Genomic DNA, 56,650 nt, shown 5'->3' with positions numbered 1-56,650 from the left:
ATAAAATTTCCGACATTATCGAGAACAACTAACGCACCTGAACAACCAGGATCGATACCTAAAATCATAATTTAATATTTTCCTCTCTAACCAAAATATCTATTGTTCTCATAACACCTTCAGCGTGTGCTAACCTAACAAATTCGTGTTCACACATCCTCGTTCTACGGTCAATTTCATCATGACACGCCGAACATGCCCATGCACCCTGTAAATCGTTCGGTTTCATACCTACACCACAGGTACCAGCTAATCGATAATGAGCCAACACGGTTGTTTCTGGGTTGTGGTTACAACACGGGAGCCTAACGGTGCACTCACGCCCTCTGGCTAATTTTGTTAATTTACTCATGATTTCGCTCTGGTTTTGTTCATATAAAATTTACCGCATGAGCCTAAAATCTCACCGTTAACACTGACCAACGGACGATTGCAGACAAATAAATCCAAATCCATGTTATACACACATTCGCCGTTGCATTCTGGACATTTAAAACCTGTTTTAATTAGTTTGTGTTTTTTTGGCATTTTTAATCCACATAGTCGTTATAAAAATCGAAAATACCCGGCGAGAATATCAAACTAGAAAGGAAGGAAATACCTCCAGTAAATCCCACTTCTTTATTAAGGAAATATCCACCACAACCAACGTACGCCATAAACATAAATCCTGCCGTGATAAAAATAATCATAAAAAATGTAAAAAATAATGCTTTCATCATGTGCCCCTTAAATAATTTTTAATATCCTGCTCATCATCAACCTTATTTAAATTATGCTGATTTATGTATTCTCTGCGTTGTTCATATAGCCATGCCAATAGTTGCTCGGCTTCTTCTATACATTCATCAATTGTTTTTAGTGTGTCGTTCATCATGCCACCTTTGATAATTGGTCTTTGTATTGCTCAGCTAGTTTGATCGCTTCCTTGGCTTCATTGCTCCATTGCACACCTAATTCATCACCAGTTTGCAATGCAATATTAATAATTCTGATAAACATTTTTTTATTTAAGTTTCTAATTGAAATGTAATCACTCAAAAGAGTTGATTTATCTAAGCAAGGTAAAAATTCAAACTCAAATGATTGTCCGTTCTCTTCTGCCTCGTCCTTTAAAGCTTGATAACCTAATAAATTTTTCCATGTTGATTTAGGTCTAAGCTTTCCAAACCAAATGGCTTGCTTAGATAAATCACCAGCCATTGCCCATACTTTCTTTAATTGTATTGAACTGTGCTTGTCTTCATCAATAACAATCCTTAACGGATGTTCGCTATCAACTGGTAATTGATTAATAAAATTTATGGCTGTATTTCGTGCGACTTCATGAGTTAATCGGATTTCTTTAATCATATCTAAACCCTCTCACACTGGAAATTACGCACCTCAACAGGGACTGTATCCCGCCCAACTCCGCCCCGAACGTACGACAGCGATTTAGCCAATGATTTTTCAGTCATTTTTTTATCACTACAACGCCAAACGTAGCCCCACTCCTGCCAATTTTTTTTGACGTTTGCCGTGATTATGTATTTATGTTTTTTTGCCATTTTTGTATCAACTCCCTTAATTTTGCCTTCTCTTCTTCCGAATATTTTTTAACTTGTTCTGCTAGTTCATATTTAATTTTTGCTACGTTTGCCCCTCGTTTTTTCAGCGCTGTAACATAGTCATATGCTATTTTGTCTAGCATGTGATAGTGTCCCTGTGAGCAGTGATTAACTAGCTTGCGCATATCTACGTTCTTTTTTCACTGGCTCAGGGCGTGCTTTAGTGTATGATTCGGCTTGATCAACTTCATAAATGCGACCATTACTAATTCCTGCATATACTGTGAAATTACCTGCACCGTGACGATTTAAAGCTACGTTTATTTCCATCAAGTTTTTATCTGCACTTTCGTTGTAAACAGCGTCACGATAAATCCCTAACCAGTAATCGCAATCCTGTTCGATCTGCCCTGTATCACGACTATCACTAGGTATTGGGCGCTTATCTGCTCGTGATTCTAGGTTTCGGTTTAACTGAGTTAATAGAACAACAACACAATTCAGTTCTTTAGCCAGCGCTTTTAAACCCTTTGTAATGGCTCCGTATATCAAATCGTTTCGTTGATCATCACCGATTTTTTCTTTTCCCATTAGTGTCAAATAATCGACCATAATCATACCTATCTGTCCTCGCTCTCGCCCCATTCGACGTGATTCTGAGCGTATATGTGACAAGGTAATAGCTGGGGTATCATCAATGTAGATGTTATTAGTTTTTGTTAGCTCATTTAGATGATGCATAACCCTCGAAAATTCCGTACCGCCATCCGTTCCCAATGCCCCATCGTAGAAAATATCGCTATTGACACATGACTCTTGAGCCAAAATATTTTCCAGCATTTGCTCATCTTGCATTTCTAGTGAAAACATCAAAACTGGCAAATTGTCATGCATTGCGCAATGCCGAGCCATATTAATTTCAAATGTGGTTTTACCCATTTTGGGGCGAGCACCAACAACAAATAACGAACCTCGAACTAATCCTTTAGGTGATAATTTTTTATCTAGCGCTTTGATTCCAGTTGATAACCCACGTGCGCTATCAGCATTTTTCAATCGTTTTCCTAATGTTTCTGTCCATTTATCAGTGATGGCAATTAGCGGTTTTAATCCAATTGTTTTACCTGTTTTGTTGTAGTCATCAATTTGCGTAAATAGAGATTGAATCGCTGATAATTTATCGCTCGTTGATAATGTTGATTTTTCTAACAACATTGCGCTACAGTCATTTAATTTTTTCAATGTATAGCGTTCAATTGATTTATCACGGACTATGTTTGTGTATGCTGAAACATTAGCCGTTGTTGGCGTGTTTTTTGCCAATTCAGCCAGATAGGCTAAACCACCACAATCATTTAAATTCCCGTTTTTCTCCATGCTGTCTGATAATGTGATCAAATCTATAGGTTGATTTTTACGATTTAATTCAATCATTTCCGAAAAAATAATCTGATGATGGCGGTTGTAAAACGAATCTGGTTTTAATTTTTTAATTGCCGTTTGACAGCGCTCAGATTCAAAATCCAACATCATCGAGCCTAGAACTGCTTGCTCTGCGAGCAAATCATGAGGAATTATATTCATAGCGCACCCTCTCTAAACTTTGTATAAGTCTCATCTGTCACAATGAATTCAAACTTAGCTTTCCAATTCCGTTTATTTTCACCGAATACCCATGCCGGTGCTTTTTCCACAAAATCATAAAAGTAATTAATCAAATCATTTAAAGTTAGTTCTTTTCGTTCTTTCAAAAATTTCTTGACTAAGTTCTTTCTAGTTGTAGTCATTTTCTCAATTTGTGGTAACCTGTTTTCTACAGCATCGTTGTACGCATCCATGACTAAATCAAAATCGATCGAATCTGATTTTTTAGATTTAGGTTGGTCATCTTCAGATGACTTAATATTATTTGTAGTATTCTCTGTAGTAGTCTTTGTAGTAATCTCTTGATCTAACGAACTCGACTTTGTAGTCTTCTCGAACTCTACATTGCAGAGATCGGGAGAATTACTTTCTTCACTTCGCGATAGTTGATTAACAGATTCGGCGAAATTAGCTAAAATTTCATTAACTTTCCCATTATCAATTTTGTAAAAAGTTTTATGATCTAATCGCTTTTCAGTAACAATTAAAACGCCTTTTTCTTTTAGTTTTTTGATAGCTGTTCTTTGTTCGTTATGAGATAACCCAGTTTCTTCTTCAAGTTCATCACGAGTTTTATACACACCTAAATCAGACGTTGCTTTATCTTGCCAATAAAATAATTGTGAGAATAAAACCGCAGGGTTAACACCACCTAAAGGCTTAGCTAATTTTGGGTAATATGCGTTAGGACGCCCTATCAATTTTAATGTTTCAACTGCGTTCATTGTTTGACCTCAAAGAATACTCCGCAAAATTGCCGCCATTTTTATAAATAATCTCAGTAACAATCTGAAAATTTTGTTTTCTTAAATCGTGGATGCGAACACCTAATCTGTAGCAACCGAACAAATCCCACGCTTGTGCCTGGGTAATTGTTTTACCGCTTTGCAAATGCTGTAATATTCGATCGCACTGGCTCAGTGTTTTTTTAGTTTTTAATGTGCTCATGAATACCTCACTAATTAGATGGTTTATGCGCTGCAAGTGTTTCTTGATGTGCGGTAAGTCGTCTTTTTACTATTGAGTCACATAAATTATTTAATATTGCTTCTTCATCGCTAGTAATAACGCCATCACTAATCGCTTTGGATAAATATGCATCGTATTCACCTCTTGCCGTTCCAATGCTTAACATTAATTCAAAAAGATCATAACTTCCCGCTTTAGCGACATCAGGTTTTTTTATGACTATACAATTCACTGCTCTTGCAAAATAATCCGCAACTAATGTTGTCCTGCTTAACTCTTGTAATGCTAAAAGTTCATCACAAGTGAAGAATCGAGTTCCTTTGTTTTCGTAACGCCGATCATTAAAAGCAGATATAGATAAACCTAAATAACTGGCTGCTACTTCCATACCGCCATCAATGGAGCTTAATAAATCATTAATTAATTTTTTCTTGTTACCCATATTTTAAAAATCCTCGTTTGGGTTACTTTGTTTAGTACTTACATTTATTATTAACCCCAGACATCAGGGCGTAACTCGGCTTTTGTTACCTGTCCGTGGGTGTGTTCTTCAATTTTTTTTGCTACACGAATTGGAACATTAGCTTTTCCTGAAGCCATTTGACATAAGAAAGACTTGGACACATCAATTTCTTTGGCAAATTGACTTTTACCACCTTTAGGGAGCTGGTTTAAATAATGTGATAGTTTCATTATTACCTTAGGTTAGTTAAAACTTAACTAAAGTTTATTTAACACTAAACCAAAAGTCAAGTAAGTTTAGATAAAGTTTATTTTTTGCTTGTTTAGCAATTACTAAATAAAATGTACATAGAGGAACTAAGATGAATAGAAACAAATTAAAAGAGCTAAGAGCGAGCAATTTAAAACTATGGTTTTCAGATAAATCTGTTCCACCAAAAGAGAAAAGTTATATTTCTCAGTTGGTGAACGGACGGGCGCCTTTTGGCGAAAAATCGGCTCGTCGTTTAGAACATGATTACGGCATGCCTGAATTTTATCTAGATAAAATTAATGACAATGAAATATATGGAATAAAACAAAATAATCAGCATCACGCTAATAATAACAACTACGTGATAGAGATTTTAGATATTACAGCTAGCGCAGGAGCAGGCTACCTAAATTCGGATGTAATGGAAGTGATTAAATTAATAGAATATGATTCAGAACAGGCAAAAATATTATTTAAAGGTGTGGATACCGATAATTTAAAAGTAATTAATATTTCAGGTGATTCGATGCAAGGAACGTTTGAAAGTGGAGATTCAATTTATGTAGACGTTTCAAAAAAAGAATTTAACGGTGATGGAATATATGTATTTACGTTCGGTAAAAGCTTGTATGTGAAGCGCTTACAGGTAATTAAAGATAAACTGATTGTTATATCTGACAATAAAAAATACAAGGAATGGGATATAAACGAAGATGAAATTGATCAACTTTATATTCATGGGAAAGTAATGCTGAGTCAATCAATGTTACTAAGGAAGCACGGATAACTTCGTGAGGATTAAAAATGCAAGAGCACCATCATTTTGGATATTTAATAAAAAAAATTGGCGAACTTGGTAGTGGTGGTTTTGGTTATGTTGATAAAGTTGAACTATATAACAGTGATGGCATAAAATGCCCTGGAGAGTATGCAAGAAAAACATTTAGTCCTTCCAAAGAAAAGAGCGAGTCTATACTTGATTTGGGACAGGTAAAGGAAAGATTTAATGAAGAGGTTCGATGTCAGGCATCTTGTGTATCATCTAATGTTGTTTCAATTTATATGCATAATCTACACATAGAAAAACCTTGGTTTATAATGGAGTTAGCAAATACTGATCTTTCCCATTTAATTGCATCAAATGATTTTAATCTTACCCAAAAAATATCAGCATTAAAAATGATAATTTCAGGTATAGATTATCTCCATAACAAATGATTATTCATTGGTGGCGGTCGAATTTCAAATAAATTAAATTACTCAATATCAATATCAAATAAACTAACTCCCAAAAACCCCTTAAATATTATATACACCGCTTCGGCGGGTTTTTTGTGCTTAAAATCAGCTTATGAATAATAGCTGTGTTTTTTTTACATACCTCTAATGATTCACCAACCAAATTTTAAGAGGTTCTATTTCATTTAATATTAATTCACTCAAAATGAGAATATGGGGTTTATTTTTAATTAAACGCACTCTAAGTGGATCATTTTATTGAAATAAATTAATTTACTGAGTATAATTCGATCAATATTTAGTGGTAAGCAGTTTTTTTTACTACTATATATAGGGGAGCCCGATATTGGCGTATCGGGCAAATATAAAAAAATAAAGCATTTAGGGCTTTATTGTGAGATCTCGATTACTATTCTATATTCGTTTTCTTTTTAAGTAAAGCCCTATTTAATGCTTATCCTTTATAGGAGTATTATTATGGGTTATTCACCTATATGCCGAAAGGCGCACCGTTATGATGTTCATTTTGAATCTTTACCGGAATATCAAGGAACTTTTAGCAGACATAAATGTGCGGGTTGTGCATTTGAATTAGGCTATTTTCATGCAGTAAATGGAATACCTAAAGCAATGGATGATTCTGTTTTAGATAGCATCCCATGCAGTCAAGCAGGTAGTGTCCGACATAAGGATGCATTTACTGCATATAATGATGGGTACAAATTTGCATTGAGTCTAGCTAAGGCAGCTTAGTTCTTTAAGATAAAACAAAGCCCCAAACGGGGCTTTTTTCACGCCTAAAATCTGCATATAAAATCTTTTCTTATTTTTTCTGTATAAAAAATAGCCAATCAAATTAATTTTATAATTAACTAAATTATTGTTTTACTAAACATTAAATATTTTTTGCATAAAAAGTTTAGTGTTTAGTAAATATTTCACTTTACTAAAAGTTAATTGTTTACTAAACTACACCCATCAAAACAAATCAACTTAACAACAAAGTTAAACAAGACTACGAGTTATTTAACAAGTTAATAAGATTCAAGTAGCTAGCTGGGGCGCATGAAAGTACAGCGGTTTTGGAGAAATTTAAATAATCACTTATGTGATCGCTCTTTAAAAATTAGGAAAGTCGGAACAACTCATAGAGTGTTGTTTTAGTACACAGCGTGAAAGCGAGGCTCATCTCAGAACGAAATGCCTAGCTCCCTCTAAACTGTAGAAAAAATATCATGAAATGAGGGAGCGCAAAAACTCGCAACCATCGAGAAAATTTGGTTAAAAATTCAAATCAAAGCGCATTCAATGAGTGCGCTTGAGTTTGAATTGTGAGGAAAAAGACATGAACTTATCAAAAGCAACAAAAAAAGCCCAACTGGTAATTAACGAGTTGGGATTGAGCCAGTCTAACATTAATTTAATTGCACAAATCATCAAAAATTGCAGTGAAGGAATGAATATTGATGATTCATTTAAATTGGCGTTACGTCAACAAGATGAATTTTATAAACATATGGATAGCCCAGAAAGCATGAGGCAGTTGAAAGCGGTTCTGGGGGTGTAACATGGAGTTTATAAAACCAGACAATCCCTTTCAAAATAAGGCGCTATTATGTGAATTACAAATTGGTGATTATTTTTTTTGAAATGCGGGTTGTGTCGAATCGAATCAAAAGTTAATGGGCTTAGAGAGTTAAAAATCAGAGTGATTGCAGTTGATAAAATTTGCATAGTTCCTGATAGCATACAATGCCAAAAACCAATCATAAAGGGTTGATTATGAATAATTTATACAGTTGTGTTGCAAATTCACATGAACAAGCATACTGCGAAATGATGAATGATATTGAGGCACAAGATGCTAAAGAAGAATGGATTGAAAAAAGAGCTGACGAACCAATCAAAAACTTTGGTAATGACAATGATTGGCAAATCATCGAACTACTCAAAATCAAACTGGAAAGTAAGAGTATTGATGCTGATATATATAACCAATTTATAGTTGATATCTGCTACTCACAAGCAAAAGCTGAATATCAAAAACAATAATAATCACTCGACTCACTATAGTGAGTCAATGAATTAAAAAGGAAAGGAAACATGGCAACAAGATCAAATATTTGTGTAAAAGTTGGCGATGTGTACAGAACTGTTTATTGTCACTATAGCGGTTATTTAGCTTATAACGGAGCTATTCTATTTGAGCATTACAACTCACAAGAATTAGCTGAAGAATTGATTGTATTTTCTTATTAAAAATACTGACAGCTCGGAAAGACGGCACATTGCTACATCCTATTTGCCCTCACTTGAGGGCTTTTTTTACAGAATTAAGAGATAAAACAATGAATATTAGAGAAATTTTAGAACAACACAAAATATGGATTGACAGTCTTGGTAGGAAAGGAATAAAAGCTAATTTGCGCAGTGCTAATTTGGACAGTGCTTATTTGGGCCATGCTAATTTGCGCGGTGCTAATTTGGACTGTGCTTATTTGGTCCATGCTGATTTGCGCGGTGCTGATTTGAGCGGTGCTTATTTGATCGATGCTTATTTGCGCGGTGCTGATTTGCGCGGTGCTGATTTGAGCGGTGCTTATTTGATCGATGCTAATTTGGACAGTGCTTATTTGGGCCATGCTAATTTGCGCGGTGCTTATTTGGGCCATGCTAATTTGCGCGGTGCTGATTTGCGCGGTGCTGATTTGCGCGATGCTAATTTGCGCGGTGCTAATTTGGACAGTGCTGATTTGCGCGGTGCTGATTTGCGCGATGCTGATTTGCCTAAATCAATATTCATTATTTTAGATGAAACCTATTTCATATCAATAACAAATGGTGATTGCGTCCGCGTTGAAGACGAATGTCACCCAGCAAATAATTGGCGCAAATTTTCAAAAAAAGAAATTGCCCAAATGGATGGTAAAAAAGCTCTGCAATTTTACCCGCGATTACTTGATATCATTGATATTTATTGCGGTAAGGGCGAGCGTCCAGATTGGTTAAAAGAGGAATGAAAACAATGAACACAATACCCATAGATCATGTCGGCTGCAATGTTTATCAAATGGACCGATTTAGAAATGATTATAGACTAAACAAGGGCGAACAAATGTACGCCCTTTTTTGTACATGCGTACTAACGATTGGGATGTTGTTTATGCTATTTCAATGGATGTTTAAGATTGCGAGTGATTAAAAGTGGTTATAGAAAATGAAAAAGATAATAAGGAGCCAACATGAAACAGGGTATTTATTACGATATATCTAATAAAGATTATCACAACAGTGAGGGTGTGAGCAAGTCTAATCTAGATGATATTGCAAAAAGCCCTGCAATTTACAAATGGCGACAAGAAGCACCAGAAGATAAAGAAAAAAAGAAAGCTTTAGACATTGGCACAGCCCTACACTGTCTTCTTTTAGAACCGCAACACTTTAATGAGCGGTTTATTGTTGTTCCTTCATTTGACCGTAGAACAACGCAAGGTAAAAAAGACCTCGAACAATTTATGGAAGAAAATTATTCACCCGAAAAAATCATTATCACAGAAGAAGAAGAACGGAAATTACGGCTAATGCAAGAGAGTGCTTTTGCACATCCAATTGCAAAAAAATTACTTGATATGGACGGTTATTGTGAATCTTCTATTTACTGGGTTGATAATGAAACTCAAGTTCTTTGTAAAATTCGCCCAGACAAATTAGTTAAAAATGACAACAAATCAATGATTATTGATGTAAAAAAAACCAATAACATTGAGGATTTCGGGAAAAGTATAGAACTGTATAGATATCACGTTCAAGATGCAATGTATTGCGAAGGTTTTAAAAAACAATTCGGAGTAAATCCTCATTTTGTATTTATTGCAGTAAGCGAAACTATCGATTGCGGTAGATACCCTGTAAGAGTTTTTGTTCTTGATGATTATGATAAAGAGATAGGTTACCAGCTTTTTAGGCGTGATTTGGATAAATATGCCGAATGCCTACAAACAAATACTTGGCACGGATTTGAAATTATACAACGTCCAGATTGGGCAAGGAGAAAGGACTATGAGTAATGAGATTGCAAACATCTTTGCAAGCAAAGAAAAAGATGAACCAAAAAGTAATTCACTAACACAAATAGAAAGCCAACGAGCTATTCAAGAAGTTCAGGCTGCTATGATTATAGCTAAAAAATTTCCGCGTGACCCTATTTCAGCAATGGATAGGATATTGAATGCTTGTACACGTCAAACATTAGCTGAAGGCGCGTTATATAGTTATCCTCGTGGAGGTGTAGAAGTAACTGGACCAAGTATAAGATTAGCTGAAGCAATTGCTCAAGAATGGGGAAATGTGCAATTTGGTATTAGAGAGTTAGAGCAGAATGATAAAGAATCGATTGTAGAGGCTTTTGCTTGGGATATAGAGCGCAATACCAGACAGATTAAAACTTTTACTGTTCCTCATGTAAGGTTTACAAAAAAGAATGGGCTAACAAAACTAATCGATCCTAGGGATATTTACGAAACGATAGCCAACCAAGGAGCAAGGCGATTACGAGCGTGCATTTTAGGTGTTATTCCTGGTGACGTTGTAGAGCAAGCGCAGAAACAATGTGAAGTTACGCTTGCTGCTAATGTTGAAGTAACACCCGAAACAATCAAAAAACTAGCCGACACATTCAAGGCAGAATTTAGTATTACCGCAGAACAATTACAAGAACGTTTACAATGTAAATTAGAAGCAATCCGACCAGCTCAATATCTACAACTTAGAAAAATCTATACAAGTCTAAGGGATGGTATGTCAAAACCTAGCGACTGGTTTGTAATTGAAGATAAAAAAAGTGATTCAGCAAACAAGCTGAATGAGGAATTAAGCTAAAAGTCGTCCTATAACGGCTTTTTAATAGGAGTAAAACAATGACTAGATTAACCAAAAAAATTAAAGGGAAAATTTGTAGAGAAGCAATTGAGCAATCACCAGTAAATAAAGCGTTGGCAGAGGTGAATAGCCAATTATCGAAATTGATACTTGATGTTTATAACGATAATGCGACAAATAAACAAATTGAAGATATGTGTAAAATAGTAGAACGTGTTGAAAAACTACCGTTTTATTTTAGAGGTTTTCTTGAAACTTCTTACATTAAATGTGTTTTCGGTGGAATGTATACAATTTTATATGCTCCAGACGGTGTTATTTTTTATGATTTAAAAGAAAATCCTACTTATACAGCAGAGCATGAGTTTACAAAACGTTTTTTAGATTTAGAGCATAAAAAAGATAGTTTAATTAAACAAAAAAATGATTTGAAGCTTGAGATTCTGGCTCTTCTAGATAGATGTGCAACTCTAAAGAAGTTACAACAAATATGGCCAGAATCAGTTAATTTTCTAGGCAGTATAGAAACTGATACAGCTATCATCAATTTACCTGCCGTAGTTATTGAAGATTTAAATAACAAGCTTGGCATTTCTTCTTAATTTACTGTTTTCGTCTGGTATATGCGTTGATGATTAGCTGTTAGCAGAGACCCACTCCTCTGTAGAGAGCGCGCTAATTTGAAATATACAAGCCAGTGTTTTTATTAATCCACATCATGACGGTAGTAGCGCCGTTGGCGAAAGAGCGGCATTTTTAATAAAGAGGTTTTCATGCAAATTAAAACCAAAATAGAATTAAACATCAGTCTATATAAAACATTGGAATTATCTAATAGTGTAATAGAACGATATCCCAACACCCACTAAATAAATATCAAATAATACAAGTTAGCAGCGATAGCGTAGTTAAAGTTGTATGTGTATGCAGAACAAAAATAGGTTACATCACCAAAATTGAATAATTTTTAGAGAAATCAATTTAATGAGCAAAAAAATAAAATACGGGGAAGACAAGATTTATGAAGTTGATTTACCCATCCCAAAATTCAATCAATTTGACCCAGTTTTATATAACGGTATCAGAACTGAAATTGCTAATAGTGCTAATTATTATGCGTTCAATGATGATGATGTGATGTGTCCATGGTACTACGTACCCACCCTACTGGATAATTTTATTTATATTGAATTAGTACCAGAAACTGATTTAACTAAATTCACAGGTAACTAAATGGCAATATTAAACAAATCACAAACAGAGAAGCTTAATTTTAATTGTACCGTTCAAATGCGGGAATGTAATAGTTAATTATAAGAGAGGTTTAAATGGATGAATTTCCTTGGCGTAATGCTAAAACAGAGGCTCCATATTCTGGTGAAATAGTCATAGTAAAAATAAAGCACCTTGACGGCTGGCATTATTGCATAGATAGCATATGTGAAAATGCTAGTTGGTTGAGCTGTGGGGATGATGATGAGGCGATTGAATGGCTTTATCTATATGAAATACCATTTGATATGTTTTTAACGAGAAAAATCGAACTGTATGACAAAACAGTATACAACAACATATATGATGCCAGAATAGATGGCGCAACATCTGAAATTAGTGTTGAGGGTGTCACAAACGAAACAATAAAACTAATTATCAATACTGTTTCTGAGGTTTTCGGTAAAGGCAAAAGTGGCATCGGAATACATATAGAAACCGAGTAAATTATGATGATTGAAAAATATAATTTTAAATATTTTAGCTATAGCCCTAATGCGGGGCTTGAATTTCACGAAACAGAGAAACAAGCCAGAGAGAGGGCGGAGGAATCCATATCATTTTATGATAGTAAAAGTTGGGATGATCTCGTAGAAATGGTTTGCTATGGTGAAGTTAAAGAGGTTGCCACAAAAACAAACGTTCGCCCCGACCCGTCTGGTGAATATGAATATCTGTGTGATTATAAATTAAAGCTGATTGAGGAATAATTATGAAATATTTTAGTTATGACCCGTCGGATGCTGACGGACTGGAGTTACATAATACAGCAGACGAGGCTAAATTGAGGGCGCAATCATGTATTCCTGAAATGCTCGATTGTGACGGACGTTGGGAGGAACGAGTTAATTTAGTTTGCTGGGGCGAGATTAGGGAAATTGCAATTAAAACGGACGTCATTAATGTTGATGATCGTGGATTCGGTGAGGATGGCGTGGAGTATGGCACCGATATTGATTACATGTGCAAATATAAATTAAACCTCCCTCAGGAGTAACACATGAGCGATATGAGCGAGACGTTAGGAGAATGGAACGAAATCGAAAAACAGAAAACACGGAGACTTTACGATAAAAACTTGAGGATTCTTAAATATCACCCATTTGTCTATCAAATAGACCAAAGTGGGGTGGTATCATTTAAAACTTTTAGAGGCACGCTCTATTTTTACTCAGCTATTAATATATTAGTGTTTAAAAACATAATTTTTCGTACTGGTGCAAAAGGGGCTTTAGCGTTTATTAAAGATATAACTAAAGGTCGGAGATTATGATTACACCTGAAGAACGGAAAACATTAAAAGTTGGGGGTGTGATCCATACCGTAGTGGAGGAGTTAGAGTGTGTAATGAGTGGAGAGGTAATAGATAACAATACTGCGGATTTTACATTTTTTACTCGTAGCCTTGATTATGAACATATATATATTAAACAAATTGATGCTTATAGAACTGTTAGAAAAATGAAGTTAGATGATATTAACTACCTGAATAAAGAAATAGAGCTTATTGATGTATTAATTAAACAACTGGAGCAAGAAAATGGCAAATAGAGGTTTACATGAAGACAAATATCAAGAATTGTTTGTTGTGCGGAAATGTGTTTTTTCGTAGTAAAAAACTATCCCAGTCACAATGGGATAATCGAAAATTAATTAAAGGCGAACACGTTCACCACATCGATGGCAATAAACTAAATAACAATCCTAACAATCTAATTATTTTATCAGCATCAGAACACGCAAAAATTCATACAGGAGATAGACAAAATGGCAAGAGGCGTTAATCAGGTGATTTTAGTTGGTTACACAACTCAAGACCCTGAAATCAGATACACAAGTGACGGAAAAGCAATAGCAAATATTACAATTGCCACAAATAAAGAATGGAAAGATAAAAATACTGGTGAAAAGAAATCAAAAGCCGAATATCACAGAGTGGTTATTTTTGGGAAATTAGCCGAAATAACAGGTGAGTATGTAAAAAAGGGATTTTTATTATATGTTTCTGGTCAATTACAAACTCGAAAATGGCAAGACCAATCAGGACAAGATCGTTACACGACGGAAGTAGTAATTAATCCTATCGGTGGAACTTTACAAATTCTAGGTTCACGCAGTGATGATGCAAATCAGCAACAATCACAACAACCAATTAATCGCCCCATTCAGCAAAATGAGCCATCAACAGATTTTGATGATGATTCCATTCCGTTTTAATTTGACAATAATTTTATCGGGTTGTATAGTTGTTAATACTACAACATACGCGGACTTCCGCACCCGATAGCCTAGCGGTTTTTTTATGCCTGTTATTTAGGTATTTGATCATATATATGATCGGGTCGAGAAGACGAAATACAATACTCGCAAGGGGAATACGTCTCGCCGTCGTAAAGCGGTAGTTGAAGCCCGATCACCTACTAAATCTTTTTCATAATTACTATCTTTTAAAATGTTGACTTCAAATATCATATTGCGATATATTGACTCTTGAGGCTTAAGAACCTTGACAAGACGGATATATCGCCCCGTTAGTGTGATTTTTTTGTACCTAATTTTGACTAGACTATTTTTGACTATGGTCGAGAGGGCGACGAATACAACACCAGAAATGGGAATAAGTCCGGCCGTTCTTGTCGGTTTCTTAACCTCTTGACCTCCACACTCGTGGGTAACTTAAGAAATTACAAGAGGTACAAAAATGTCAAATTTATCAGTATTCAATTTTCATCATTCAAATGTTCGTATCCAATTATTAAATAATGAACCCTTATTTTGTCTTACCGATGTTATCAAAATTTTGAATATAAAAAATGCTCATGCTAGCCGTTTCAACTTTTCAGAAAAGGGTATACATAAAATGTACACCCCTACAAAAGGCGGTAATCAAGAATTATTGTTTGTTAACGAACCCAATTTATATCGTGTAATTTTTAGGAGTAATAAAAAAGAAGCTGTAGAATTCCAAAATTGGGTATTTGATGAAGTGTTACCAACAATTCGCAAAACTGGCTCATATTCGCTAACTATCAATTCAGAGCAACAACAGGCAATCAAGCAAGCCGTAAATGAACGTTCTTACCGAACAGGTGAACATTATCAAGCAATTTACACCAAGCTTTATGAACAATTTAAAATCCCTCGCTACCAAGATTTGCCTGCCTCTAAATTTGATGAGGCGATTAAGTGGTTAGGCGGTGTGCATTCTCGAAGCGGGTTATCTGACGAAGATTGGTATGATTTAGCATGGTTATATAAAGCCGCTGAAAGGATGCGATATCAAATAGAATTAATAGAGCCTGCATTGCGTGTGATTGACTCAGGTTTTAGAGGCAATTTTCATTCTATGGCTCGTGAATACAAGCGAGTTTTATATAGTGCTAAAGTAATAATTGAACGGGAAACAGCACATATTCAGCCAAAAAATATTATCGATAAATGGAACAATGTTTTGCCAATAATTAGACATTGCTAAATATTTTTAAAGGGCATTAAGCCCTTTATCCCCCGAATCTGTTCATAACTCGTTTGATATCCACCCTATCTTATTAATTTAAAATCAATTCTCACGCTGATTATTTAGTGTGCGATTACTATTATCTAAAGGAAATGATTATGACTAAACAATTAAAACCCTGCCCGTTTTGTGCTAGCACAAATTTATTTATTGATGATGTTGATTATAGATTCAATGAGGCTGTTCCAGATGAACAACAGGGCATTTACAATGCTGTCGTTTGTTATAACTGCAACGCAAGAGGCAGTGAAAAAGATTCTGAAAAGAAAGCTATTTGGGCTTGGAACACGCGAATAACACACGAATTGAAAATATTACCAAAACATTTTAAGGCTGTGGAGGGTGGCGACAAAAAATCCGAAATACGTTTCAACGACCAAAAATATTTACAAAACGGTTATGTAATGCTGAGCATTGCACGAGTTGACTTGGATCTAACCTGAGCAATGAGCGATAGCGGCAACGGAGAACGAACGTGAACAGTAACACATTAAAAAAATATCAAACTCAGCTAAAAAAATTAAAATCCAAACAGGACGTTATAAGGGCAGAATTGGCGGACTGCCAGCAACGTTACAACCAGCTTAAAACAGAAATTTTAGAAACTCAAACGAAAATCAATGAACTTTCTAGCAGTAACAAGCTGATAGTTAGTGAACACGCAATTATCAAAGTATTAGAACGAATGTTTGAAATTAATCTAAGCGAAATTGGTCAACAAATAACTGATGAAATTCAGCCTGTTTATGAAAAAGTTGGCGACGGAACTATACCAGTTAAATGTATTGGTTTACGTGCTGTAATAAAAAATGGCGTGATAGTAACAGTTAAATGAGGTGATTAATTGACAAATAAAAAAATAATTAAACGTTTAATAAAAGGAAATTGGTATTTAAGGGCTGAAGATGATCACGATTTAGCTCTAATACTAAACGCCTGTCATGACGCTAAATTAACATGGATAAGCGGCAAAACTAAGGTGAGCAGCGTGATATTTGAGGATGATGAATACATCCTGTACCCAACATATTTTATTGGTGTTGATTGTGATGATACGGGGTTGTCATATAGCCACACACCATTTGCATTTGAATTTACCCATGACATTACAGACTGGTTTTATCGAGAGGTGATTAAGTGAAAATTAGAATACACACGCCACGAAAAGTATCATTGGACTCTTTGGAATGTGGTGATTTTTTCGTGAAGGAATACGAGAGCGGCAAATTAAGTCAAGTGTACCAAAAAATAACTGAGCCACAATGTTTTGGCGATTATGATGAAGCATCGGTTGAAATTAAACTGCTAAATGAGCTCGTTTATTACGTTGAGGTATGGTGCGGATGGCAATATTCGTACACAAAAGAGAAGGCGAAAGAAACTATGGTCTACAAAGTAGTACCCGTTACAGGCGCGCTAGAGGTAAAGCTTGACTTGGATATACAGCTAAAAACAAATTAAGGACCAAACATGACTAACTACACTAAAGAACAGCGAGAAATAATTACTGAATTTTTTGAAAAAGAGATATTACCTTTAAAAAGCAAGGTTAACCAATCGTTAGCGTTTTCCAAACTGGACGAGTGGGTTAATGTCAAGGACATTAAAGAAAAAATAGAAAATCTCAAATTCACAAGATTTGCTGAAATAAAAAATCATGTAGGAACAAAGTTTAAACAACGCTTCTATGATGATGAATATGTCATTGGATACAATCAAACTTCAAAAGAAAACATCATAATTAACATCAACAAATCATTGGCATTTGGTGTAGATACTGTCAGTGGTGATACTCTCGTAGAGGTGATCAATGAAACCTCGTCAAATTAAGAAAAACTCAAAGTCGGCAATGGATTTGCTGATTAAATTTTTTGGTTATAAACCAAGCGACTTTGCATTAGAGGAACAACCAACGAACACAAACAAACGATATGGCAAACGTGACTATTTTGAATGGCATTGTTATGGAGAACCCAGCTACGAATATGGTGAATGTGATTCGCAAGTAGCGAATGATGAATTATATGATGCTGTATCTTATAAATCCATAAAACTATCGTCTGCAAAATATTCTGATTGGGTTACCGAAGAATTCACTTTAAAAGATCACTTTATGTCTATATCAAAAATAGACCTAATCAGAGAATGCAGAAAACTAGCAAAAGCAGGGGTACGGTTTAAATGAAAAAGAAATTTAAACAACGCAAGCAACACTATTTCTTATTTGCATATAAATTTCAATGCGCAAATGGTAAAGATGGGTATGGGTGTAAAACCATATCAAAAAATAATATAAATGTAACACAAACAACCTTTAATTGCATTTGGGAATTATTAAAGAAAGATGTTGATGATGTTGAAAATATGATTATAACTTCAGTTAATTATCTTGGTTATATGACTGAAAAAGAATTTAACGATAATTGATCAATATAGGGATGGTATATGAAAAATATAATCTAATTTACGCCGATCCACCGTGGCAATATTCGAATCAATCAACACGAGCCGCCACAAAAAATCACTACCCCACTATGACATTCCAAGAACTTAAATCACTAAACATAAAATCAATAGCAGATAATAACAGCATATTAATTATGTGGTATACGTCTGCATTTGCAAGGCAAGCTGATGCGCTAGCCACTCATTGGGGTTTTGAGGTTAAAACTATGAAATTGTTTACATGGGTGAAATTAAATAAAAACTATCATCAAAACATAACTAAACAACTAAAAAAACACGGTTGTATGAATTCTGAGGACGTTTTTAATTTAATTAACGATCAGCTGAGATTTGGATTAGGTAATTATACTCGTGCAAATAGTGAGGATTGTTTGATTGCTGTTAGAGGTAAAGGCATTCAACGAATTAATAAATCAGTTAGCCAGATAATTTTAGCCCCGATAGGGGCGCATAGCGCAAAACCTCAGGAGGCACGAGACCGAATAGTTCAATTATACGGAAATGTACCGAGGGTTGAATTGTTTGCCCGTCAGAACGTAAACGGTTGGGATGCGTGGGGTAATGAATGCATAAATGATATTGAATTAGGAGAATAATAATGACAAAAGATTACACAATTGAAGATCCCAGATATAGCAGAACTCAAGTATGCGCGTATGTGGGAGGGATAGATCAAACTACGTTAGATAAATGGATAGCTGCGGAAAAGTTTCCAAAACCTGATTTATATCTCGGCAGGCATCCTCGCTGGAAGCTATCCACTATCAACGCATATCTATCTCAAAAAGAAGAACAATACCAATCATGCGGTTAAACCATCTATATAATCCGCATACCACTGCATCATCTCACGTCTACCCTCCAAATATTGTGCGTGGTTATAAATACCTCGCACACTGCCTTCCTCATGATTTAATTGTTTCTCTATCCAATCACGATTAAAGCCATGCTCATTTAAAATACTCGAAAACTGATGCCTAAAGCCGTGCCCACTTGCACGGTTAGCAAATCCTAATCGCCGAATAACATGAAGGATTGCGCCATTCGACATCGGTTTTGATGGATGGTTCCTATTCGGAAAAACAAATTCACCATGTCCAGTTATTGGCTGTAAAAATTTTAATATGTCTATCGCCTGAGTAGCTAAAGGTATCAAATGTACCCTATCTTTTTTAACAACTTCTTCATCAATCGTTGCCAATTTCTGCTCAAAGTTAATATTTGACCATTTTAATGTAAGAAGTTCTATTGTACGCGGGACGGTATATATCAAAAGCATAGTTGCATACCGTGTTAATATATTGCCAGAGTACCCTTTAAGCGACTTTAAAAATTCCGACATTTCAGCATCGGTAGCTAAAAAAGGGAAATTTTTTGACTGAGTTTTAGCCATTGCACTTGATAGTTCAGCGGTTGGATTAACCTCCGCCCTACCCGTAATAATTGCATATCGGAATACTTCACCGCATCGCATTCGCGCTTTTTTTGCTATTTCTAAAGCACCACGATTTTCAATAGCTTTTAATACCGTTAACATCTCAAGTGGTTTGATTTTATTTATCGGTTCGTTACCGATAAATGGGTAAATATCGCGCTCAAATATACTAATAATTTCATTTGCATATTTTTTTGACCATGTCAATTTTTTAGATGAATGCCATTCGCTTGCAATTGATTTAAAAGTATTGTCACTTTCAACATTAGCTAATAAAGCACTTTTTTTGCGTTCAAAGCTTGGGTCTTTACCGTGAGCCAATAGTTGTCTAGCAAGTTCTTTTTCATTGCGAGCCTCGGACAAGCTAATATAAGGATATTTGCCAATCGTTAAGGTTTTCCTTTTACCGTTGAACTTATAATCGTACCGCCATGACTTAGTCCCTGATGGTGTAATATACAAATATAAGCTTTCAAAATCTGGCAACTTATAGGGCTTATCTTTGGGTTTTGCTGAATCAATGGCTTTTATAGTTAGCATAATTACGGTATTTTTTGTTGCGGTATTAAAATATACCGTAAATATACCGTTAATAGATTGTCGTTGTCAATCGTATACAATCGTATCTGGTCGTATTAAAAAACATTAAAATATCAGGCTAAATAAGGTTCTAATCGTATTGAGTCGTATTGAGTCGTAGATGGAATGGCGTCCCCTACAGGATTCGAACCTGTGACCTACGGCTTAGAAGGCCGTTGCTCTATCCAGCTGAGCTAAGGAGACGCGGATTGGATTTACTAAATTAGCGTAGAGTATTATATAAAGCTTTTTTGATCCGTCAACGTTTTTTAGAGGTTTACTAAGTTAGATAGACAAAATATCATCAATTTAACCAGATAACCTTGTTAATAAAAAATTTTTTGATGTTAAATTTAATATTAACAATTAACAAAAAAGGGGATTTTTTATTTTTAGTCTTCAACCTATATCCCATTTCCTCAACTTTTTCACTTTAAATTTCAGTTATAAGTGAGTGAAATAACTTTATTGCTTACTTATTTTATCCGATATGGAAGTCGCTTATTTCGCATTGGCTATTTGAGCTTTTAGCATTGCTAGTCGACTTTGAGCTTGTTGCATTTTCTGTTCAGGCGATAACGCGTTTGTCTGATTGTGCCAAGCTAAATCATCCTGGGGTAATTCTAATAAGAATCGACTTGGCTCAACATATACCGTTTCACCAAACTGTTTACGTTGGCGACTAAATGAAAATGTCAGCTCACGCTGTGCTCGGGTTATACCAACATATGCAAGACGACGTTCTTCTTCGATATTATCTTCGTCGATACTCGTTTGATGCGGTAAGAGTCCTTCGGACATGCCAATCAGATAAACATAGGGAAATTCCAAACCTTTCGAAGCGTGTAATGTCATAAGCTGTACTTGATCCAGACCTTCTTCGGTTTCATTACGCTCTAGCATATCACGCAAAGTAAATCTTGCTACAGCTTGTTCTAAGGTCATACTTTCGTCAATATCATCACCTTGTAACATTTCATTTAACCAAGTAACTAATTGTTCAACGTTACGCATTCGCATCTGACCTGCTGTGGGCGATGCTGAGGTTTCATAGATCCAACTTTCGTAATGAATGCCATGTAATAGTTCATGGATGGTATCCATTGGATCTGTATGTGATTTTTCAATTAATGAATCAAACCAATGAATAAAAGTAAGCAACGTTTCCATCCGTTTACTCGAAAGTAGTTCCTTCAAGCCCATATCATGACTTGCTTGATATAAACTCACACCTCGATGATTTGCCCATTCACCCAGTTTTTGAATCGTTACCGGACCGATTTCCCGTTTTGGAGTATTAATAATACGGATAAAAGCATTATCATCATCTGGATTGGTCAATAAACGCAAATATGCCATAAGATCTTTAATTTCAATACGCGCAAAAAATGAAGTACCCCCTGAGATTCGATATGGAATGCGATATTGCATTAGCATTTTCTCGATTAAGCGAGATTGATGATTACCTCGATATAATATGGCATATTGACCATAATGGCTGTTGTTAGCAAAACGATGTCCAATCAGGTCATTTACTACTTTTTCAGCTTCAGACTCTTCATTATCCGCAGATAGGACACGTAATGTTTCACCATAATGCAGTTCAGAAAAGAGCTTTTTTTCAAAAATGTGAGGATTATTTTCGATTAAAATATTGGCCACTTTTAATATACGACCAGATGAACGATAATTTTGTTCCAGTTTGATGACTTCTAAATTAGGAAAATCTTGGTTAAGTAAAACTAAATTTTGTGGACGGGCACCACGCCAGGAATAAATAGATTGATCATCATCCCCGACTACTGTAAATTTCGCTCTGTCACCAACCAGTAACTTAATAAATTCATATTGACTTGTGTTAGTATCTTGGTATTCATCTACCAACAAATAACGTATTCGATTTTGCCATTTTTCGCGGACTTCTTCGTTATTTTTTAATAATATAGTTGGTAATAAAATTAGATCATCAAAATCCAATATGCTACACGCTTTTAATTGTTTTTCGTAGAGTTGGTAGCAATGAGCAAAAAGCTTTTCTTTATTGGTTTGAGCCCGTGCCATAGCAATGGTTGAATCAACGATATCATTTTTCCAGTTTGATATAGTAGCGCGTAGTTGATTAATGAGATCTTTATCGCCTTCCAACCATTTCTGAGTCAATTCTTTCAGTAACGCCGTTTGATCGTGATCATCAAATAATGAAAAATTGGATTTGATTCCTAGATGTTGATATTCTTTCCGAACAATATCGAGTCCTAAAGTATGGAAGGTGGAGATTTTTAGTCCTCTTGCCTCTTGTTTATTGATTGACTGAGCGATACGTTCTTTCATTTCACGTGCAGCTTTATTGGTAAAAGTAACTGCAACAATATGTCTTGGTAAATACTCTTTAACCCGAATTAAATAGGCAATTTTATTAATAATAACCCGAGTTTTTCCAGATCCAGCACCTGCAAGAACAAGGCATGGACCTGAAACATATTCAACCGCTTTTTGTTGACTTAAATTTAAACGCACAGAATATAAACCATTAAGAAAATTGGCGGCTAGTATATAACGATACAGTAGCTGCGTGCAATTGTAACAAATTAGACATAAATTTTATTGAATAAAGGATAACGCTGTTTCTACAACCTCAATACCTGCACCTTTTTTATGAGCATTTTCGCTAAGGTAACGACGCCATTGTCTTGCCCCTTTACAACCATTAAAAATACCCAGTGTATGGCGCATAATATGATTTAGCTGGACACCTTGTATTAGTTGTTGTTCAAGGTAAGGATAAAGTGCCCGAATCGCTGTTTTAGGTTCGATGATTGGCAAATCAGATCCAAAAATCTGTGAGTCAATATGGGTGAGCAATAATGGATTTTGATACGCTTCTCGCCCAACCATGACGCCATCGACATGACTTAGATGTTGTTTAATTTCATCCAGAGTTTTTATGCCACCATTAATAGCAATAGTTAAGTTTGGGTAATCTTGCTTAAGCTGATACACACGATCATAATCAAGTGGTGGCACTTCACGATTTTCTTTAGGACTTAAGCCAGATAACCATGCTTTTCGAGCATGAACAATAAAAGTATTGGTATAAGGCATAACTGTATCAATAAATCTACGCAAAAAATCATAACTGTCAAAATCATCAATTCCAATTCGTGTTTTAACTGTAATGGGTATATCGATCTGATCTTGCATCTGCTCAACACAATCCGCTACTAAATCAGCTTTCCTCATTAAACATGCACCAAACATACCATTTTGCACACGATCTGATGGGCAACCCACATTTAAATTGATTTCGTCATATCCACGTTGTTGTGCCAATTTTGCGCATTGTGCAAGTGCTTTAGGATCGCTACCTCCTAATTGTAAACTAATTGGATGCTCTTCATAGTTGAAAGCCAAATAATCACCTTTACCAAATAATATTGCGCCCGTTGTGACCATTTCGGTATACAAAAGCGTTTGTTTGGTTAAAATTCGATGAAAATAACGACAGTGTTTATCAGTTAGATCCAGCATGGGTGCAACAGAGAAATGATTTAAATTGATTTTTTTTTGCAAACTTACCTCGACATAAAAAAAAAGTATTAACTTATTCTTTAATTTAGATCGAGATCCATAATATAAGGAATTAATAGAGATATCAATGAAACAAGCATTATTTCAATTAACACTGGAGAAAATTTAATAATAACAGATAAGATTTATTGCATCTATGCAACTGAGTTTTCGAGTTATTGTTATAATAAGTAATGGGCTTTCTTGTTTAGGTAGCATTAAATCTATTATCGGTATTCCAACAGTTATCGCTGGTGTAAAACGGTTAAAGCACAAAGTTCATTTAGTTTAGCCGTAAATCTGCAAAGAGATGGGGGATTTTGTTGCAACCATTACAACAATTCATGATGATTAAAAATTCTACTCAACCACTTTCATTTGTAAACATTTATTTTTAAATATTTTAAATGATACTTGTATTTATTGCTTCTTTTTCTCATTACTCCTATTAAATGCAGATTGCCAGTCACGACAGTTTATCTTCATCATGTTTCACTGTTTTAAACATAGAGAGTAAAAACCTCGATATTTCACGAGGTTTCTCCTTAAAAATGCAATAAGAATGCGATCAAGATGGTAGATTAAATGGTTATTGATTATTGAGACTATCGCCATCATCAGATTGTATTTCAACATGATCCGAGATTTCTTGTTTATTCATTTCTTCTAAAGATTTTGAACCTTCCAATGCTGAAACTTTAATGTCTGTCACTTTACCCATTTCATCAAAATAAATGGAATACGTTCTTTGACTAATATTTTCATGCTGTGGCTGTTGACGAAAAACATAATACCAAACATTATCACCGAAAATGGAAGTTAACATTGGTGCGCCCAAAATAAAGACAACTTGATCTTTTGTTTGACCAACTTTTAATAAATCAATTGCTTCTGGTGTCACATAATTACCTTGATTGATGTCAGGTCGATACACCCAATGTTCAACAACTGAACAACCAGTTAATAAAATACTAGTTAAAATTACAAACGAGGTAAATTTACGAAACGGCATCTACACTTAACCTATTTTTGAGAATTTAATGTTGCATATTATCGCTGATATTTTAGCTGAGTGCTAGCCAAATTAATAAATTCTTTCCCAATTGTGTAATAAAACAGTAATCCTACTTTGTTAATTTAAATTACTGCTTGACATTTATTTCCTTATCTACAAACTAATTAATCTATTTATAAATTCTATCCATTAACCATTAAAGGTAAAAAATGAAATTAGAAACAATCGATCAAAAAGCAAGTTATGCTATTGGATTACAAATTGGTCAACAATTAAAAGATTCAGGTCTAAATAATTTAGATCTCAATGCATTAAAATTTGCAATGGAAGATGTCTTAACAGGTAATCAACCTGCACTTCCACTACAAGAATTGCATGATGCACTGCGCCATGTACATGAACAAGCAACGAAAGAAAAAGCCAAACAAGCCGAAAAAATTGCGCAAGAAGGCAAGGATTTTCTTACCGAAAATCTAAAAAAAGATGGCATCAAATCGACCGAATCTGGTTTACAGTATGAAATCATTACTGTTGGTGAAGGTGCACTACCTAAAGCAACTGATCGTGTACAAGTTCATTATACTGGTCAATTAATTGATGGTACCGTGTTTGACAGTTCTGTTGAACGTGGTCAACCTGCTGAATTCCCTGTTAATGGCGTGATACCTGGTTGGGTTGAAGCTTTACAACTTATGCCTGAAGGTTCGAAATGGCGTTTGTATATTCCTCAAGAACTTGCATATGGTCCACAAGGTGCTGGCGCATCAATTCCACCCTACAGTACATTAATCTTTGATGTTGAATTATTGAAAGTTCTATAAATAATTATGGACGCAAAAGCGTCCATTCTCTTTTTAGTTATGATGTGTTTTTGGTAAAAAATAAGAAGTAAATTCCTCTAAAAACAAGAAAAATAGATGTTGCCGATTTAATAATACAAAGTAGAAGCATTAAGACTGCAAGTAACAACACATATTAAGTACCATTTTGCTAACCAAATAATTTGCAATTGGCATAGCAATACCTGCAAAAGCATACCAATAGCAATAATACCTTAAAAGAGACTGCGGTTAAAACTAAGAATGTTAGCCGTAGATTAAAAACATACACATACTTATTTTAAATCAACCGAAGAGCATTGTTAAAATGGATGCTGTAGCGACGATATTCCAACCCAAATACCATGAAAAATGCATAACAATTCTAAATATTTTATTTGTTACTCTTTTAATGCCTTCTCATTTAAGTTTAATACTGTGTATAAGTTATTTATTTTCCGCTATAATGCCAGCAACTATCGACAATAGACAAAAGTGTAAGGAAAGTTATATGTCTACAAACTTTATTCGTATTGCTGTCGCAGGTGCCGGTGGCAAAATGGGACGACAACTTATTCGGTCTGTTGCGCAAATCAGTGGCGTAACATTAGGCGCAGCATTTGAACGTGAAGGTTCATCTCTTATTGGCTCTGACGCGGGTGAACTTGCTGGAATTGGTGTTTGTGGAATTAACGTATCTGACAAACTCGACCAAGCAAAAGATCAGTTTGACGTACTCATTGATTTTACTCGTCCCGAAGGCACATTAAATCATTTAGCTTTTTGTGTCGAAAATAAAAAAATGATGATCATTGGTACAACTGGTTTTGATGATGCTGGAAAACAAGCCATCGCTGATGCGGCTAAGAAAATCGGCATTGTTTTTGCTGCTAATTTTAGCGTAGGAGTCAATTTAGTACTTAAGTTGCTTGAGAAGGCAACTAAAATTATGGGTGATTATAGTGATATCGAGATCATCGAAGCACATCATCGCCATAAAGTTGATGCTCCCTCAGGTACAGCTTTAGCTATGGGTGAAGCAATTGCCGAGGCACTAAATTGTGATTTAAAAGATCGAGCAGTTTATTGTCGTGAAGGTCATACTGGTGAACGTCCTGAAGGCGCCATCGGCTTTGCTACTATTCGCGCTGGAGATATTGTTGGTGAGCATACTGCCATCTTTGCTGATATTGGTGAACGAGTTGAAATTAGCCATAAAGCATCCAGCCGGATGACCTTCGCCAATGGTGCTGTACGCGCAGCATTGTGGCTAGCCAAACAACCTATTGGTTTGTATGACATGCGTGATGTCCTTAATTTAAACAGTTTATAAATTTAGCATATGCGTGATGAAGTTTGGATGCAACATGCAATCATGTTAGCTAAAAGAGCTGAAGTAATTGGGGAAATTCCTGTCGGCGCAGTTATTATAGATGAAAATAATAACATTATTGGCGAAGGTTTCAATCAATCCATTTTAACACATAACCCGACTGCTCATGCCGAAATGATTGCATTGGCCAACGCAGGGGAGTATATAAAAAACTATCGTTTAATTAATGCTACTCTTTATGTCACATTAGAACCTTGTATCATGTGTGCTGGCGCCATTATTCACAGTCGTGTTAAACGTGTTGTTTATGGTGCAAGTGATTATAAAACTGGCGCTGCGGGTTCATTAATTGATGTTCTTGCCTATAAGGGGATAAATCACTATGCCGAGGTCACTGGAGGAGTTCTAGCAAATGAATGTGGTCATATTTTAAGTGAATTTTTCAAGAAACGACGTTTACAAAAAAAGGCACTTAAGAAATGTTGCCAAGAAGTTTGAGGTTAACCATACGTTTCAGTAAAAAAACAAGCAGTCTCTTATTTATTCAATAAAAAATTGCCTACTTATTCTTTTTAGGAAGGAAAATTGCTAAAATCTAGTTCGATTTTTTTAAACGTTATTTTGAGCAGAATTAATGAAAAAACACACATTAAAAATGATGATATCAGAGGATGATATCAAAAAACGCGTAGTTGAATTAAGTCAACAAATCAGTCAAGATTATAAAGATAGTCAAAACGAATTTGTTTTAGTTGGACTTTTACGAGGTTCATTCATATTTATGGCGGATTTGAGCCGAGCAATCACTGTTGGTCATGAAGTCGATTTTATGACGGCATCAAGTTATGGCAACGCAGTAATGAGTAATCGTGATGTCAAAATTTTAAAAGATTTGGATGAAGATATCCGTGATAAAGATGTATTGATTGTTGAAGATATTATTGATACAGGCAATACACTAAGTAAAGTGATGGCAATTTTAAAATTACGTCATCCCCGTAGCATTGAAATTTGTACATTACTTGACAAACCGTCCCGTCGAGAAGTAAATGTACCCGTAAAATATATCGGTTTTTCTATTCCAGATGAATTCGTAGTTGGCTATGGTATTGACTATGCTCAGCATTATCGCCACTTACCTTATATTGGTCATATAACATTACTTGAGACCTGATTAACGTTTTGTTTTAAAGATTTAACCATTATGGCACGTAAGGACGAATAAATGATCGAGTTAATAGATATTACAAATACAGTAAATTTGCAATTTGATATCGTCGGTTGTGAGTTCCCTGACAGCAAAGATAATTGGTATTTACTTAAAGTTTTCGTTCAACAAGGTAGTAATCGGTTTGAAAAAACCGATTCAGTTATAGAAATCGCTGATTTACACAAACTATACAATTGGTTCAATGATTTATCAAAAAATCGGTTACCCAGTGAAGCTCAGTTATGTTTTACTGAGCCCTACTTTTCACTTGCATTTATCTCTTACAAAAATCAAGTTGTAACAATTTCAATTACACTCAATTATGAATTTGAACCGGATTTTTGTTTTGAATTCTCCGATGAATTACAAAATAGTTGGACAATGGTTTTTGAATTATCAAAATATAACTTAGTAACGATACTTGAAAATCTTAAACAATGGATTGTAAAGTTACCTCATCGAAAATGATATTCGAGGAGAATTAACTCTAATTTACAAAGCTTTTCATAGACGATAAAAGTGCAAATATGTTAAATTTATAGGTCATAACAAACCCATAATAGCTCCCTAAACAATTTCTAAAATAAACCATCGAGGTGTTTGTGTCACGATTTTCCCATTTATTATGTTTCGTTTTAATGATGACTACAGCATATTGTTATGCTGATATGCAGTTATCAATTAAAGGATTATCTGGGGAACTTGCTGATAATGTGGATGCTCGTGTTTCATTAATCGAACCAAATAAAATTAATAATTCACCCAATTTCAAACGTTATTTTGAAAGCGAAGTACAAAAAGCGCTTCGAGCTTTGGGATATTACTCACCTAGTTTTGAATATTTTGAACAAGATCCTAAAGTATTAACAGTCAAAATTTCACCTGGCGTACCCATATTAATTGGACAACTCAATATAAATATTACTGGTGAAGGTGAGCAAGATAAAGATTTTAATGAGTTGCTAACACATGATTTGCCTAAAAAAGGGGATATTTTAAATCATGGTAGCTACGAATCTTTTAAAAAAGCATTACTTAATTTATCTTTAGAAAAAGGATATTTTGATGCTAATATGTCTAAGCATCAGCTAGCAGTATCTAATTATGAACACCAAGCTTTTTGGAATATTGATTTTAATACAGGTCAACGTTACAAATTTGGTAAAGTTCATTTTCCAAATGTGAAAATTCGTAAAGACTATTTGGCTAATCTCGTGCCATTTAAAGAAGGTGAAAAATATACGGCTGAACAACTATCAATATTAAACAAACGCCTTAATTCAACCAATTGGTTTAATTCTGTTTTAGTTACGCCAGACTTTCCTCATTTAGGAGCGGATAAAACACTTCCCGTCGAAGTGACAACTTTGCCACGTAAAAGAAATAGTATGGATTTAGGATTAGGATACTCAACGGATAATGGCGTACATAGCAAAATTGGTTGGAGTAAGCCTTGGATTAATAGTCGAGGGCAAAGTTTCCAAAGCAATTTGTCTTTATCATCACCTGAAAAAACGATAACCATGAGTTATAAAATACCTTTAAAACAATCCCCATTAGAGCAATATTACACTATCCAAGGTGGTTATAAAAAAATTGACAATAATGATACCAATTCGCGTTCTTATACTTTTGGTGCATTACGCAATTGGGATCGCTTTGAAGGATGGCAAACAGCTTTGGGATTAAATATGTTACGGGATGATTTTACCCAAGGGGATTCAAGTTATAAAACCTTCTTATACTATCCTTCACTTAGCCTTTCCCGTATTCGTAGTGATGGGAATTTATTAGCTATGTGGGGCGACTCCCAACGTTATTCCGTTGAAGCTGCAGCAGAATCATTAGGATCAGATATCAATTTAGTTCGTTTTCAAGCTCAACAGACTTGGATCCGTTCATTAAAAGAATCTCATCGATTTATTGTTAGGGGGAATTTTGGGATAATTCAAGCCAGTAATTTTGATAGGGTACCGCCCTCTTTCCGATTTTTTGCTGGTGGTGATCGAAGTATTCGTGGTTACCGTTACCAATCAATTTCGCCAGAGGATAAAAAAGGTAAACTTAAAGGTGCTTCTAAACTCATCACAGGTTCGGCAGAATATCAATACAATTTATCAGGTCCATGGTGGGGTGCCGTATTTGTTGATAGTGGTGAAGCCATAGATAAAGTTGATAAAGCTAAATTTTATACGGGTAGTGGATTTGGTATCAGATGGTCATCGCCTGTCGGTCCGATAAAATTAGATCTGGCAACCCCATTAAACAAAAAAGATAAAGGCTCTATTCACCTATATATTGGTTTAGGAAGCGAATTATAAAATGTCTGAAAATGCTAATAATGAAGCAGTTGCTGAAAACTCAAAATCAATAGGAAAATGGAAAAAACGCAGTATTATCATACTGTCTATTTTCATTTTTTTAATTACATTTATCATTGTGATGATTTACACCAGTTTAGGTGTAAAACTGACCATGTTTGCATTAAATAACTATCTGCCAGAGCTGAAAATTCAACAGGTTGAGGGATCGTTTCATAATTTACAGATAAAAGGACTGTCATTAGATTTAACTGGGGTCCATGTAAGCGTTGAAGACGCATCTCTTGAATTATCAGGCTCATGTTTAATACAGACTAAAATCTGCCTAAAAAACTTTGATGCAAAAGGAATAAATGTTCAGATTGATACCAAACAATTTGAACCTTCAGAAAACGTTATTGCAGACACAACGGTCGAAGAACAACGTTTTGTTATTAAAACACCATTACCGATTGATTTAAAATCTACGCAGCTTAGCAATGTTAAAGTAAACGTTGATGATATGCAATTTGGCATGTCAAGTTTTACGGGTAAAGCAATATGGGTTAATGAAAAAATTTACGTTTATCCTGCGATTGCTATGAATTTGAGCGCAATTTTTTCCGATAACACGTCACCTCAAGAACACAAAATAGAAAATAATTTACCCATCAATGAACAGATTAATCAATTATTTAATGAACCACTGATTCGTTCCTTACCTCAAGTCAGCATTCCCTTAGATATCAATGTTAGTAGACTCAGTGGAGATGATTGGTTATTACATATAGGAGGGCAAGATTTTCATTTCAATCAAGTTACCATTCAAACTGACCTAGTTAACAATCATATCATGGTAAAACAAGTTGACACCAATATACAGTCGCCTTATATAAATGGACATGCATCTGTTACTGGTAAAATCATACTCGGTGATGATTGGCCACTGGTTGCCTCTGTTAAAGTGGACACGAAAGAAAACCACCTGGATGGACAATTTTCTGGAAAATTATTAGGTGAATTAACCGCTCATACCTCACTTAACGGATTAAATCAACTTAATATCGATAGTCATATTAATTTTGTCGAAAAATATTTACCTGTTATGACCAAATTAAATGGTAACCATATTCAATGGCCTTTGGAAGGAGCGGCTCAGTATCAACTTAATGATTTTAATCTTACTGTTGATGGCAATGTACAACAATATAATTTATCAGCAAAAGGGTCAGTAACGGGTGAAAATCTACCTACAACAACATTTGATATTGCCGGTAATGGTACCAATCAAGGGGCAATCTTCAACCGTGCAATCATTAAGTTACCACAAGGAGGGATTGCAGCATCGGGAAATGTGGATTGGCAAAATTCCCTAAAATGGAATACCAAGGTGAAGCTCAATCAAGTTGATCTCACTAAAGAGCTACCTCAATATCCTATAAAATTAAATGGTCAACTCAATACAACGGGTAAATTAGCCGATGACACTTGGCAATTCAATGTTACTGACCTAGATCTCAAAGGTAAAATCAAACAAGCCGATTTTTTGGCTAATGGTAATTTACAAGTTGATTCAAAACACAATGTAGCCGCTAATAATCTGGTGGTAATCTGGGATAAAAATCAGATTAATGTAAATGGTTCAACGGAAAAAGCTAGTTTGAACGCAACAATGAATCTCGCATCTCTATCGTTACTGGTTGATGAAATGCAAGGCTCAATTTTTGGTAACATCAAAATGGGAGGAACTCAACCCAATCCCGTCATCGAAACAAATTTGACTATAGATGCTTTAAACATGCCGAATATCTCAATAGCGAAAGCAACTTTATCAGGTAAAATTCATTATCAAGATCAATTAAGCTTACAATTAAGACTTATTGGAAACAATATTGGCGTTTCCAACCAAGTATTTAAAAAAGCAAACATTGATCTGGTAGGTAATGAAAATCAGCATACTTTAAGCATCGATCTTGATGGTAATCCTGCATCATTAAAAACGTTATTAACGGGGAAAATAGACAAAGGCCATACTAAGTGGAGCGGCAATGTCTCTAATGCCTTGTTAAATTTAGGCAATAATAACTCTTGGTCACTCACTCAACCTTTAACATTAACTTATGATTTAACCCAGCAAATACCCACTATTGGTGCCCATTGTTGGCGCAATAGTTCATCAAGCATCTGCTTAGATAAGCCATTATCCCCTTCACCTAACACTCAGACAACAATAACGTTGAAAGACATTGATTTGGCTAGATTACCTATTCCTAATGAAGGAGAAACAAAACTTTCAGGTAGTATCAATGGAAAAGCAGAGATTAAATTTGGAAATAGCAGCAAAATACCTACTATTAAAGCCAATATTTACAGTAATAAAATTTTTGTTCAGCAAATGATAACAAATCAAGCATTACCCATTCCATTTGATTTATTCAATATCAATGCAGAATTTAATGAACAACAGGCTAAATTGGATTGGCGTTTTAGTTTGAAGCAATTAGGAAAAATTAATGGTGATATGATCATTACTGATCCAAACAATCAGAAAAAATTGAGTGGTCAATTAATAATTGATAATCTGGCTTTAGCAATCCTTAATCCATTATTAGATAAAAATGAATATACCAAAGGTGCAATCAATGGGGCGATTAAATTTTCCGGTTCATTAATGGATCCTTATCTAACAGGTAATATCAATCTTCGACAAAGTGAAATAAAATCCAATCAATTACCTATTGACATTAAATCAGCAACATTAGATATAAAATTGAATGGTAAGTCTTCAAGCTTACAAGGAGTTATGACGACTCATTCCGGTAATGTTAATATTAACGGTAATGCAAGTTGGCAAAATTTAGATAAATGGCAAGCTAATTTAACGGTCAATGGCGCAGCAATGCAGGTAACAGTTCCACCAATGATTGTTATGAGCATTGTTCCTGATATCAAAATTAACGCCACTCAAGATGAGCTCACTCTTTTAGGGAAAGTAAACATACCTAAAGGCAAGATTACCGTTGACTCACTTCCTGCATCAAGCGTCGATGTTTCACCTGATGAAGTGATGCTAGACAAAAATGGTAATCAAATAGAACCACAAAAGTTTGGTATGAAAATCAATAGTCATCTTGAAATTAACATTGGGGATGATGTTTCTGTTGATGCATTTGGTTTGAAAGCTAAACTAAAAGGACATTTAGTTGCCACTCAAACTAATAAAGGTCTAGACTTACATGGTGAAGTATTAATTCCAAACGGAAGATTTCATGCTTATGGTCAAGATTTAATTATTCGTAAAGGAGTCATTACTTTTTCAGGACCAAGCGATCGCGCTCTACTTGATGTTGAAGCAATTCGTAATCCTGATTCAATGGAAAAAAGTAATATTACTGCGGGAATTCGAGTGACTGGCTCATCGGAAGATCCAAAAATTGATATCTTCTCAGACCCGGCAATGTCGCAACAAGAAGCCCTATCTTACCTAATTCGTGGACAAGGTCTTGATAACTCAGATCAGAGTGAAAACGACATGATGACCGCATTATTAGTTGGAATTGGTACATCCAAAACAGGGCAATACATAGGTGATATTGGTAATATGTTTGGGATTAAAAATCTTACATTAGATACTCAAGGCGCTGGTGATAGTTCTAAAGTGGTCGTGAGTGGCTATATTTTACCCCATCTACAACTTAAATATGGAGTTGGTATATTCGATTCTTTAGCGACGTTTACTTTACGTTATAGGCTTATGCCAAGTCTTTATTTAGAAGCGACCTCAGGTTTGGCTCAAGCATTAGACGTAATTTATCAATTTGAGTTTTAGATACATTTATCAAAGTTAAGATAAACAACAAAATTATTGATATAGATAAAATTAAGTAGGTTTTTATCAATAGCAAAATAGCACAGTAACGCGTATTTAAACATTCATAAATTGTTAAATCCTATCTTAAGATGGGGTTTAACTTTATAACTTTTAAAAATGTCTGTCCCATTTTTCTATAAATGTGAGCATTTATCTTGACTACAAAATACGATTCACACTTCATTAACGTTCACTTTAGTTTCCTATCTAAAAAAATCAGATTATAAACGAGTCATATTAAAGAGTTAAATCAAGTAAATAAAGAAACATGATTATACGGGTTTCTTACCAATTAACATTTCACGTTTTATACCGAATCCTTTACGTTTAAATACATTAAATCCAGCATTCAGTAAGTTACGTCGTACAAATCCTGCTGCGGTAAACGTTGCAAATGTACCATTTGGTGCAGTTAGTGTAAAACATTCATTAAATAAAGATTCTGACCACATATCAGGATTTTTAGCTGGCGAAAAACCATCAAAAAACCAAGCATGAATCAATACATTTTGTTTTCTTAAAAAATCGGGGAAATTACTTATATCATCACAAAAAATGGTTAATGTAATATTCTCGAACTGGCAAAGGCTTTCACCTTTATTTAAACTGGTTTCCAGCAGTGATGCTAACGTTTGCAAACCTTCATCATTCATTAATACCTTATGATGTATCTGCAAAAGTTCTTCAGATGATAATGGAAATTTTTCAACACTAAAAAATTTAAGCTTTTTAAGAATATGATCGGGATGTTGCTTTCTAAAATGAAAAAATGTTTGCCATAAAATCAGAAAACTGAGACCTGAACCAAAACCTGTTTCGCCCACTATGAATATTTCTTGATCATGCTTTGAAAAACGTTGATATAAATCATTACCTTCAATAAACACGTAACGCGTTTCATCAATTGCCCCTTCCGTATTAAAATACACGTCATCAAAATGGGTTGAGATCGGGGTTTGATTTTCGTCCCAAACAATCGTAGGTTTAAACATAAACATCCTATAGGCGTTGTTAATTTTACAAACTGTATATTAGCGTTGATTACGTATATAATACGCTAAGTCAACTTATGAGGTAAATTATGGTTTTTCTTTTTCGCTTAATTTTTGTAATTATAACAGGAATGATAATTTGTGTTTTAGGGGTAATTTTTTGTTTATTTAATCCAAGAAATCCTAAAAATGTAGCAAAATTTGCCCATTTATTCAGTTCATTATTTCAACCTATATTTGGTATCACTGTCATTACACGGTCCAATTCTAACATTAGTAAAATGGGAAGTTGTGTTTATATTGCTAACCATCAAAATAATTATGATATGGTTGTTGCTGGCGGGATAGTACAACCGAAAACCGTTACCGTTGGCAAAAAAAGTTTAGCTTGGATTCCATTTTTTGGGCAACTCTATTACCTAACAGGTAACATACTCATTGATCGCAATAAAAGATCAAAAGCACACGATACCATTGAACAAGTCGTTAGAGAAATTCAAAATCGTGGTATTTCTATCTGGATGTTCCCTGAAGGTACGCGTAGTCGTGGTCGAGGACTGTTACCATTTAAAACTGGTGCTTTTAAAGCAGCAATTGCAGCGGGTGTACCTATTGTGCCAATTTGTGTATCAGAGACGAATAATATTAAGTTAAATCGTTTCAATAATGGGTATAGGATTGTCGAAATGCTCGATCCAATTGAAACTAAACATCTCCATAAAAAAGATGCTAAAGCATTAATGGAAGAGTGCTATGCCCAAATGTCTAACAAAATAGCGCATATTAATGCTGAAGTACAACAACTGAATAATCAAAAGTAATTTATGAGTAAACAAGATCGTAACTTTGATGATATAAGTAACAAATTTGCACAAAATATCTATGGCACAACCAAAGGCCGAATTCGTGAAGCAGTAGTTTGGCAAGAACTTGAAAACATCTTAGCTCACTGGCCTTCACATAAACCATTAACTATCCTGGATGCTGGTGGTGGACAAGGTCAAATCGCATGTAGACTAGCTAAACTGGGTCACCATGTTACAATCTGTGACATTTCGAAACAAATGCTTGAGCTAGCAAAACAAAAAGCTGACGCAGAAAATATTAAAATCAATTGCCTTTGTTGTTCAATACAGCAACTTCATACTTTACTTGATGAACAGTTTGATATTGTTATTTGTCACGCAGTTTTAGAATGGGTTGCCGAACCAATTGAATTAATCCAATCATTAAAAAAACATTTAAAGGTAAACGGTTATTTATCATTAATGTTTTATAACTATCATGGACTGCTATTTAAAACAATTACATTGGGCAATTTTGGTTATACGCAAGCTGGTCTTGCGAAACGTAAAAGAAAGACTCTTTCCCCTGATTTTCCAAGAGATCCTAAAGATGTCTATCATTGGATTACCCAGTTGAATTTTACTATTTTACAGAAAACAGGAATCCGTCTTTTCCATGACTATCTAGCTAATAAATCCAAGGCCGAAACACACTTTGAACAACTATTAGAACTGGAAAAACAATATTGTCGATCTGAACCTTATCTTAATTTAGCAAGATATATTTTAGTCACAGCAAAAAAGAATCCATAGATAATTTGATTCAATCTATCAAAAAGGTTATTTCCTATTTAATGCGTCATATCTTGATTATTTTATCAACTATTTAGACGATGAGTGCTTAAGCAATTATGAGATTTAAATAGGCGTTTTCAATGCATGATGGCGGTGAAAATAAATCATCACTCGAAAAATTTGTCGTAAATCGGTATGATAAGAAGATTCAATTTATTGGTTAAGGAATTAGATATGATCGTTGTAACTGGTGGTGCTGGTTTTATTGGTAGTAATATCGTTAAAGGGTTAAATGACCGCGGACATAAAAATATATTAGTGGTAGATGATTTAACCGACGGCACGAAGTTTACAAATTTAGCTGATTTAGATATCGCTGACTATATGGATAAAGACGAATTTATCTCATTAGTTGTAGCGGGTGAAAATATGGATATAGATGTTATTTTTCATCAAGGTGCTTGCTCATCCACCACGGAATGGGATGGAAAATTTATGATGGAAAATAACTATCAATATTCGAAAGACTTATTACATTTCTGTTTAGATTTTAATATTCCATTTTTATATGCCTCTTCTGCAGCTACTTATGGTGGTCGCAGTGATAACTTCATTGAAGATCGTGCTTATGAAAAACCATTGAATGTTTATGGCTATTCTAAATTTCAGTTTGACCAATATGTTAGACAAATCTTACCTAAAGCTAACTCACAAGTTTGTGGATTTCGTTATTTTAATGTATATGGACCACGTGAATCACATAAAGGTAGCATGGCGAGTGTTGCATTTCATTTAAATGAACAGATTAACAAAGGTGAAAAACCGAAATTATTTGAAGGAAGTGATAACTTCAAACGCGATTTTATTTATGTAAACGACGTCGTTGATGTCAATTTATGGTTTTGGGAAAATGAATTTTCAGGTATTTTTAACTGTGGAACCGGTCGAGCAGAATCATTCCAAACCGTTGCTGACGCTGTAGTGAATTATCATAAAAAAGGGGAAATAAATTATATTCCGTTTCCTGATAACCTCAAAGGACGGTACCAAAGCTTTACTCAGGCTGATCTAACTAAACTTAGAGAGACTGGATGTCCAATTCAATTTAAAACAGTGACGGAAGGTACGACTGAATATATGAAATGGCTGAATCAACAATAGTAAGGTATTGATAAGATGAAAACTCTCATTATTGGTCCTTCGTGGGTTGGTGATATGATGATGTCACAAAGCCTATACCGTACTTTAAAGCAGCTTGATCCGAATAACAAAATTGATGTTATGGCACCCACTTGGAGTCAAGCTTTATTAAATAAAATGCCAGAAGTCAACCAAGTGCTTGAGATGCCAATAGGTCATGGTGAGTTTGCTTTCGCTGAACGTCGTCAAATAGGTAAATCACTCCGTTCTAGCCATTATGATCAAGCTATTGTTTTGCCAAATTCATTTAAGTCTGCACTCATTCCATTTTATGCCAATATTCCCAAACGTACGGGCTGGAAAGGTGAACTACGTTATGGATTATTAAATGATATTCGCAATCTTAACAAATCAGCATTTCCATTGATGGTTGAGCGCTATGTTGCTCTTGCTTATCCAAAAAATCAAATACATTCAGCAAAAGATCTACCACAGCCACTATTGTGGCCAAAACTGAATATAGAACAATCTGAAGTTGATGAGGCATTAGTAACTTTTGCACTTCCACAAGATGAACCATTAATTGGCTTTTGCCCTGGTGCAGAATTTGGACCGGCTAAACGTTGGCCAGATTATCATTATGCTACTCTTGCTGATATGTTGATTAAACAAAATGCGAGAATTATAATTTTGGGTTCAGCCAAAGATCGAGAAGTTGGTGATCAGATTATTGCAAAAATGGTGTATGGTGATAAATGTATCAACTTAGCGGGTAAAACCCAGCTAGAACAGGCCGTCAGTTTAATTGCTGCATGTAAAGCGATTGTGACCAATGATACTGGATTAATGCATGTCGCGGCTGCATTGGATAAACCCTTAGTAGCATTATATGGTCCAAGTAGTCCAGAGTTTACTCCTCCATTATCAAATAAAGCTGAGGTTATTCGTTTAATCACAGGTTATCATCGTATACGTAAAGGCGATGCTGAACAAGGCTATCATCAAAGTTTGATTGATATTAAACCCAGTAATGTATTTGAGACTTTGATGAATCTTATTATGCGTACCAAAAAGAGTAAAGGATGATGCGAGTCTTAGTCGTTAAAACCTCATCAATGGGTGATGTTCTGCATACCCTACCCGCATTAACAGATGCGGCAAATAACCTATCGAATATTACTTTCGATTGGGTGGTTGAAGAAAATTTTTCTCAAATACCCAGTTGGCACTATGCCGTGAACGATGTGATACCCGTTGCTATTAGACGTTGGCGAAAAAGTTGGTTTGCCAAAAAAACTCGTCAGGAACGCCAGGCATTTATCCAAACCCTTAGACAACAAAAATACGATTGTATTATTGATGCACAAGGGCTCATTAAAAGCGCTTTTCTTATTACTCATAAAGCACGCGGCACAAAGCATGGTTTGGATCGTCAAAGTATTAAAGAGCCTATTGCCAGTTGGTTTTATGATGTGAAGCATTATATTCCCAAACAAATGCATGCTATTGAACGAGTTAGAATGTTATTTGCACAAAGCTTACAATACCAACTACCTGATTCAATGGGCGATTATGCGATTGCCCGCCATTTTTTGTCGTCTTTACCGAACGATAATCAGCAATATCTTGTTTTTTTACATGCCACAACACGAGATGAAAAACATTGGACAGAAGAAGAATGGAGAAAGTTAATTAAACTGACCGAATCTACAGGACTAAAGATAAAATTACCTTGGGGAGCTACGCACGAACAGCAAAGAGCTGTTCGTCTTGCACAAGGTTTTAAACATGTCGATGTGTTACCAAAACTATCACTGTCTGATGTTGCAGCGATTATTGCTGGAGCAAAAGCAGTTGTTTCAGTTGATACAGGATTAAGCCATTTAACTGCCGCATTAGATCGCCCAAATATTACTCTATTTGGTAAAACTGATCCAAAATTAATCGGTGGCTATGGCAAAAATCAATTTAGCATAATTTCACCGGAAAAGAACATGCACACCATTCAAGCCGAGCAAGTATACCAACAGTTGACTCAGCTTTTATAACAAGACATAAAGATTACAAAAAATAACAGGAAGCATTTTAATGAATAAATATTGTGAACTCATTCGTGAAAAATATGCCCAAATTGGTAGTAATGAACTAGGTTACATTGATGATGCCTTAGGGGCAGTAATGTTAGTTTTAAATGAAGTAGTGGATTGCGAGAATGTTCCTCAAGACCTTAAAAATAAAGCTGCCTATGCAGCAGCTAATTTATTGATTAGTGATTATGAGGTTAGATAACAGTTGGTAAAGTAATAATAAAACGAGTAGATATATCATCAGACTTAACGGAAATCGATCCCTTATGTGTCTGAATAATGGATTTAACAATTGCCAATCCTATTCCAGCACCTGAATTATCATTACCATTACGATGACGTGATTCATCTACTCGATAAAAACGATCAAAAAGATGAGGCAAATGCCGGCTATCAATTTTTTTACCTGGATTAGCAATGATGATTTTTACTCTTTTTTCAGAAGGTTGACTTAAAGTAATGTTAATCACCTCATTTTGAGGAGTATAACGAATTGCATTGGAAAGGATATTACTTATCGCTCGACCTAACATAAGTTTATCGCCTTGAATATGTGAACAGCTGCCCTCTAAATTAAATGTAATATTTTTCTCATCAGTAAGCGGTTCAAAATAGTCACACATCATAGTAAGCATACTAACCAAATCAATATCAATAAGATTTGGCACTAGCTGTTGATTATCGGCTTGAGCTAAAAAAAGCATATCTGAGATCATTTGTGACATTTTTTCATACTCTTCCAAATTGGAGTACAAAATTTCTCGATACTCTTCGGTTGATCTAGCATTATTCAACACAATTTGTGTTTGAGTGGTGAGATTAGTAATCGGTGTTCGCATTTCATGAGCGATATCAGCCGTAAAATTACGTTGACGCTGAAACACATCCTCCATACGAGTAAGCATTTTATTGAATGCTCTTACTAAGCTAATATATTTAGTTGGTACTGAGGAAGTTGGTATTCGATAATTCAAACTTTTAAGATTGATTTTTTCTATCTTCCTAATGAGTCGGTTAATCGGTTTCTGGGTAAAATAAATTGAGATAAACGATCCAATTAATGCTAAAACACAAGAAATGGCAATAAGTAAACCTAAACCACTTCTTAATCGGCTAATAAATTCAAGTTGTAAATCGCGACCAACAGCCACAATAGTGGTGTATTGCTTTTTATTATCAAGTATAACTCTTGACGCCGCAACTCGATATGAGGATTTACTCATATTCGATACAGTTGTTGAGTGATCTGTAATAATCTTTTCCAAGCTAGCAGGTTTCAAAGCAACTGCTAGATTAGGACCACGGGTACGATAAAGAACTTTACCTGAATCATCAATGATATAAACAAACAAGTGATGATGCCCGGTTAATATCAACAATAAGTTTTGGAAAAGCTCATCATGATTATCTTTAGGTGAATAATAAATGAGTTCACGTTCTATTGAGGAGATAACTGAATTCAACTCTGATACATTTTGCTGAATAGAAAATTTTTCAAAAGAACTTTCAATAAGATAACTAAAACAATAAAGAAGCCCACAAGTAAGTAAGCAAACAATTAGTGGTAAACGAAAAGAAATAATTTTAGTCCGCTTCATCCAATACATCCAATTTATACCCCATTCCACGTACAGTATGAATTAATTTAGGTTCAAATCCAGCATCAATTTTATTGCGTAATCGTCTAATTGCTACATCAATGACATTGGTATCACTATCAAAATTCATATCCCAAACTTGTGATGCAATCAGTGATCTTGGTAATACTTCACCTGGATAACGTAAAAAATACTCTAATAACAGAAATTCTTTATTGGTTAAATCAATTCTTTTATCTGCTCGCGTTACGGTTCTTTTAGGTAAATCCATTACCAAATCCGCAATGCTTAATTGATAATTGTTGACTTGTGGAACATTGCGCCTAAGTAAAGATTTTACTCTTGCCAGTAATTCAGCAAAAGAAAACGGTTTAACTAAATAATCATCCCCACCTAAGTTTAACCCTTTGACTTTATCTTCAACACTCCCCATTGCTGTGAGAAAAATAATTTGTGTGTCTTTTCCTGCTTCACGTAATGATTGGACGATTTTCCAGCCAACTATATCTGGCAACATGACATCGAGAATAATTAAATCATAATCTTCTGTCATGGCTCTATGATAGCCATCTAGACCGTTATCAGTTAAGTCAACAATAAAACCTGATTCAATTAACCCCTGACGAAGATACTCACCTGTTTTATGTTCATCTTCAACAACTAACAATTTCATTTTGAGTATTTCCTTTGTTAATTTATTTGATTATCGAAAATGTATACTGCTGTAGTAGGATATCTGAAAAAGCCAAATGGCATCATGACATTTTAATGACTATATTGTAATTTTATAGTCATTAATTCGTTTGTTTAGTTTTGTTATAGTATTCAAACAATGATTCATGAGGCTAGACATTATTGTTTCATTGTTTTATTTCCTTTCATCCATTCCTTGCAATTTAATGCAGCCCTAGTTTATCTAGGGTTTTTTTTTATCAAAAGCGAGATTATCAACTTCTATTAACCAATGAATTAATAATTATTTTGGTATGAAGCGCAGTTATTTTAGCAAACTTAACCATTCTTGGGTATGCCTATATCTATTTTTTATGTAACACAACACCACTTTCAATATGATCGGTATACGGGAACTGGTCAAACATAGCAAAATGCTTAATACTATGAGTTTCTATCAATTGCTGTAAATTATTCCGTAAAGTAAGAGGATTACAAGATATATAAATAATCGTATTGTAACTTTTAAGCATATTCATTGTGTCATTGTCTAATCCAGCACGAGGCGGATCAACCAATACCGTTTGGCATTGATAATCATCAAGATTAATATCTTTCAATCGATTAAATTCACGTTCTTTTTTAATGGCACTGGTGAACTCAGAGGCGGATAAACGTGCAATAATTAAATTATCAATTTGATTTATCGCAATATTATATTGCGCTGAATATACTGATGCCTTTGCTATTTCTGTCGCTAACACTTTACGAAAGTTCTGAGCCAAAGCAATAGAAAAATTACCATTGCCACAATAAAATTCAAGTAGATCACCTGACAAATCTTTTGTCACTGAAATTGCCCATTCAAGCATTTTGATATTCACTGCGGCATTAGGTTGAGTAAAACTATTTTCTACTTGTCGATAAATAAAGGTTCTATCCAATACAGGTAAAGATTCATCAACATAATCGACATCAATGGCAATTTTTTGATTACTTGCTCTTCCAACGATATTAGCATTGATCCCCTGCACCGCAAGTTGTTGCTTAAGCTTATTTGCTTCATTAATCCAATCATCACCTAACTTTTTATGATACAGAAGCGTAATAAGTAATTGTCCACTCATTGTTGAAAAATAATCTATCTGAAACAATAAATGACGTAATAATTGATTATGCTTAAGCAGGGGTAAAATGGCTTTCATTGCCTGATTAATCAATTTTGTCGCAATTGGGAAATCATCTATTCGTGTGCGCTTTTTTGTCTTTTTGTCATACATAATATGGTAAATGTCTATACCATCATGCCAAATTCTAAATTCAGCACGCATACGATAATGACTGATAGGTGAACGATAAACCTGTAATTCTGGAAGAGAGAAATCGCTAAAAATTGTTTTTAAATGAGTTGTTTTATTTTTAAGTTGAAGATTATATTTATCGGTCGAAAAAATTTCAGTCATATTCAGTAGTGGATGATTTTGCAAATTGTTAAAAGAATTATTGTCTATGATAAAATAACAACACAATTGTTTTAACTCATTAAGTAAACCATAGTATCCATAAAGTAGACATTAAGTCTATCTGTTATTTTTACCTAATAATAGCCAAATTGTGCTTGGTATTTTAACTTAAAGATAAAGTGTAATATAAATAAAGCCAATGTTACAAGCATTGATAAAATTAATGAGTAAATCATTCGTAATTATTATACTTAAATGTATGCTTAACCTTAAACTTTTTTATACAGCATTGGATTATTTTTAAATGAGATATCGTAAAATTATTGAAATGAGTATGAATGTGAGTTACTCACTACGTTTTATTGATTGTAGTTATAACGATTGCCGTTATAATGTGTCACAAAATTTAAGATAGAATGATCAATATGACTGCAAAAACTTTTTCAGATTTAGAATTAGAAGAGATTTTAATTCAAAATCTTCAAACACAAAACATCCACACGCCAACAGTAATCCAAGCTCAAACGATTCCCGTCGCATTAGAGGGAAAAGATATTTTAGGTTCAGCACCAACAGGTACAGGTAAGACACTTGCATTTTTAATTCCGGCTGTCCAACATTTATTGGATTTTCCACGTCGTAAACCAGGACCTCCTCGTATTTTGATTTTAACACCTACTCGAGAGCTAGCTATGCAAATAGCTGAGCAAGCGAAACTCTTAACTCAATCCACTCATTTAAGCATTGCTACAATCACTGGGGGCGTTGCTTATATGAATCACGCTGAAGTATTCAGTAAAAATCAAGATATCGTGATTGCAACAACTGGACGCTTATTACAATACATTAAAGAAGAAAATTTTGACTGTCGAGCTGTTGAAATGCTCATTTTAGATGAAGCAGACCGCATGTTAGATATGGGGTTTTCACAAGATGTTGAAACCATATCTGCTGAAACTCGCTGGCGCAAACAAACTCTACTTTTTTCAGCTACCCTTGAAGGTAAAGGATTACATAGTTTTGCTAATCGAATATTAAACGAACCTATTGAAATTAATGCCGATCCTTCACGCAAAGAACGTAAAAAGATTTTACAGTTCTATTATCGATCGGATAATTTAGAACATAAAGTGGCTCTGCTCATTCATTTATTAAAACAAGAAGATTTCAAAAAAACGATCATTTTTGTACGTAAGCGTGAACGAGTGCATGAACTAGTTAGTGTATTACATCAAGCCGGTATCCATAGCTGTTATTTAGAAGGTGAAATGGTGCAAGCTAAACGTAACGAAGCGATTAAACGAATGAACAACAATACTGTTAATGTTCTGGTTGCTACTGATGTTGCTGCTCGTGGCATTGATATTGATGATGTTACCCATGTTATTAATTTTGATGCACCTAAAACAGCCGATGTTTATTTACATCGTATTGGTCGTACTGCGCGCGCCGGAAAAAAAGGAACCGCTATTATGCTGATCGAAGCTCACGACTACGAATTGTTACAAAAAATTGAGCGTTACATCAAAGAACCAATAAAATTACGAACTATTGATGAGTTACGTCCAAAAACAAAAACCCCAAAACCGGCGACTAAGAAAAAACCATCACAAAAAGCCAAATTGAAAAGTACAGCCAAAAAAGAAGATAACAAAAAGAAAAAGATCAAACTGCGCCATCGTGACACCAAAAATAAAGGTAAACCGAAGAAATTAATAAATACCACCGAATAATAATTTATTAGTTAATAGTTTAAACTTATGGTATCAATTGTTTATAACAACTTGGAGTGTAAGTTTAAATTGCTATAATGTTCAGCATATTAGATTGCATTAAATAGTTAGGAGAAGCATTATGACATTAGTCACTCGTAAAGCCCCAGATTTTACATCAGCAGCAGTGTTAGGTACAGGTGAAATCGTTGAAAATTTCAATTTAGCTAAACATATTAATGGTAAATATGCTGTTGTATTTTTTTGGCCAATGGATTTTACTTTTGTATGTCCATCAGAAATCATCGCTTTCGATCATCGTTTAGAAGAATTTAAAAAACGTGGCGTTGAGATCATTGGGGTTTCGATGGATTCACAATATGTGCACAATGCATGGCGTAATACTCCACAAGATAAAGGCGGTATTGGTGAAGTGAAATTCCCAATTGTTGCTGATATAAAACATTCAATTATGCAAGCTTATGGTGTTGAACATCCTGAAGCGGGTGTTGCTCTTCGCGCATCATTCTTCATTGATAAATCAGGTATTGTTCGTCATGAAACCATCAATGATCTACCAATTGGTCGTAATATTGATGAAATGATTCGCATTGTGGATGCTTTCCAATTCCATGAAGAACACGGAGAAGTTTGTCCTGCTCAATGGACTAAAGGTAAACAAGGTATGCAGGCCAATCCAAACGGTGTTGCTAGCTACCTAAAACAACATGGTAACGAGATTTAGTACACTATTTTCTTTTTTATTCATACATCCTTTTAGCTTACACTTTGCTGAACCGGAGTTTATCTCCGGTATTTTTTTCTTTAAATAATTGCAGTGCATAACGCTTTTTTTTGACTATAGCGTAACGTGTAATCCCACAATTCCGACAATAATAAAAGCAAGCCCAGATAAACGTTGAAGATTTTTCGGTTCATTAAAAATGAACATATTAGCTAACACCGCACCTGAAGTACCAAGTCCTACCCATACTGGATAAACTATACTTAAATCTAAATAATGAAGTGAAAAATAAAATAAAGTGAATGAAACAAAAAAACCACCCCAATAGAGCATTAATCGAAACAGGCTTTTTCGTTGCGAATAAAGCTTAAGACCAATAGCGCCTATTACTTCAAAAATTGCAGCTGTTAAAATAAATAACCATCCCATATTGTAACCCAAATTTCAGTTGATCAGCTATCTGCTCGTTTAAGTTGCACAACGCCAATAATAATTAGTGCAACAAAAAATATTTCAATAAGTTTAATTTCTTTACCAAACACTACCATATCAATAATTAATGAGCCAACTGCTCCGACACCAGAAAATATTGCATACACAGTACCAGTAGGGATAGTTTTGCATGCGTTCGTTAAAAACGTAAAATCAATAAAAATTATCAGTATAATAATAACCCAGTGCCACCATTGACTAGCAGTAGCGAAACCAAACACCCAACACAATTCAAAAAAGCAGGTCATTATCACAAATACCCACTCTTTATTCGCGCTAAACATAGTTACCCCGTTTTTGTTACTATCTATTTTTTATGCAATTTATATTAGATAAATTGCTAATTCTGCTATTTTGCCAATGAGAATCAACAAAACTAAAGATGGTTCGCAAACAAAGCATTTGCCACCAAGAGAACTTAAATATTATTTGCAAAGAAACAATTTGATTGAATGCTAATTAGAATTTTCAAAATTAGTATGAAATTGAAACCTCTATCGTCCCTAAAAAATTTTATTCTTATTTATCATACTTATAATATATTCTATACTGAAAAAGCTCAAAAATCAAGAATAAAATTGTTATTATTCAATGTTTCATATATTTATGACTCAAATTAGAGTATAAAACGAAAACAAAAAATAACATAAAAAGCTAGATTATTTCCATCATAATAATAAATTATGATAGTAACTTTGATGACTATTAAAACAATAAAAACTAAAATGAAAGTTTAGTAATGACAAAAACTATCCACTCAAACTCGTTATAAATCGTAGTGTTAATCCTATTAATGGTTATTCTACCCTTTACTGAATTTTTTAAAATTACAAAATTCCCTTCGTCTAACAAGGGTTCATTGAACTGATGATCTATGCCGACTATAGAATAAAGATTTTATTAAATAATATTGCCCAGAAAAATTTAAACTAGCATAAGAACTAAGTTGGTGAGTGAAACGATCAGTAGTTTTATACCTAAGATAATCATATTATTGTATCCATACTAAGTAACTGCCGATAACTATGACAATAGATCGATTTTTGATCTCATTATTCAATAAAATCAGAATATATTTTGGCATTATAAATAAATCATCACCGTCTTTTATTTTTCAATGCGACATTAAAGTCAGTTTTTTTGAAAATTAATTATTGGAATGGATGTTGATTGGCAAGCTGTTATAATGCGTTATTATAAATAATAGACGCTAACGTGACATAATTTATCTGAAAGGCTAACCGCTTGATGAAACATAAATTAGTGAATATATTAATGTTCAATGATACGTTTAATCATAGGATGTCCCTGCCGAATAGTTAATTCGACAGTTTACATCCATATGTGAGATGTTAGATATGAAAAGTATTACGATAAGTTACAATATCTTCGATTGTAACAACAGGTAAATGATGCTGTTTTGCAAATTCGACAACTTGTGGTGCTCTCGCCATCGAACCATCATCATTAGTCAACTCACAAATTACTGCAGCAGGTTTAAAACCAGCTAAAGAAACCAGATCAACTGATGCTTCAGTATGTCCTCGTCGATTCAATACACCGCCTTCTTTAGCAACTAATGGAAATACATGACCAGGATGATTTAAATCACTGGCTTTGGCATTATCAGCAACGGCAGCTTTTACAGTGGTTACCCTATCTGCGGCTGATACACCAGTGGTAACACCATTTGCAGCTTCAATAGTAATGGTAAAAGCGGTATGATTTTTACTGGTGTTATTGGCTACCATCATAGGCAATTCTAATTTGTCACAATAAGATTGCGGCATGCATAAACAAACAATACCACTACCATATCGAATAGTTAGCGCCATTTGTTGTGTGGTAATTGTTTGCGCCGCCCAAATGATATCGCCTTCGTTTTCACGATCTTCGTCATCTAAAACTAACACGCCAGATCCAGCTTTGATTGAAGCAATCGCTTTTCCTACTCGCTCGATTGGTGTTCCAAATTCATTTAAATTGAACTGATTCATGGTAGATACCTATCCTGTTTTATTAAGTTATTTATATTTATTCCTAATCAATTGATATATAACTAATTCAAACAGATATTTGTTGTAAACACTTGATGAAAATCCTTACCAAAATCAAAATTGAATTAGTTAAATTATAAATATATTCAATACCAGAATCAGGGCAAGTGCTTGACCATAGTGATTTTGCAAAAAAGCAAATATAGAAAAGATAAGCCACTCTCTTTCATCCAGACTTTAACTGTCGGCTTTGGAATTTCACCAAATCTGCTTGTCCTTAATAAAATTGATTTTTACTAAGCGCTCGTGGGCTATAACCACCGGTGGGGAATTGCACCCCGCCCTGAGAATTTTATCAGCGAACTGACTGCACACACTATAATATAAAACAAAAGAAAAAACACGGTTATTTTATTAAGTAAAAAAAATTGCCGCATGAAGCGGCAATGAGTGAAATCGATAATGTCATCAACTCATTCGAATTTCACGTAAATGTTGTTTTTCAACTTCTCTCATCCAAATCCATGAAATGAAACCAATAATACCAACAATTAATAAAATAATAGTCGCTAACGCATTAACTTGTGGATCGACACCTAAACGTACTTTAGAAAAAATCAATTTTGGTAATGTCATTGCACCTGGCCCTGTTACAAAATTAGCGATAACCACATCATCAAGTGATAAGGTAAATGCCAACAACCAACCAGAAACAAGTGCTGGAGCAATCATAGGTAAAGTAATGATGACAAATACTTTCAACGGATTTGCACCTAAATCTAATGCAGCCTCTTCAATTGACCTATCCAACTCTCGTAATCTGGCACTAATAACAACTGTCACATATGCAGTACAGAAGGTTGCATGAGCCATCAAAATAGTCATTGCACCTCGCTCTTTAGGCCAACCAATCACTTGTCCCATCCCAACAAATAACAGTAATAATGCCAAACCAGTGATTACATCAGGCATAACGAGGGGTGCAGTTGTCATAAAGGAAAATAAATGAGAACCGCGAAATTTTTTAAATCGAATAATGGCTAATGCAGCCAAGGTACCAAGTACAATTGCTAATGAAGCAGCGCCGGCAGCAATACTTAAGCTTAATCCTACGGCTTTAAGTAAAGCTTCATTATGAATTAATTCAAAATACCATTTGAACGAAAATCCGGCCCAAACTGTTACAAGTCTTGAATTGTTAAATGAATAAACGATTAAAATAATCATAGGGATATATAAAAAGGATAAAGACAATATAAGAATTAATCCTTTTAAACATCGACCTAATAGCGATATTGTTACAACTGCGGTTAAAATAAGGCTAAATACTAAACACCCCACATATAAGCTAACACTACCCAATAAAGCAAACCCTGACGCTGAAATTATCATCGACAGCACCAATGAACCTAAGAATGAGGAGATAAAAACAATCAATGCAGATCGCATAATTAATGGTAAATTGTTCATTTATTTATCTCCCATTTGTCGATTCTGAAATTTATTAAAGTAGTAAATAGGAATAATTAATATTAATAACATAACTGTTGCAACAGCAGAAGCTGCTGGCCAATCATGATTATTAAAGAATTCAGTCCATAATTGAGTACCTATCATTAAACTGTCCGAAGGACCGAGCAGTTCAGGTATTACATATTCCCCTACCGCAGGAATAAAGACCAACATTCCTCCAGCAATAACTCCATTTTTAGTTAATGGGACAATAATCCTAAAGAAGGTATTAATTGGCTTACTACCTAAATCTAAAGCCGCTTCAACAAGCGTAGTATCGACTTTGCTTAACGATGTATATATAGGTAATACAACAAATGGTAGATATGAATACACAATACCAATATAAACCGCCAAATAGGTTTTCATAATGATTAATGGCTGATCAATCACTCCCAACCACATTAAGAAATTATTTAAAAGCCCATTAGGGTTTAAAATACCAATCCATGCATAAACACGAATCAAAAATGAAGTCCAAGAAGGCAAAATAATCAATAATAATAAAATATTTCGATTTGATGGTTTACATTGTGATATAGCCCAAGCTAATGGGTAACCTATCAAAATACATAACAGTGTTGAAATTGCTGCTACTTTTAATGATTGTAAATAAGAATTTATGTAGATAGTATCTTCAAATAAATTAAAATAATTGTCAAAATTTAAAACAATATTAAGTAGACCATCTTCATAACTCAACAGATCTGTATAAGGAGGCACAGCGATAGCGGCTTCCGAAAAACTGATGCGAAAAACAATCAAAAATGGCAATAAAAATAGTAATAGCATCCATAAATAAGGAATCGCTATAATCAATAAACGCCCATATAATGTCATCAAGTCAGAATCATCTCGTTGTAGGCGCATCTTTCTAAATGCAAAATAAATCGCCACTAAACCTACCCCAGCAGGTATATATAAAATACTGCCTGCTATAACTAAACGGTAAGCAAATTTAGAAGGTTTATAATGCACTAAATATGCACCTAAACAAGATAATAATAGACTTAATACCATAGAGGCAAATAAAGCATCTAAAAATAAATTATCAAATGCATTTGTAGCTACAAAACGTAAATAAACATTGAGTAACACCAATGCATTAAGAAACAAACCACAATAAATGGATCGCATCAATATATCCTCTTGTGTTTATTCAGTAAGTACAACGCAACTATCAATTTCCCAACTGAGATTAACCGTATCGCCCCAAGTAGGCATTCCTTTACGATATCGATGTTCGTTTTGCAGTTGAGCAATAATAATTTGTCCACTTTGCAATTTAACGTGGTAAATAGAAAGATCCCCTAAATAGGCAATTTCAACCACTTCACCGGTTGCAAAGTTATAGCCTTCTTTTGGTATTTCATCGCAAAGTTTAATTTTTTCTGGCCGTAAAGCAACCTGAATAGGAACACCTTCAACAGCGGGTGAATCATAATCTACTTTTAAAGGATGTTTAATCATAGGACAATTGATGATTAATCCATCTTCTAAAGTTTCTTGCAAAATTCCGTCAAACACATTGACTGAACCAATAAATTCGGCGCTATAACGGCTATTTGGATGTTCATAAATCTCTTCAGGCTCACCAATTTGAACAAATTGTCCTTTGTTCATAATCGCAATCCGTCCTGCCATTGTCATGGCTTCTTCTTGATCATGAGTAACCATTACACAAGTAGCACCCACCTGCTCCAAGATGCTAACAACTTCAAGCTGCATTCGATCACGCAGTTGTTTATCTAATGCTCCCATCGGTTCATCTAAAAGGAGTAATTTAGGTCTTTTTGCCAAACTTCTTGCTAAAGCGACACGTTGTCTTTGTCCACCAGATAATTGGTGTGGTTTGCGCCTACCAAACTCTTCCATATGCACAAGTGCTAACATTTCTTCAACACGATACTTAATTTCACTCATTTCTAATTTGTCTTGAATTAGGCCGAAGGCTATATTTTGCGCAACCGTCATGTGAGGAAAAAGAGCATACGATTGAAACATCATATTGATAGGACGGTTATAAGGTGGGACTTGGGATAAATCCTTACCATCAAGAATAATCTGTCCAGATGTTGGTTGTTCAAAACCAGCAAGCATCCGTAATAATGTCGATTTTCCGCTACCAGAAGCACCTAGTAAAGCAAAAATTTCTCCGGTGTAAATGGTTAAATTGATATCATCAACAGCATAATAATCATCATTGAAAACTTTCGTTAAATTTTTGATCTCCAATAGTGGAGTTATCATCTTTTTTTTAGGCTGTACCTGAATTGTTGTTTTATCGTTCACGCTTTTTTCCTCATAACAACAAGCCATAAAAAACGAGACGGAAAGATCATTAAATCTCTCCGTCTAGAATAAATAAGTCAATTAATTGACACTTTCAAACGGTTATTTACCTGTTTTAAGTTTTGTCCATGTGCGAGTAATCACACGTTCAAGTTTAGGCTCTTTCACCGTTAAAGTAAATAACTTTTCCATCACTTCCGAGCTTGGATAAACCGCTGGATCGTTTTTCACCTCAGGATTTACAAACTGTTCGTTAGCAACTTTATTTGCACTTGCAAACTTAACATCATTAGTCACTTGTGCAGCAATTTCTGGTTTCAAAATGAAGTTTAAAAACTCATGCGCCTCATCAGGATTTGCAGAATCTTTTGGAATAGCAAATGTATCAAAGAACACTAATGCGCCTTCTTTCGGAATTTGATAACCGATGTGCACACCATTTTTTGCTTCATTGGCTCTATCACGAGATTGTAAAATATCTCCAGACCATCCTAAAATCACACAAATATCGCCATTTGCTAAATCAGTAATATATTGAGATGAATGAAAATAACGGATATAGGGTCTGACTTTTGACAATAATTCATAAGCTGCGCCAGTATAATCTTTGGCATCAGTACTATTTGGATCTTTGCCTAAGTATTTTAGAGCACTTGAAAAGATTTCAGTTGGTGCATCTAAAAATGCCACACCACAATCTTTAAGTTTTTCCATATTTTTAGGGTTGAAAACTAAATCCCAACTATCAACAGGAGCATCATCTCCAAGCCGTTCTTTTACTTTATCAATGTTATAACCGATACCTGTAGTCATCCATACATAAGGGATCGCATACTTGTTATCCGGATCATGGGTAGCCATTAATTTCATTAAATTTGGATCAAGATTTTTCCAATTTGGCAATTTATTTTTATCTAATGGCAGATAAATATCAGCTTTAATCTGTCTTTCTAAAAAACTGTCTGATGGTGAAACCACATCGAAACCAGAATGGCCAGCCATTAACTTACCTTCAAGAGCTTCATTAGAGTCATACACATCATAAACGAGTTTGATTCCGGTCGATTTTTCGAAATCGCTGATAGTGCTATTACCAATTTGACCTGCCCAATTATAAAAATGCACAACACGATCTTTGGCTATAGCAGATTGAGATAATGCTAGTGAAACACCAGCTATGATTGAAAGAATTGTTTTACGTTGAGTAAACATGCTCACCACTTCTCCTCTAGTTAGGGATATTACATGTTAGACACAAGCCCATTGTGAAACACAACAGACCCCCAAATTTTGCCATTATCCTTGTTAAATTATATGGCGAAACCGAGATAATCAGGTCATTACAAGTCATTAATAAAGCTAATGAACATGTAGAACATACCTTGCATTACGAGGGATAAAATACCTTTTTTTTTTGAGATGTCTACTTAAAAAATCAAATATCTTGAGTTTCAGGATTGAGTGATTATATTTTAATCAAACAATCCTTGTTTCACCGAAAATTAACGGTTAATTAACTTCTTTTATTCGGCACTCGCTTGAAGTAATTTAGAGCCTGGTTGCCAAACACGATATTTAACTGTTAAATCACTTGGTACATAAAATACAATTGGTAAACGACTATTGTAATCCAATAATCCCAAATTATGATTCATAGTAACAAATTGATTTTTATTCGTGCCTTCAGGACAAGCCATAAGCGTTGAAATCCCATCATTAACCTTATCAACAACGTAGTAGTTGTATCCCCATCCTTTTAATTCTTCCTGCTTAATCATTCCACCTAATCTGTGTGCATTACAATCGGTATTCATCTCTTTACCAATTAAAACTTCCACTCTTGCTTTATTTTCATTAGCCAACGAAGGAAGGTGAATTGCATAGCGAGTATAACCAGCCATAGCAACCGGATAAGGTGCGGTGTCATTGGCATTTTGAACTGGATTATTTAGTTTTGGTGTTGTTGAACATGCAGGTAATACTATACTCATTAACATCAATAACAATAATTTTTTCATTTTTATATCTCCATCAAAGATTTATCATTTACACTATCATATGATTTTTTAATGATAGTGGGTATAATAACACCATTTAGATTAATAAAAATGGTGCACAAATGCCAGCAGAAAAAAATACATATGATTTATTAAAGTTAATTTTAAACTTATTACTGATTGGTTTACTAATCATTATAACCTATCGTGTTATTGAAGCTTTCTTATTCGGTTTCTTTTGGGCCGTAATGGTGGTTATTGCTACCTGGCCATTAATGATAAAAATACAGAATAAAATGTTTAATAAACGCTGGTTATCGCTAACAATAATGGCATTAATTTTAGCTCTTGTCTGCATTATTCCATTTATTTTAATTATTAGTAGCGTCGCCCAAAATGGTCATCATTTAATTGAATGGGCCAAATCTTTATCACATCATGAATTACCAACATTTGACTGGATAGAAAGCATTCCAGCTTTCGGACCAGAATTGCATCAAAGTTGGCTAAATGTAATCAAAACAGATGGTTCAGATCTGGTTTCAAGTATTCAACCTTATATTGGAACATTAATAGGATGGTTGTTATCACAAGCAACCAACATCAGTATATTCATCTTCCATGCGGGTGTCATGATCATTTTCAGTTTATTACTTTATCTCAAAGGTGAAAGTATTACCAAATACGTTTATTTATTTGCTAATCGTTTATCTAAACAATATGGCGCAATTACCGTCACGTTAGCAGGACAATCAATTCGTGCAGTCGCCCTTGGTGTGGTAGTAACGGCAATTACTCTAGCCTTAATTGGTGGGATCAGTTTTATTATTACTAATATGCCATTAGCTGGAGTTTTAACCCTGATTTTATTTATCTGTTGTGTTGCGCAGATCGGACCTGTCATTGTGATGCTCGGTTGTATTATTTGGCAATTTTGGAATGGTCATACTCTCTCAGGTATTATATTGATTGTTATAGCAATCATTTTAACCACTCTTGATAGTGTAATGCGTGCATATTTAATAAAAAAAGGCGCTGATTTACCTTTTTTATTGATTTTATTTGGGGTAATTGGTGGACTACTCAGTTTTGGTATGATGGGATTATTTATTGGTCCTGTAGTATTGGCATTGACGTATAAGATCATTCAAACATGGATTAATGAACAATCATAAGAAAATGATACTGACTAGCTAACTTGAACAAGAAAAATCAGATAAACAATATTGACTCAGGCCTATGACATAAGGAGTGTTATTTTCTGGCTTAAAGTGTGTTATTCTACAATTTGAACCAGTTACAATAATATATGAATCATGAGAATACCTTTTATTAAATATAACCATCAAAAGCATCTTAATGAATTAGCTAAAATCCGGCAACATGCTGATCAATATCGTATTTTGTATGATCCTAAAGCATACAGACAAGCTATACTTAAAAAAATCAAAAATGCCAAATTTCGAATTTATATCGTTGCACTCTATTTAGAACAAGATGAAGCGGGGCAAGAAATACTTAATGCGCTTTACCAAGCAAAAATAATGAATCCTAACTTAGATATTAAAATCTTTGTAGATTGGCATCGCGCACAGCGCGGTCGAATTGGAGAAGATAAAACGCACACCAATGCGGTTTTTTATCATAAAATGAAATTACAGCATCCTGATGTTGATGTTCCTGTATATGGAGTGCCAATTAATCGCCGTGAAGTGCTTGGAGTCTTACATCTCAAAGGATTTATTATCGATGATACGGTCATATATAGTGGCGCTAGTCTGAATAACGTTTATCTGCATAAACTCAATAATTATCGTTATGACAGATATCATTTTATTACCAATAAATTACTTGCACTAAGTATGATTGATTATATTGATAATAACTTTTTACATTTTGATGCGTTACAACGTTTAGATGATGCAGAACATAAATCACGTAAGCAAATTAAATCTGAAATCAAAGTGTTACGTCAACATCTTTCGGAAACAAA

General features: G+C 34.6%; 70 protein-coding genes, 1 tRNA gene, 1 pseudogene and 1 riboswitch (2 of these 73 only partly in view). Of the genes and pseudogenes, 44 read left to right on the top strand and 28 right to left on the bottom strand.

What is annotated here, in order from left to right:
- From J3U19_RS07835 to J3U19_RS07785, 11 genes are all read right to left on the bottom strand, one after another.
- On the bottom strand, positions 1 to 68 hold the start of the coding sequence (locus J3U19_RS07835) for a crossover junction endodeoxyribonuclease RuvC (RefSeq protein WP_267342124.1). 391 nt of this gene lie to the left of the window's left edge; only the first 68 of its 459 coding nucleotides appear in the window; its start codon is at positions 66 to 68; its stop codon lies off the left edge, out of view.
- Complete coding sequence (locus J3U19_RS07830) at positions 65 to 352, bottom strand: DUF1364 domain-containing protein (protein ID WP_267342122.1); 288 nt, start codon at positions 350 to 352, stop codon at positions 65 to 67. The genes J3U19_RS07835 and J3U19_RS07830 overlap by 4 nt, the downstream gene beginning before the upstream one ends.
- A 178-nt stretch (positions 353 to 530) precedes the next feature.
- Entirely contained in the window at positions 531 to 659 is a 129-nt protein-coding gene (locus J3U19_RS07825; RefSeq protein WP_267342120.1) for a hypothetical protein, read from the bottom strand.
- A gap of 59 nt (positions 660 to 718) precedes the next feature.
- A complete protein-coding gene (locus J3U19_RS07820; protein WP_267342119.1) occupies positions 719 to 874 on the bottom strand; it encodes a hypothetical protein in 156 nt (51 codons plus the stop codon).
- The gene (locus J3U19_RS07815; protein WP_267345966.1) at positions 874 to 1,353 is read right to left on the bottom strand and encodes a recombination protein NinB; all 480 of its coding nucleotides are present in this window, start codon (positions 1,351 to 1,353) and stop codon (positions 874 to 876) included. The genes J3U19_RS07820 and J3U19_RS07815 overlap by 1 nt, the downstream gene beginning before the upstream one ends.
- A gap of 172 nt (positions 1,354 to 1,525) precedes the next feature.
- Positions 1,526 to 1,693 carry a hypothetical protein gene (locus tag J3U19_RS07810; protein ID WP_267342113.1) on the bottom strand — a complete coding sequence of 56 codons (168 nt, stop codon included), beginning with the start codon at positions 1,691 to 1,693 and terminating at the stop codon, positions 1,526 to 1,528.
- Positions 1,694 to 1,718: 25 nt separating this feature from the next.
- Positions 1,719 to 3,134, bottom strand: a complete 1,416-nt coding sequence (locus J3U19_RS07805; RefSeq protein WP_267345965.1) for a replicative DNA helicase — start codon at positions 3,132 to 3,134, stop codon at positions 1,719 to 1,721.
- Positions 3,131 to 3,919 carry a hypothetical protein gene (locus tag J3U19_RS07800; protein ID WP_267345964.1) on the bottom strand — a complete coding sequence of 263 codons (789 nt, stop codon included), beginning with the start codon at positions 3,917 to 3,919 and terminating at the stop codon, positions 3,131 to 3,133. Before J3U19_RS07800 ends, J3U19_RS07805 begins: the two co-directional genes overlap by 4 nt.
- On the bottom strand, positions 3,906 to 4,142 hold the full coding sequence (locus tag J3U19_RS07795; RefSeq protein WP_267345963.1) for a helix-turn-helix domain-containing protein: 237 nt from the start codon (positions 4,140 to 4,142) through the stop codon (positions 3,906 to 3,908). Before J3U19_RS07795 ends, J3U19_RS07800 begins: the two co-directional genes overlap by 14 nt.
- A gap of 10 nt (positions 4,143 to 4,152) precedes the next feature.
- Positions 4,153 to 4,605, bottom strand: coding sequence for a YmfL family putative regulatory protein (locus J3U19_RS07790; protein ID WP_267345962.1), 453 nt, complete (start codon positions 4,603 to 4,605; stop codon positions 4,153 to 4,155).
- 50 nt (positions 4,606 to 4,655) lie between these two features.
- Positions 4,656 to 4,856, bottom strand: coding sequence for a transcriptional regulator (locus J3U19_RS07785; RefSeq protein WP_267342107.1), 201 nt, complete (start codon positions 4,854 to 4,856; stop codon positions 4,656 to 4,658).
- A gap of 131 nt (positions 4,857 to 4,987) precedes the next feature.
- Here J3U19_RS07785 and J3U19_RS07780 point away from each other — a divergent pair, with 131 nt between their 5' ends.
- The 27 genes from J3U19_RS07780 to J3U19_RS07655 all read left to right on the top strand — a co-directional run bounded on the left by J3U19_RS07780 (position 4,988) and on the right by J3U19_RS07655 (position 19,064).
- Complete coding sequence (locus J3U19_RS07780; RefSeq protein WP_267342105.1) at positions 4,988 to 5,665, top strand: S24 family peptidase; 678 nt, start codon at positions 4,988 to 4,990, stop codon at positions 5,663 to 5,665.
- Positions 5,666 to 5,682: 17 nt separating this feature from the next.
- Complete coding sequence (locus J3U19_RS07775; RefSeq protein ID WP_267345960.1) at positions 5,683 to 6,096, top strand: protein kinase domain-containing protein; 414 nt, start codon at positions 5,683 to 5,685, stop codon at positions 6,094 to 6,096.
- 498 nt (positions 6,097 to 6,594) lie between these two features.
- Positions 6,595 to 6,870: a hypothetical protein gene (locus J3U19_RS07770; protein ID WP_267342101.1), complete on the top strand. Its 276-nt coding sequence runs from the start codon at positions 6,595 to 6,597 to the stop codon at positions 6,868 to 6,870.
- 592 nt (positions 6,871 to 7,462) lie between these two features.
- A complete protein-coding gene (locus J3U19_RS07765; protein WP_267345959.1) occupies positions 7,463 to 7,684 on the top strand; it encodes a hypothetical protein in 222 nt (73 codons plus the stop codon).
- A gap of 215 nt (positions 7,685 to 7,899) precedes the next feature.
- Complete coding sequence (locus tag J3U19_RS07760) at positions 7,900 to 8,169, top strand: hypothetical protein (protein WP_267345958.1); 270 nt, start codon at positions 7,900 to 7,902, stop codon at positions 8,167 to 8,169.
- A gap of 51 nt (positions 8,170 to 8,220) precedes the next feature.
- Positions 8,221 to 8,376 carry a hypothetical protein gene (locus tag J3U19_RS07755; RefSeq protein ID WP_267345957.1) on the top strand — a complete coding sequence of 52 codons (156 nt, stop codon included), beginning with the start codon at positions 8,221 to 8,223 and terminating at the stop codon, positions 8,374 to 8,376.
- A gap of 89 nt (positions 8,377 to 8,465) precedes the next feature.
- A complete protein-coding gene (locus J3U19_RS07750) occupies positions 8,466 to 9,137 on the top strand; it encodes a pentapeptide repeat-containing protein (protein ID WP_267345956.1) in 672 nt (223 codons plus the stop codon).
- Between the two features lie 222 nt (positions 9,138 to 9,359).
- Positions 9,360 to 10,184 (top strand): PD-(D/E)XK nuclease-like domain-containing protein, encoded by an 825-nt coding sequence (locus tag J3U19_RS07745; RefSeq protein WP_267345955.1) that lies wholly within the window; start codon positions 9,360 to 9,362, stop codon positions 10,182 to 10,184.
- Entirely contained in the window at positions 10,177 to 10,995 is an 819-nt protein-coding gene (locus J3U19_RS07740) for a hypothetical protein (protein ID WP_267345954.1), read from the top strand. Before J3U19_RS07745 ends, J3U19_RS07740 begins: the two co-directional genes overlap by 8 nt.
- Before the next feature lie 38 nt (positions 10,996 to 11,033).
- A complete protein-coding gene (locus J3U19_RS07735) occupies positions 11,034 to 11,597 on the top strand; it encodes an Nmad5 family putative nucleotide modification protein (protein ID WP_267345953.1) in 564 nt (187 codons plus the stop codon).
- A gap of 382 nt (positions 11,598 to 11,979) precedes the next feature.
- Positions 11,980 to 12,228 carry a hypothetical protein gene (locus J3U19_RS07730; RefSeq protein ID WP_267345951.1) on the top strand — a complete coding sequence of 83 codons (249 nt, stop codon included), beginning with the start codon at positions 11,980 to 11,982 and terminating at the stop codon, positions 12,226 to 12,228.
- 95 nt (positions 12,229 to 12,323) lie between these two features.
- Complete coding sequence (locus J3U19_RS07725) at positions 12,324 to 12,713, top strand: hypothetical protein (RefSeq protein ID WP_267345950.1); 390 nt, start codon at positions 12,324 to 12,326, stop codon at positions 12,711 to 12,713.
- A gap of 3 nt (positions 12,714 to 12,716) precedes the next feature.
- Entirely contained in the window at positions 12,717 to 12,977 is a 261-nt protein-coding gene (locus J3U19_RS07720) for a hypothetical protein (RefSeq protein WP_267341293.1), read from the top strand.
- Between the two features lie 2 nt (positions 12,978 to 12,979).
- Complete coding sequence (locus J3U19_RS07715) at positions 12,980 to 13,264, top strand: hypothetical protein (protein ID WP_267345949.1); 285 nt, start codon at positions 12,980 to 12,982, stop codon at positions 13,262 to 13,264.
- 272 nt (positions 13,265 to 13,536) lie between these two features.
- Positions 13,537 to 13,818 carry a hypothetical protein gene (locus J3U19_RS07710; RefSeq protein WP_267345947.1) on the top strand — a complete coding sequence of 94 codons (282 nt, stop codon included), beginning with the start codon at positions 13,537 to 13,539 and terminating at the stop codon, positions 13,816 to 13,818.
- Positions 13,819 to 13,826: 8 nt separating this feature from the next.
- Entirely contained in the window at positions 13,827 to 14,051 is a 225-nt protein-coding gene (locus J3U19_RS11575) for an HNH endonuclease (RefSeq protein WP_416380572.1), read from the top strand.
- Complete coding sequence (gene ssb / locus J3U19_RS07705; RefSeq protein WP_267341296.1) at positions 14,035 to 14,484, top strand: single-stranded DNA-binding protein; 450 nt, start codon at positions 14,035 to 14,037, stop codon at positions 14,482 to 14,484. Before J3U19_RS11575 ends, ssb begins: the two co-directional genes overlap by 17 nt.
- Positions 14,485 to 14,968: 484 nt before the next feature.
- Positions 14,969 to 15,742: a BRO family protein gene (locus tag J3U19_RS07700; RefSeq protein ID WP_267345945.1), complete on the top strand. Its 774-nt coding sequence runs from the start codon at positions 14,969 to 14,971 to the stop codon at positions 15,740 to 15,742.
- 140 nt (positions 15,743 to 15,882) lie between these two features.
- Positions 15,883 to 16,227, top strand: coding sequence for a Lar family restriction alleviation protein (locus J3U19_RS07695; protein WP_267345944.1), 345 nt, complete (start codon positions 15,883 to 15,885; stop codon positions 16,225 to 16,227).
- A 32-nt stretch (positions 16,228 to 16,259) separates the two neighbouring features.
- Positions 16,260 to 16,619, top strand: coding sequence for a hypothetical protein (locus J3U19_RS07690; protein WP_267345942.1), 360 nt, complete (start codon positions 16,260 to 16,262; stop codon positions 16,617 to 16,619).
- A gap of 9 nt (positions 16,620 to 16,628) precedes the next feature.
- Positions 16,629 to 16,925, top strand: coding sequence for a hypothetical protein (locus J3U19_RS07685; protein WP_267345940.1), 297 nt, complete (start codon positions 16,629 to 16,631; stop codon positions 16,923 to 16,925).
- 95 nt (positions 16,926 to 17,020) lie between these two features.
- Positions 17,021 to 17,245 carry a hypothetical protein gene (locus J3U19_RS07680; protein ID WP_267345938.1) on the top strand — a complete coding sequence of 75 codons (225 nt, stop codon included), beginning with the start codon at positions 17,021 to 17,023 and terminating at the stop codon, positions 17,243 to 17,245.
- A gap of 9 nt (positions 17,246 to 17,254) precedes the next feature.
- Entirely contained in the window at positions 17,255 to 17,614 is a 360-nt protein-coding gene (locus J3U19_RS07675) for a hypothetical protein (RefSeq protein WP_267345937.1), read from the top strand.
- On the top strand, positions 17,595 to 17,969 hold the full coding sequence (locus J3U19_RS07670; protein ID WP_267345935.1) for a hypothetical protein: 375 nt from the start codon (positions 17,595 to 17,597) through the stop codon (positions 17,967 to 17,969). The genes J3U19_RS07675 and J3U19_RS07670 overlap by 20 nt, the downstream gene beginning before the upstream one ends.
- Positions 17,966 to 18,211 carry a hypothetical protein gene (locus J3U19_RS07665; RefSeq protein WP_267345933.1) on the top strand — a complete coding sequence of 82 codons (246 nt, stop codon included), beginning with the start codon at positions 17,966 to 17,968 and terminating at the stop codon, positions 18,209 to 18,211. The genes J3U19_RS07670 and J3U19_RS07665 overlap by 4 nt, the downstream gene beginning before the upstream one ends.
- A gap of 11 nt (positions 18,212 to 18,222) precedes the next feature.
- Entirely contained in the window at positions 18,223 to 18,846 is a 624-nt protein-coding gene (locus J3U19_RS07660; protein WP_267345923.1) for an MT-A70 family methyltransferase, read from the top strand.
- 2 nt (positions 18,847 to 18,848) lie between these two features.
- Complete coding sequence (locus tag J3U19_RS07655; protein ID WP_267345922.1) at positions 18,849 to 19,064, top strand: helix-turn-helix transcriptional regulator; 216 nt, start codon at positions 18,849 to 18,851, stop codon at positions 19,062 to 19,064.
- Here the strand turns inward: J3U19_RS07655 and J3U19_RS07650 are convergent.
- The 5 genes from J3U19_RS07650 to bamE form a co-directional block, all read right to left on the bottom strand.
- A complete protein-coding gene (locus tag J3U19_RS07650) occupies positions 19,053 to 20,228 on the bottom strand; it encodes a tyrosine-type recombinase/integrase (RefSeq protein WP_416380669.1) in 1,176 nt (391 codons plus the stop codon). The two genes, J3U19_RS07655 and J3U19_RS07650, sit on opposite strands and share 12 nt — an antisense overlap.
- 163 nt (positions 20,229 to 20,391) lie before the next feature.
- A tRNA-Arg gene (locus J3U19_RS07645) sits at positions 20,392 to 20,468 on the bottom strand.
- Between the two features lie 297 nt (positions 20,469 to 20,765).
- Positions 20,766 to 22,781 (bottom strand): DNA helicase Rep, encoded by a 2,016-nt coding sequence (rep, locus tag J3U19_RS07640; RefSeq protein ID WP_267341305.1) that lies wholly within the window; start codon positions 22,779 to 22,781, stop codon positions 20,766 to 20,768.
- An 84-nt stretch (positions 22,782 to 22,865) separates the two neighbouring features.
- Positions 22,866 to 23,792 (bottom strand): tRNA dihydrouridine(20/20a) synthase DusA, encoded by a 927-nt coding sequence (gene dusA, locus J3U19_RS07635; protein WP_416380237.1) that lies wholly within the window; start codon positions 23,790 to 23,792, stop codon positions 22,866 to 22,868.
- 628 nt (positions 23,793 to 24,420) lie between these two features.
- On the bottom strand, positions 24,421 to 24,843 hold the full coding sequence (gene bamE / locus J3U19_RS07630; RefSeq protein WP_267341307.1) for an outer membrane protein assembly factor BamE: 423 nt from the start codon (positions 24,841 to 24,843) through the stop codon (positions 24,421 to 24,423).
- A gap of 212 nt (positions 24,844 to 25,055) precedes the next feature.
- Between bamE and J3U19_RS07625 the strand changes: the two genes are divergently transcribed.
- From J3U19_RS07625 to J3U19_RS07595, 7 genes are all read left to right on the top strand, one after another.
- Positions 25,056 to 25,667 carry an FKBP-type peptidyl-prolyl cis-trans isomerase gene (locus J3U19_RS07625; RefSeq protein WP_267341308.1) on the top strand — a complete coding sequence of 204 codons (612 nt, stop codon included), beginning with the start codon at positions 25,056 to 25,058 and terminating at the stop codon, positions 25,665 to 25,667.
- A 508-nt stretch (positions 25,668 to 26,175) separates the two neighbouring features.
- Entirely contained in the window at positions 26,176 to 26,997 is an 822-nt protein-coding gene (gene dapB / locus J3U19_RS07620; RefSeq protein ID WP_267345920.1) for a 4-hydroxy-tetrahydrodipicolinate reductase, read from the top strand.
- A 9-nt stretch (positions 26,998 to 27,006) separates the two neighbouring features.
- Positions 27,007 to 27,495: a tRNA adenosine(34) deaminase TadA gene (gene tadA, locus J3U19_RS07615; protein WP_267341311.1), complete on the top strand. Its 489-nt coding sequence runs from the start codon at positions 27,007 to 27,009 to the stop codon at positions 27,493 to 27,495.
- A 136-nt stretch (positions 27,496 to 27,631) separates the two neighbouring features.
- A complete protein-coding gene (gene hpt, locus J3U19_RS07610) occupies positions 27,632 to 28,171 on the top strand; it encodes a hypoxanthine phosphoribosyltransferase (protein ID WP_267341313.1) in 540 nt (179 codons plus the stop codon).
- A gap of 51 nt (positions 28,172 to 28,222) precedes the next feature.
- Positions 28,223 to 28,675 carry a hypothetical protein gene (locus tag J3U19_RS07605; RefSeq protein WP_267345919.1) on the top strand — a complete coding sequence of 151 codons (453 nt, stop codon included), beginning with the start codon at positions 28,223 to 28,225 and terminating at the stop codon, positions 28,673 to 28,675.
- Positions 28,676 to 28,845: 170 nt separating this feature from the next.
- Positions 28,846 to 30,528 (top strand): autotransporter assembly complex protein TamA, encoded by a 1,683-nt coding sequence (locus J3U19_RS07600; protein ID WP_267345917.1) that lies wholly within the window; start codon positions 28,846 to 28,848, stop codon positions 30,526 to 30,528.
- 1 nt (position 30,529) lies between these two features.
- Complete coding sequence (locus J3U19_RS07595) at positions 30,530 to 34,336, top strand: translocation/assembly module TamB domain-containing protein (protein WP_267345915.1); 3,807 nt, start codon at positions 30,530 to 30,532, stop codon at positions 34,334 to 34,336.
- A 314-nt stretch (positions 34,337 to 34,650) separates the two neighbouring features.
- Here the strand turns inward: J3U19_RS07595 and mnmD are convergent, their stop codons facing one another.
- Positions 34,651 to 35,370, bottom strand: coding sequence for a tRNA (5-methylaminomethyl-2-thiouridine)(34)-methyltransferase MnmD (gene mnmD, locus J3U19_RS07590; RefSeq protein ID WP_267345913.1), 720 nt, complete (start codon positions 35,368 to 35,370; stop codon positions 34,651 to 34,653).
- A gap of 89 nt (positions 35,371 to 35,459) precedes the next feature.
- On the opposite strand from mnmD, the gene J3U19_RS07585 reads away from it, so the two are divergent.
- The 6 genes from J3U19_RS07585 to J3U19_RS07560 all read left to right on the top strand — a co-directional run bounded on the left by J3U19_RS07585 (position 35,460) and on the right by J3U19_RS07560 (position 40,379).
- Positions 35,460 to 36,191 carry a 1-acylglycerol-3-phosphate O-acyltransferase gene (locus tag J3U19_RS07585; RefSeq protein WP_267341318.1) on the top strand — a complete coding sequence of 244 codons (732 nt, stop codon included), beginning with the start codon at positions 35,460 to 35,462 and terminating at the stop codon, positions 36,189 to 36,191.
- 3 nt (positions 36,192 to 36,194) lie between these two features.
- Complete coding sequence (locus J3U19_RS07580; protein ID WP_267345911.1) at positions 36,195 to 36,968, top strand: methyltransferase domain-containing protein; 774 nt, start codon at positions 36,195 to 36,197, stop codon at positions 36,966 to 36,968.
- 216 nt (positions 36,969 to 37,184) lie between these two features.
- Positions 37,185 to 38,111, top strand: a complete 927-nt coding sequence (gene rfaD, locus J3U19_RS07575; protein WP_267341320.1) for an ADP-glyceromanno-heptose 6-epimerase — start codon at positions 37,185 to 37,187, stop codon at positions 38,109 to 38,111.
- Positions 38,112 to 38,126: 15 nt separating this feature from the next.
- Positions 38,127 to 39,176, top strand: coding sequence for an ADP-heptose--LPS heptosyltransferase RfaF (rfaF, locus tag J3U19_RS07570; protein ID WP_267341321.1), 1,050 nt, complete (start codon positions 38,127 to 38,129; stop codon positions 39,174 to 39,176).
- Positions 39,176 to 40,138: a lipopolysaccharide heptosyltransferase RfaC gene (rfaC, locus tag J3U19_RS07565; protein ID WP_416380235.1), complete on the top strand. Its 963-nt coding sequence runs from the start codon at positions 39,176 to 39,178 to the stop codon at positions 40,136 to 40,138. The genes rfaF and rfaC overlap by 1 nt, the downstream gene beginning before the upstream one ends.
- A 40-nt stretch (positions 40,139 to 40,178) precedes the next feature.
- On the top strand, positions 40,179 to 40,379 hold the full coding sequence (locus J3U19_RS07560) for a YaeP family protein (RefSeq protein ID WP_267341324.1): 201 nt from the start codon (positions 40,179 to 40,181) through the stop codon (positions 40,377 to 40,379).
- Here J3U19_RS07560 and J3U19_RS07555 read toward each other — a convergent pair.
- The 3 genes from J3U19_RS07555 to trmA all read right to left on the bottom strand — a co-directional run bounded on the left by J3U19_RS07555 (position 40,372) and on the right by trmA (position 43,910).
- Positions 40,372 to 41,775, bottom strand: coding sequence for a heavy metal sensor histidine kinase (locus tag J3U19_RS07555; RefSeq protein WP_267341326.1), 1,404 nt, complete (start codon positions 41,773 to 41,775; stop codon positions 40,372 to 40,374). The two genes, J3U19_RS07560 and J3U19_RS07555, sit on opposite strands and share 8 nt — an antisense overlap.
- Positions 41,762 to 42,448: a heavy metal response regulator transcription factor gene (locus tag J3U19_RS07550; RefSeq protein ID WP_267341327.1), complete on the bottom strand. Its 687-nt coding sequence runs from the start codon at positions 42,446 to 42,448 to the stop codon at positions 41,762 to 41,764. Before J3U19_RS07550 ends, J3U19_RS07555 begins: the two co-directional genes overlap by 14 nt.
- A 364-nt stretch (positions 42,449 to 42,812) precedes the next feature.
- A complete protein-coding gene (trmA, locus tag J3U19_RS07545) occupies positions 42,813 to 43,910 on the bottom strand; it encodes a tRNA (uridine(54)-C5)-methyltransferase TrmA (RefSeq protein WP_267341328.1) in 1,098 nt (365 codons plus the stop codon).
- A 425-nt stretch (positions 43,911 to 44,335) separates the two neighbouring features.
- On the opposite strand from trmA, the gene srmB reads away from it, so the two are divergent.
- Both srmB and J3U19_RS07535 read left to right on the top strand, forming a co-directional pair.
- The gene (srmB, locus tag J3U19_RS07540; protein ID WP_267345908.1) at positions 44,336 to 45,643 is read left to right on the top strand and encodes an ATP-dependent RNA helicase SrmB; all 1,308 of its coding nucleotides are present in this window, start codon (positions 44,336 to 44,338) and stop codon (positions 45,641 to 45,643) included.
- A 121-nt stretch (positions 45,644 to 45,764) separates the two neighbouring features.
- Positions 45,765 to 46,367, top strand: a complete 603-nt coding sequence (locus J3U19_RS07535) for a peroxiredoxin C (protein ID WP_267341331.1) — start codon at positions 45,765 to 45,767, stop codon at positions 46,365 to 46,367.
- Positions 46,368 to 46,481: 114 nt separating this feature from the next.
- Here the strand turns inward: J3U19_RS07535 and J3U19_RS07530 are convergent, their stop codons facing one another.
- The 8 genes and pseudogenes from J3U19_RS07530 to eco form a co-directional block, all read right to left on the bottom strand.
- Entirely contained in the window at positions 46,482 to 46,796 is a 315-nt protein-coding gene (locus J3U19_RS07530; protein ID WP_267341332.1) for a DMT family transporter, read from the bottom strand.
- A 23-nt stretch (positions 46,797 to 46,819) separates the two neighbouring features.
- Entirely contained in the window at positions 46,820 to 47,143 is a 324-nt protein-coding gene (locus J3U19_RS07525) for a DMT family transporter (protein ID WP_267341334.1), read from the bottom strand.
- A gap of 1,068 nt (positions 47,144 to 48,211) precedes the next feature.
- Positions 48,212 to 48,856 (bottom strand): 3,4-dihydroxy-2-butanone-4-phosphate synthase, encoded by a 645-nt coding sequence (gene ribB, locus J3U19_RS07520; RefSeq protein WP_267341336.1) that lies wholly within the window; start codon positions 48,854 to 48,856, stop codon positions 48,212 to 48,214.
- 214 nt (positions 48,857 to 49,070) lie between these two features.
- Positions 49,071 to 49,211: riboswitch (FMN riboswitch) on the bottom strand.
- Between the two features lie 113 nt (positions 49,212 to 49,324).
- Positions 49,325 to 50,083: an ABC transporter permease subunit gene (locus tag J3U19_RS07515; protein ID WP_416380234.1), complete on the bottom strand. Its 759-nt coding sequence runs from the start codon at positions 50,081 to 50,083 to the stop codon at positions 49,325 to 49,327.
- A gap of 243 nt (positions 50,084 to 50,326) precedes the next feature.
- Positions 50,327 to 51,211 (bottom strand): annotated as a pseudogene (gene potH / locus J3U19_RS07510) (putrescine ABC transporter permease PotH); the annotation flags it as partial.
- Between the two features lie 312 nt (positions 51,212 to 51,523).
- Entirely contained in the window at positions 51,524 to 52,660 is a 1,137-nt protein-coding gene (potG, locus tag J3U19_RS07505) for a putrescine ABC transporter ATP-binding subunit PotG (protein WP_267341339.1), read from the bottom strand.
- Positions 52,661 to 52,762: 102 nt separating this feature from the next.
- Complete coding sequence (locus J3U19_RS07500) at positions 52,763 to 53,872, bottom strand: extracellular solute-binding protein (protein ID WP_267341341.1); 1,110 nt, start codon at positions 53,870 to 53,872, stop codon at positions 52,763 to 52,765.
- A gap of 311 nt (positions 53,873 to 54,183) precedes the next feature.
- Positions 54,184 to 54,678, bottom strand: a complete 495-nt coding sequence (gene eco, locus J3U19_RS07495; RefSeq protein ID WP_267341342.1) for a serine protease inhibitor ecotin — start codon at positions 54,676 to 54,678, stop codon at positions 54,184 to 54,186.
- Between the two features lie 101 nt (positions 54,679 to 54,779).
- Here eco and ydiK point away from each other — a divergent pair, with 101 nt between their 5' ends.
- Positions 54,780 to 55,832 carry an AI-2E family transporter YdiK gene (gene ydiK, locus J3U19_RS07490; RefSeq protein WP_267341344.1) on the top strand — a complete coding sequence of 351 codons (1,053 nt, stop codon included), beginning with the start codon at positions 54,780 to 54,782 and terminating at the stop codon, positions 55,830 to 55,832.
- A gap of 141 nt (positions 55,833 to 55,973) precedes the next feature.
- On the top strand, positions 55,974 to 56,650 hold the 5' end (the start) of the coding sequence (gene pssA / locus J3U19_RS07485) for a CDP-diacylglycerol--serine O-phosphatidyltransferase (protein WP_267341346.1). 679 nt of this gene lie beyond the right edge of the window; the window shows 677 of its 1,356 coding nt (coding positions 1–677); its start codon is at positions 55,974 to 55,976; the stop codon falls past the right edge of the window.

The sequence above is a fragment of the Gilliamella sp. B2828 genome (genome assembly GCF_026537125.1).
In the GTDB taxonomy this organism is placed as follows: domain Bacteria; phylum Pseudomonadota; class Gammaproteobacteria; order Enterobacterales; family Orbaceae; genus Gilliamella.
This window is presented reverse-complemented; position numbering and strand designations above follow the sequence as displayed.

Bases quoted from the DNA above. Each gene is read 5' to 3' on its own strand.
- J3U19_RS07735 (WP_267345953.1), top strand. From the start codon at position 11,034: ATGACTAGATTAACCAAAAAAATTAAAGGGAAAATTTGTAGAGAAGCA.
- dapB (WP_267345920.1), top strand. From the start codon at position 26,176: ATGTCTACAAACTTTATTCGTATTGCTGTCGCAGGTGCCGGTGGCAAA.
- J3U19_RS07660 (WP_267345923.1), top strand. From the start codon at position 18,223: ATGGTATATGAAAAATATAATCTAATTTACGCCGATCCACCGTGGCAA.
- J3U19_RS07760 (WP_267345958.1), top strand. From the start codon at position 7,900: ATGAATAATTTATACAGTTGTGTTGCAAATTCACATGAACAAGCATAC.
- J3U19_RS07525 (WP_267341334.1), bottom strand. From the start codon at position 47,143: ATGTTTAGCGCGAATAAAGAGTGGGTATTTGTGATAATGACCTGCTTT.
- J3U19_RS07600 (WP_267345917.1), top strand. From the start codon at position 28,846: ATGATGACTACAGCATATTGTTATGCTGATATGCAGTTATCAATTAAA.
- J3U19_RS07535 (WP_267341331.1), top strand. From the start codon at position 45,765: ATGACATTAGTCACTCGTAAAGCCCCAGATTTTACATCAGCAGCAGTG.
- J3U19_RS07795 (WP_267345963.1), bottom strand. From the start codon at position 4,142: ATGAGCACATTAAAAACTAAAAAAACACTGAGCCAGTGCGATCGAATA.
- eco (WP_267341342.1), bottom strand. From the start codon at position 54,678: ATGAAAAAATTATTGTTATTGATGTTAATGAGTATAGTATTACCTGCA.
- J3U19_RS07730 (WP_267345951.1), top strand. From the start codon at position 11,980: ATGAGCAAAAAAATAAAATACGGGGAAGACAAGATTTATGAAGTTGAT.
- J3U19_RS07700 (WP_267345945.1), top strand. From the start codon at position 14,969: ATGTCAAATTTATCAGTATTCAATTTTCATCATTCAAATGTTCGTATC.
- tadA (WP_267341311.1), top strand. From the start codon at position 27,007: ATGCGTGATGAAGTTTGGATGCAACATGCAATCATGTTAGCTAAAAGA.
- J3U19_RS07775 (WP_267345960.1), top strand. From the start codon at position 5,683: ATGCAAGAGCACCATCATTTTGGATATTTAATAAAAAAAATTGGCGAA.
- J3U19_RS07580 (WP_267345911.1), top strand. From the start codon at position 36,195: ATGAGTAAACAAGATCGTAACTTTGATGATATAAGTAACAAATTTGCA.
- dusA (WP_416380237.1), bottom strand. From the start codon at position 23,792: ATGCTGGATCTAACTGATAAACACTGTCGTTATTTTCATCGAATTTTA.
- J3U19_RS07790 (WP_267345962.1), bottom strand. From the start codon at position 4,605: ATGGGTAACAAGAAAAAATTAATTAATGATTTATTAAGCTCCATTGAT.
- J3U19_RS07745 (WP_267345955.1), top strand. From the start codon at position 9,360: ATGAAACAGGGTATTTATTACGATATATCTAATAAAGATTATCACAAC.
- J3U19_RS07695 (WP_267345944.1), top strand. From the start codon at position 15,883: ATGACTAAACAATTAAAACCCTGCCCGTTTTGTGCTAGCACAAATTTA.
- J3U19_RS07765 (WP_267345959.1), top strand. From the start codon at position 7,463: ATGAACTTATCAAAAGCAACAAAAAAAGCCCAACTGGTAATTAACGAG.
- J3U19_RS07805 (WP_267345965.1), bottom strand. From the start codon at position 3,134: ATGAATATAATTCCTCATGATTTGCTCGCAGAGCAAGCAGTTCTAGGC.
- J3U19_RS07755 (WP_267345957.1), top strand. From the start codon at position 8,221: ATGGCAACAAGATCAAATATTTGTGTAAAAGTTGGCGATGTGTACAGA.
- J3U19_RS07670 (WP_267345935.1), top strand. From the start codon at position 17,595: ATGAAACCTCGTCAAATTAAGAAAAACTCAAAGTCGGCAATGGATTTG.
- J3U19_RS07710 (WP_267345947.1), top strand. From the start codon at position 13,537: ATGATTACACCTGAAGAACGGAAAACATTAAAAGTTGGGGGTGTGATC.
- J3U19_RS07810 (WP_267342113.1), bottom strand. From the start codon at position 1,693: ATGCTAGACAAAATAGCATATGACTATGTTACAGCGCTGAAAAAACGA.
- bamE (WP_267341307.1), bottom strand. From the start codon at position 24,843: ATGCCGTTTCGTAAATTTACCTCGTTTGTAATTTTAACTAGTATTTTA.
- J3U19_RS07655 (WP_267345922.1), top strand. From the start codon at position 18,849: ATGACAAAAGATTACACAATTGAAGATCCCAGATATAGCAGAACTCAA.
- J3U19_RS07595 (WP_267345915.1), top strand. From the start codon at position 30,530: ATGTCTGAAAATGCTAATAATGAAGCAGTTGCTGAAAACTCAAAATCA.
- J3U19_RS07815 (WP_267345966.1), bottom strand. From the start codon at position 1,353: ATGATTAAAGAAATCCGATTAACTCATGAAGTCGCACGAAATACAGCC.
- mnmD (WP_267345913.1), bottom strand. From the start codon at position 35,370: ATGTTTAAACCTACGATTGTTTGGGACGAAAATCAAACCCCGATCTCA.
- J3U19_RS07825 (WP_267342120.1), bottom strand. From the start codon at position 659: ATGGCGTACGTTGGTTGTGGTGGATATTTCCTTAATAAAGAAGTGGGA.
- J3U19_RS07530 (WP_267341332.1), bottom strand. From the start codon at position 46,796: ATGGGATGGTTATTTATTTTAACAGCTGCAATTTTTGAAGTAATAGGC.
- J3U19_RS07720 (WP_267341293.1), top strand. From the start codon at position 12,717: ATGATGATTGAAAAATATAATTTTAAATATTTTAGCTATAGCCCTAAT.
- J3U19_RS11575 (WP_416380572.1), top strand. From the start codon at position 13,827: ATGAAGACAAATATCAAGAATTGTTTGTTGTGCGGAAATGTGTTTTTT.
- J3U19_RS07515 (WP_416380234.1), bottom strand. From the start codon at position 50,083: ATGATTATTTTAATCGTTTATTCATTTAACAATTCAAGACTTGTAACA.
- J3U19_RS07800 (WP_267345964.1), bottom strand. From the start codon at position 3,919: ATGAACGCAGTTGAAACATTAAAATTGATAGGGCGTCCTAACGCATAT.
- J3U19_RS07785 (WP_267342107.1), bottom strand. From the start codon at position 4,856: ATGAAACTATCACATTATTTAAACCAGCTCCCTAAAGGTGGTAAAAGT.
- J3U19_RS07560 (WP_267341324.1), top strand. From the start codon at position 40,179: ATGAATAAATATTGTGAACTCATTCGTGAAAAATATGCCCAAATTGGT.
- J3U19_RS07715 (WP_267345949.1), top strand. From the start codon at position 12,980: ATGAAATATTTTAGTTATGACCCGTCGGATGCTGACGGACTGGAGTTA.
- ydiK (WP_267341344.1), top strand. From the start codon at position 54,780: ATGCCAGCAGAAAAAAATACATATGATTTATTAAAGTTAATTTTAAAC.
- J3U19_RS07665 (WP_267345933.1), top strand. From the start codon at position 17,966: ATGAAAAAGAAATTTAAACAACGCAAGCAACACTATTTCTTATTTGCA.
- rfaC (WP_416380235.1), top strand. From the start codon at position 39,176: ATGCGAGTCTTAGTCGTTAAAACCTCATCAATGGGTGATGTTCTGCAT.
- srmB (WP_267345908.1), top strand. From the start codon at position 44,336: ATGACTGCAAAAACTTTTTCAGATTTAGAATTAGAAGAGATTTTAATT.
- J3U19_RS07770 (WP_267342101.1), top strand. From the start codon at position 6,595: ATGGGTTATTCACCTATATGCCGAAAGGCGCACCGTTATGATGTTCAT.
- ssb (WP_267341296.1), top strand. From the start codon at position 14,035: ATGGCAAGAGGCGTTAATCAGGTGATTTTAGTTGGTTACACAACTCAA.
- J3U19_RS07605 (WP_267345919.1), top strand. From the start codon at position 28,223: ATGATCGAGTTAATAGATATTACAAATACAGTAAATTTGCAATTTGAT.
- J3U19_RS07555 (WP_267341326.1), bottom strand. From the start codon at position 41,775: ATGAAGCGGACTAAAATTATTTCTTTTCGTTTACCACTAATTGTTTGC.
- hpt (WP_267341313.1), top strand. From the start codon at position 27,632: ATGAAAAAACACACATTAAAAATGATGATATCAGAGGATGATATCAAA.
- J3U19_RS07740 (WP_267345954.1), top strand. From the start codon at position 10,177: ATGAGTAATGAGATTGCAAACATCTTTGCAAGCAAAGAAAAAGATGAA.
- J3U19_RS07625 (WP_267341308.1), top strand. From the start codon at position 25,056: ATGAAATTAGAAACAATCGATCAAAAAGCAAGTTATGCTATTGGATTA.
- J3U19_RS07585 (WP_267341318.1), top strand. From the start codon at position 35,460: ATGGTTTTTCTTTTTCGCTTAATTTTTGTAATTATAACAGGAATGATA.
- J3U19_RS07675 (WP_267345937.1), top strand. From the start codon at position 17,255: ATGACTAACTACACTAAAGAACAGCGAGAAATAATTACTGAATTTTTT.
- J3U19_RS07725 (WP_267345950.1), top strand. From the start codon at position 12,324: ATGGATGAATTTCCTTGGCGTAATGCTAAAACAGAGGCTCCATATTCT.
- rfaF (WP_267341321.1), top strand. From the start codon at position 38,127: ATGAAAACTCTCATTATTGGTCCTTCGTGGGTTGGTGATATGATGATG.
- trmA (WP_267341328.1), bottom strand. From the start codon at position 43,910: ATGACTGAAATTTTTTCGACCGATAAATATAATCTTCAACTTAAAAAT.
- J3U19_RS07780 (WP_267342105.1), top strand. From the start codon at position 4,988: ATGAATAGAAACAAATTAAAAGAGCTAAGAGCGAGCAATTTAAAACTA.
- rfaD (WP_267341320.1), top strand. From the start codon at position 37,185: ATGATCGTTGTAACTGGTGGTGCTGGTTTTATTGGTAGTAATATCGTT.
- J3U19_RS07750 (WP_267345956.1), top strand. From the start codon at position 8,466: ATGAATATTAGAGAAATTTTAGAACAACACAAAATATGGATTGACAGT.
- ribB (WP_267341336.1), bottom strand. From the start codon at position 48,856: ATGAATCAGTTCAATTTAAATGAATTTGGAACACCAATCGAGCGAGTA.
- J3U19_RS07830 (WP_267342122.1), bottom strand. From the start codon at position 352: ATGAGTAAATTAACAAAATTAGCCAGAGGGCGTGAGTGCACCGTTAGG.
- J3U19_RS07550 (WP_267341327.1), bottom strand. From the start codon at position 42,448: ATGAAATTGTTAGTTGTTGAAGATGAACATAAAACAGGTGAGTATCTT.
- J3U19_RS07500 (WP_267341341.1), bottom strand. From the start codon at position 53,872: ATGTTTACTCAACGTAAAACAATTCTTTCAATCATAGCTGGTGTTTCA.
- J3U19_RS07820 (WP_267342119.1), bottom strand. From the start codon at position 874: ATGAACGACACACTAAAAACAATTGATGAATGTATAGAAGAAGCCGAG.